Origin of the sequence: Ensifer sp. ENS06, assembly GCF_014852205.1 — a bacterium.
Lineage (GTDB): Bacteria > Pseudomonadota > Alphaproteobacteria > Rhizobiales > Rhizobiaceae > Ensifer > Ensifer adhaerens.
In genome coordinates this window covers 230,180-286,098 of sequence record NZ_JACVBC010000008.1, presented here as the reverse complement: position 1 = coordinate 286,098, position 55,919 = coordinate 230,180, and the positions used below count along the sequence as shown (strand labels likewise).

At 63.1% G+C, this 55,919-nt stretch carries 58 protein-coding genes, 1 tRNA gene and 1 riboswitch (2 of these 60 running past the window's edge); of the genes, 37 read left to right on the top strand and 22 right to left on the bottom strand.

All coding sequences use genetic code 11. The annotated features are described in order from the left end of the window. From IB279_RS25450 to IB279_RS25415, 8 genes are all read left to right on the top strand, one after another. Window positions 1–86, top strand: the end of a protein-coding gene (locus IB279_RS25450) for a glutamate-5-semialdehyde dehydrogenase (protein WP_112771780.1). It extends 1,198 nt beyond the left edge of the window; the window shows 86 of its 1,284 coding nt (coding positions 1,199–1,284); its start codon lies beyond the left edge, outside the window; its stop codon occupies window positions 84–86. 16 nt (window positions 87–102) lie between these two features. After that, window positions 103–711, top strand: coding sequence for a nicotinate-nucleotide adenylyltransferase (locus tag IB279_RS25445; RefSeq protein WP_127889609.1), 609 nt, complete (start codon window positions 103–105; stop codon window positions 709–711). A gap of 102 nt (window positions 712–813) precedes the next feature. Next, window positions 814–1,245: a ribosome silencing factor gene (gene rsfS, locus IB279_RS25440; RefSeq protein WP_034802667.1), complete on the top strand. Its 432-nt coding sequence runs from the start codon at window positions 814–816 to the stop codon at window positions 1,243–1,245. Window positions 1,246–1,508: 263 nt separating this feature from the next. Further along, window positions 1,509–1,991, top strand: a complete 483-nt coding sequence (gene rlmH / locus IB279_RS25435; protein ID WP_112771735.1) for a 23S rRNA (pseudouridine(1915)-N(3))-methyltransferase RlmH — start codon at window positions 1,509–1,511, stop codon at window positions 1,989–1,991. A 159-nt stretch (window positions 1,992–2,150) separates the two neighbouring features. Next, a complete protein-coding gene (locus IB279_RS25430; protein WP_112771734.1) occupies window positions 2,151–3,560 on the top strand; it encodes a murein hydrolase activator EnvC in 1,410 nt (469 codons plus the stop codon). Beyond that, a complete protein-coding gene (locus IB279_RS25425) occupies window positions 3,550–4,872 on the top strand; it encodes a S41 family peptidase (RefSeq protein ID WP_034802677.1) in 1,323 nt (440 codons plus the stop codon). The genes IB279_RS25430 and IB279_RS25425 overlap by 11 nt, the downstream gene beginning before the upstream one ends. A 245-nt stretch (window positions 4,873–5,117) precedes the next feature. Further along, complete coding sequence (locus IB279_RS25420) at window positions 5,118–6,332, top strand: divergent polysaccharide deacetylase family protein (RefSeq protein ID WP_034802692.1); 1,215 nt, start codon at window positions 5,118–5,120, stop codon at window positions 6,330–6,332. Window positions 6,333–6,384: 52 nt separating this feature from the next. Then, the gene (locus IB279_RS25415; RefSeq protein ID WP_192339927.1) at window positions 6,385–6,906 is read left to right on the top strand and encodes an RNA pyrophosphohydrolase; all 522 of its coding nucleotides are present in this window, start codon (window positions 6,385–6,387) and stop codon (window positions 6,904–6,906) included. Window positions 6,907–6,982: 76 nt separating this feature from the next. On the opposite strand, the gene bfr is transcribed toward IB279_RS25415, so the two are convergent. From bfr to IB279_RS25390, 5 genes are all read right to left on the bottom strand, one after another. Beyond that, complete coding sequence (gene bfr / locus IB279_RS25410; protein WP_034802698.1) at window positions 6,983–7,474, bottom strand: bacterioferritin; 492 nt, start codon at window positions 7,472–7,474, stop codon at window positions 6,983–6,985. Beyond that, on the bottom strand, window positions 7,440–7,751 hold the full coding sequence (locus IB279_RS25405; RefSeq protein WP_034803108.1) for a (2Fe-2S)-binding protein: 312 nt from the start codon (window positions 7,749–7,751) through the stop codon (window positions 7,440–7,442). The genes bfr and IB279_RS25405 overlap by 35 nt, the downstream gene beginning before the upstream one ends. A gap of 359 nt (window positions 7,752–8,110) precedes the next feature. Next, on the bottom strand, window positions 8,111–11,479 hold the full coding sequence (locus IB279_RS25400) for an error-prone DNA polymerase (RefSeq protein WP_192339925.1): 3,369 nt from the start codon (window positions 11,477–11,479) through the stop codon (window positions 8,111–8,113). Further along, a complete protein-coding gene (locus IB279_RS25395; protein WP_246802108.1) occupies window positions 11,476–13,029 on the bottom strand; it encodes a DNA polymerase Y family protein in 1,554 nt (517 codons plus the stop codon). Before IB279_RS25395 ends, IB279_RS25400 begins: the two co-directional genes overlap by 4 nt. After that, window positions 12,944–13,897, bottom strand: coding sequence for an ImuA family protein (locus IB279_RS25390; protein WP_181529545.1), 954 nt, complete (start codon window positions 13,895–13,897; stop codon window positions 12,944–12,946). Before IB279_RS25390 ends, IB279_RS25395 begins: the two co-directional genes overlap by 86 nt. A gap of 169 nt (window positions 13,898–14,066) precedes the next feature. On the opposite strand from IB279_RS25390, the gene IB279_RS25385 reads away from it, so the two are divergent. Beyond that, the gene (locus IB279_RS25385) at window positions 14,067–14,501 is read left to right on the top strand and encodes a metallopeptidase family protein (protein ID WP_034802708.1); all 435 of its coding nucleotides are present in this window, start codon (window positions 14,067–14,069) and stop codon (window positions 14,499–14,501) included. Between the two features lie 280 nt (window positions 14,502–14,781). Here IB279_RS25385 and IB279_RS25380 read toward each other — a convergent pair whose 3' ends face one another. Next, window positions 14,782–14,988 (bottom strand): DUF1737 domain-containing protein, encoded by a 207-nt coding sequence (locus tag IB279_RS25380; protein WP_034802710.1) that lies wholly within the window; start codon window positions 14,986–14,988, stop codon window positions 14,782–14,784. Beyond that, window positions 14,985–15,890, bottom strand: a complete 906-nt coding sequence (locus tag IB279_RS25375) for a CoA ester lyase (protein WP_112771731.1) — start codon at window positions 15,888–15,890, stop codon at window positions 14,985–14,987. Before IB279_RS25375 ends, IB279_RS25380 begins: the two co-directional genes overlap by 4 nt. Window positions 15,891–16,015: 125 nt before the next feature. On the opposite strand from IB279_RS25375, the gene IB279_RS25370 reads away from it, so the two are divergent. From IB279_RS25370 to IB279_RS25330, 9 genes are all read left to right on the top strand, one after another. Then, a complete protein-coding gene (locus IB279_RS25370) occupies window positions 16,016–16,270 on the top strand; it encodes a hypothetical protein (RefSeq protein WP_060521435.1) in 255 nt (84 codons plus the stop codon). A gap of 222 nt (window positions 16,271–16,492) precedes the next feature. Continuing rightward, window positions 16,493–16,909 (top strand): glyoxalase/bleomycin resistance/extradiol dioxygenase family protein, encoded by a 417-nt coding sequence (locus tag IB279_RS25365; protein WP_060586520.1) that lies wholly within the window; start codon window positions 16,493–16,495, stop codon window positions 16,907–16,909. Between the two features lie 155 nt (window positions 16,910–17,064). After that, on the top strand, window positions 17,065–17,670 hold the full coding sequence (gene leuD / locus IB279_RS25360) for a 3-isopropylmalate dehydratase small subunit (RefSeq protein ID WP_034802725.1): 606 nt from the start codon (window positions 17,065–17,067) through the stop codon (window positions 17,668–17,670). Between the two features lie 9 nt (window positions 17,671–17,679). Continuing rightward, window positions 17,680–18,060 (top strand): RidA family protein, encoded by a 381-nt coding sequence (locus IB279_RS25355; protein WP_034802728.1) that lies wholly within the window; start codon window positions 17,680–17,682, stop codon window positions 18,058–18,060. 103 nt (window positions 18,061–18,163) lie between these two features. Continuing rightward, complete coding sequence (locus IB279_RS25350; RefSeq protein ID WP_034802731.1) at window positions 18,164–19,003, top strand: MoxR family ATPase; 840 nt, start codon at window positions 18,164–18,166, stop codon at window positions 19,001–19,003. Continuing rightward, window positions 19,000–19,443, top strand: coding sequence for an NUDIX domain-containing protein (locus IB279_RS25345; RefSeq protein ID WP_192339923.1), 444 nt, complete (start codon window positions 19,000–19,002; stop codon window positions 19,441–19,443). Before IB279_RS25350 ends, IB279_RS25345 begins: the two co-directional genes overlap by 4 nt. A 242-nt stretch (window positions 19,444–19,685) precedes the next feature. Then, window positions 19,686–19,763, top strand: a riboswitch (SAM riboswitch). 61 nt (window positions 19,764–19,824) lie between these two features. Next, window positions 19,825–20,751, top strand: coding sequence for a homoserine O-succinyltransferase (gene metA / locus IB279_RS25340; RefSeq protein ID WP_060521439.1), 927 nt, complete (start codon window positions 19,825–19,827; stop codon window positions 20,749–20,751). Window positions 20,752–20,757: 6 nt separating this feature from the next. Beyond that, window positions 20,758–21,942, top strand: a complete 1,185-nt coding sequence (locus IB279_RS25335) for a VWA domain-containing protein (protein ID WP_112771730.1) — start codon at window positions 20,758–20,760, stop codon at window positions 21,940–21,942. A gap of 262 nt (window positions 21,943–22,204) precedes the next feature. Continuing rightward, window positions 22,205–23,221, top strand: coding sequence for an aldose epimerase family protein (locus IB279_RS25330; protein WP_112771729.1), 1,017 nt, complete (start codon window positions 22,205–22,207; stop codon window positions 23,219–23,221). 166 nt (window positions 23,222–23,387) lie between these two features. On the opposite strand, the gene IB279_RS25325 is transcribed toward IB279_RS25330, so the two are convergent. Then, window positions 23,388–23,462: transfer RNA gene (locus IB279_RS25325), tRNA-Gly, on the bottom strand. A gap of 251 nt (window positions 23,463–23,713) precedes the next feature. On the opposite strand from IB279_RS25325, the gene IB279_RS25320 reads away from it, so the two are divergent. From IB279_RS25320 to IB279_RS25305, 4 genes are all read left to right on the top strand, one after another. Then, window positions 23,714–24,223 carry a prolyl-tRNA synthetase associated domain-containing protein gene (locus tag IB279_RS25320; RefSeq protein ID WP_082566535.1) on the top strand — a complete coding sequence of 170 codons (510 nt, stop codon included), beginning with the start codon at window positions 23,714–23,716 and terminating at the stop codon, window positions 24,221–24,223. Between the two features lie 58 nt (window positions 24,224–24,281). After that, on the top strand, window positions 24,282–25,256 hold the full coding sequence (gene trxA / locus IB279_RS25315; protein ID WP_060521443.1) for a thioredoxin: 975 nt from the start codon (window positions 24,282–24,284) through the stop codon (window positions 25,254–25,256). Window positions 25,257–25,448: 192 nt separating this feature from the next. After that, window positions 25,449–26,129: an LON peptidase substrate-binding domain-containing protein gene (locus tag IB279_RS25310; protein WP_034802753.1), complete on the top strand. Its 681-nt coding sequence runs from the start codon at window positions 25,449–25,451 to the stop codon at window positions 26,127–26,129. An 11-nt stretch (window positions 26,130–26,140) separates the two neighbouring features. Beyond that, complete coding sequence (locus tag IB279_RS25305; RefSeq protein WP_034802755.1) at window positions 26,141–26,329, top strand: Trm112 family protein; 189 nt, start codon at window positions 26,141–26,143, stop codon at window positions 26,327–26,329. 164 nt (window positions 26,330–26,493) lie between these two features. Here IB279_RS25305 and IB279_RS25300 read toward each other — a convergent pair whose 3' ends face one another. After that, complete coding sequence (locus IB279_RS25300) at window positions 26,494–27,708, bottom strand: ubiquinone biosynthesis hydroxylase (RefSeq protein ID WP_112771728.1); 1,215 nt, start codon at window positions 27,706–27,708, stop codon at window positions 26,494–26,496. 84 nt (window positions 27,709–27,792) lie between these two features. On the opposite strand from IB279_RS25300, the gene tesB reads away from it, so the two are divergent. From tesB to IB279_RS25265, 7 genes are all read left to right on the top strand, one after another. After that, complete coding sequence (gene tesB, locus IB279_RS25295) at window positions 27,793–28,677, top strand: acyl-CoA thioesterase II (RefSeq protein ID WP_060521446.1); 885 nt, start codon at window positions 27,793–27,795, stop codon at window positions 28,675–28,677. A 234-nt stretch (window positions 28,678–28,911) separates the two neighbouring features. After that, window positions 28,912–29,250 carry a P-II family nitrogen regulator gene (locus IB279_RS25290; protein WP_034802765.1) on the top strand — a complete coding sequence of 113 codons (339 nt, stop codon included), beginning with the start codon at window positions 28,912–28,914 and terminating at the stop codon, window positions 29,248–29,250. A 28-nt stretch (window positions 29,251–29,278) separates the two neighbouring features. Next, on the top strand, window positions 29,279–30,634 hold the full coding sequence (locus IB279_RS25285; protein ID WP_034802768.1) for an ammonium transporter: 1,356 nt from the start codon (window positions 29,279–29,281) through the stop codon (window positions 30,632–30,634). Window positions 30,635–30,870: 236 nt separating this feature from the next. After that, entirely contained in the window at window positions 30,871–33,531 is a 2,661-nt protein-coding gene (locus IB279_RS25280; protein WP_060586525.1) for a DNA translocase FtsK, read from the top strand. A 206-nt stretch (window positions 33,532–33,737) separates the two neighbouring features. Continuing rightward, window positions 33,738–34,400 (top strand): outer membrane lipoprotein carrier protein LolA, encoded by a 663-nt coding sequence (locus IB279_RS25275; RefSeq protein WP_034803111.1) that lies wholly within the window; start codon window positions 33,738–33,740, stop codon window positions 34,398–34,400. A 180-nt stretch (window positions 34,401–34,580) separates the two neighbouring features. Next, on the top strand, window positions 34,581–35,387 hold the full coding sequence (locus IB279_RS25270; protein ID WP_034802774.1) for an exodeoxyribonuclease III: 807 nt from the start codon (window positions 34,581–34,583) through the stop codon (window positions 35,385–35,387). Between the two features lie 234 nt (window positions 35,388–35,621). Next, on the top strand, window positions 35,622–37,805 hold the full coding sequence (locus IB279_RS25265; protein ID WP_192339921.1) for a TonB-dependent siderophore receptor: 2,184 nt from the start codon (window positions 35,622–35,624) through the stop codon (window positions 37,803–37,805). A 19-nt stretch (window positions 37,806–37,824) separates the two neighbouring features. Here IB279_RS25265 and IB279_RS25260 read toward each other — a convergent pair whose 3' ends face one another. Both IB279_RS25260 and IB279_RS25255 read right to left on the bottom strand, forming a co-directional pair. Next, entirely contained in the window at window positions 37,825–38,280 is a 456-nt protein-coding gene (locus IB279_RS25260; protein WP_192339919.1) for a cyclic nucleotide-binding domain-containing protein, read from the bottom strand. A gap of 123 nt (window positions 38,281–38,403) precedes the next feature. Further along, complete coding sequence (locus tag IB279_RS25255) at window positions 38,404–39,087, bottom strand: response regulator transcription factor (RefSeq protein WP_034802783.1); 684 nt, start codon at window positions 39,085–39,087, stop codon at window positions 38,404–38,406. A gap of 143 nt (window positions 39,088–39,230) precedes the next feature. Here IB279_RS25255 and IB279_RS25250 point away from each other — a divergent pair, with 143 nt between their 5' ends. Further along, window positions 39,231–39,779: a L,D-transpeptidase gene (locus IB279_RS25250; RefSeq protein WP_090295264.1), complete on the top strand. Its 549-nt coding sequence runs from the start codon at window positions 39,231–39,233 to the stop codon at window positions 39,777–39,779. An 18-nt stretch (window positions 39,780–39,797) separates the two neighbouring features. On the opposite strand, the gene IB279_RS25245 is transcribed toward IB279_RS25250, so the two are convergent. The 5 genes from IB279_RS25245 to rplS form a co-directional block, all read right to left on the bottom strand. Continuing rightward, window positions 39,798–40,334, bottom strand: a complete 537-nt coding sequence (locus IB279_RS25245) for a histidine phosphatase family protein (RefSeq protein ID WP_034802788.1) — start codon at window positions 40,332–40,334, stop codon at window positions 39,798–39,800. Between the two features lie 131 nt (window positions 40,335–40,465). Then, window positions 40,466–41,875 carry a 3-isopropylmalate dehydratase large subunit gene (gene leuC, locus IB279_RS25240; protein ID WP_112771725.1) on the bottom strand — a complete coding sequence of 470 codons (1,410 nt, stop codon included), beginning with the start codon at window positions 41,873–41,875 and terminating at the stop codon, window positions 40,466–40,468. Window positions 41,876–42,117: 242 nt separating this feature from the next. Further along, complete coding sequence (locus IB279_RS25235) at window positions 42,118–42,939, bottom strand: amino acid ABC transporter permease (protein ID WP_060521450.1); 822 nt, start codon at window positions 42,937–42,939, stop codon at window positions 42,118–42,120. A gap of 9 nt (window positions 42,940–42,948) precedes the next feature. Beyond that, window positions 42,949–43,758, bottom strand: coding sequence for a transporter substrate-binding domain-containing protein (locus IB279_RS25230; RefSeq protein ID WP_112771724.1), 810 nt, complete (start codon window positions 43,756–43,758; stop codon window positions 42,949–42,951). Between the two features lie 126 nt (window positions 43,759–43,884). Then, window positions 43,885–44,403, bottom strand: a complete 519-nt coding sequence (rplS, locus tag IB279_RS25225; RefSeq protein ID WP_043625625.1) for a 50S ribosomal protein L19 — start codon at window positions 44,401–44,403, stop codon at window positions 43,885–43,887. Between the two features lie 327 nt (window positions 44,404–44,730). Here rplS and IB279_RS25220 point away from each other — a divergent pair, with 327 nt between their 5' ends. Continuing rightward, on the top strand, window positions 44,731–45,477 hold the full coding sequence (locus tag IB279_RS25220; RefSeq protein WP_034803114.1) for a sulfite exporter TauE/SafE family protein: 747 nt from the start codon (window positions 44,731–44,733) through the stop codon (window positions 45,475–45,477). Here IB279_RS25220 and trmD read toward each other — a convergent pair. The 6 genes from trmD to IB279_RS25190 all read right to left on the bottom strand — a co-directional run bounded on the left by trmD (window position 45,459) and on the right by IB279_RS25190 (window position 49,922). Further along, window positions 45,459–46,151: a tRNA (guanosine(37)-N1)-methyltransferase TrmD gene (gene trmD / locus IB279_RS25215; RefSeq protein ID WP_034803117.1), complete on the bottom strand. Its 693-nt coding sequence runs from the start codon at window positions 46,149–46,151 to the stop codon at window positions 45,459–45,461. The genes IB279_RS25220 and trmD overlap by 19 nt on opposite strands. Before the next feature lie 11 nt (window positions 46,152–46,162). Further along, a complete protein-coding gene (gene rimM / locus IB279_RS25210) occupies window positions 46,163–46,726 on the bottom strand; it encodes a ribosome maturation factor RimM (RefSeq protein ID WP_034803120.1) in 564 nt (187 codons plus the stop codon). A gap of 145 nt (window positions 46,727–46,871) precedes the next feature. Next, window positions 46,872–47,231, bottom strand: a complete 360-nt coding sequence (gene rpsP / locus IB279_RS25205) for a 30S ribosomal protein S16 (RefSeq protein WP_112771723.1) — start codon at window positions 47,229–47,231, stop codon at window positions 46,872–46,874. A 37-nt stretch (window positions 47,232–47,268) separates the two neighbouring features. Then, window positions 47,269–47,604: a chorismate mutase gene (locus IB279_RS25200; RefSeq protein WP_034802805.1), complete on the bottom strand. Its 336-nt coding sequence runs from the start codon at window positions 47,602–47,604 to the stop codon at window positions 47,269–47,271. Window positions 47,605–47,618: 14 nt separating this feature from the next. Then, complete coding sequence (gene ffh / locus IB279_RS25195; protein WP_034803123.1) at window positions 47,619–49,184, bottom strand: signal recognition particle protein; 1,566 nt, start codon at window positions 49,182–49,184, stop codon at window positions 47,619–47,621. A 255-nt stretch (window positions 49,185–49,439) separates the two neighbouring features. Continuing rightward, window positions 49,440–49,922: a MarR family winged helix-turn-helix transcriptional regulator gene (locus tag IB279_RS25190; RefSeq protein ID WP_192339916.1), complete on the bottom strand. Its 483-nt coding sequence runs from the start codon at window positions 49,920–49,922 to the stop codon at window positions 49,440–49,442. Between the two features lie 78 nt (window positions 49,923–50,000). On the opposite strand from IB279_RS25190, the gene IB279_RS25185 reads away from it, so the two are divergent. The 6 genes from IB279_RS25185 to IB279_RS25160 form a co-directional block, all read left to right on the top strand. Beyond that, on the top strand, window positions 50,001–51,014 hold the full coding sequence (locus IB279_RS25185; RefSeq protein WP_034802812.1) for an MBL fold metallo-hydrolase: 1,014 nt from the start codon (window positions 50,001–50,003) through the stop codon (window positions 51,012–51,014). Between the two features lie 92 nt (window positions 51,015–51,106). Further along, the gene (gene dapF / locus IB279_RS25180; protein WP_112771778.1) at window positions 51,107–52,018 is read left to right on the top strand and encodes a diaminopimelate epimerase; all 912 of its coding nucleotides are present in this window, start codon (window positions 51,107–51,109) and stop codon (window positions 52,016–52,018) included. Then, entirely contained in the window at window positions 52,015–53,289 is a 1,275-nt protein-coding gene (mtaB, locus tag IB279_RS25175) for a tRNA (N(6)-L-threonylcarbamoyladenosine(37)-C(2))-methylthiotransferase MtaB (protein ID WP_112771721.1), read from the top strand. Before dapF ends, mtaB begins: the two co-directional genes overlap by 4 nt. Before the next feature lie 18 nt (window positions 53,290–53,307). Next, entirely contained in the window at window positions 53,308–55,122 is a 1,815-nt protein-coding gene (gene ftsY, locus IB279_RS25170) for a signal recognition particle-docking protein FtsY (RefSeq protein ID WP_192339915.1), read from the top strand. A 108-nt stretch (window positions 55,123–55,230) separates the two neighbouring features. Beyond that, window positions 55,231–55,863, top strand: coding sequence for a septation protein A (locus IB279_RS25165; RefSeq protein ID WP_112771777.1), 633 nt, complete (start codon window positions 55,231–55,233; stop codon window positions 55,861–55,863). Between the two features lie 5 nt (window positions 55,864–55,868). Continuing rightward, window positions 55,869–55,919: the 5' portion of a DUF2585 domain-containing protein gene (locus IB279_RS25160; RefSeq protein ID WP_060611309.1), read on the top strand. It continues 534 nt past the right edge of the window; 51 of the gene's 585 nt are visible here — the first part of the coding sequence; it begins with the start codon at window positions 55,869–55,871; its stop codon lies beyond the right edge, outside the window.

Genomic DNA, 55,919 nt, shown 5'->3' with positions numbered 1-55,919 from the left:
AGATGCATGCGCGCGGACCGGTCGGCGTCGAACAGCTGACCTCTTTCAAGTATCGGGTGCGTGGTGCTGGACAGGTCAGGCCCTGAGGTGACGGCAGGCAGGGTGAACGCCCGCTACCTGCGCATGCCCCATGTCGAAGCCGGCATGGTGGTGGGCCTCTTCGGCGGATCCTTCAACCCGCCGCATGAGGGCCATGTGCTCGTTGCCGACACGGCGATCCAACGGCTCGGGCTCGACCAGCTCTGGTGGATGGTGACCCCCGGCAATCCGCTGAAGGACCACAACAATCTGGCGCCGCTTGCCGACCGCATCGCCATGAGCGAAACGATCGCACACAACCCGCGCATCAAGGTGACGGCCTTCGAAAAGGCGTTGGGGCAGAGCTATACCGCCCGCACGCTCGAAATCGTGCAGGCGCGAAACCGCGATATTCGCTTTGTCTGGATCATGGGCGCCGACAACCTGAAGAGCTTCCATCGCTGGCAGAACTGGCAGAAGATCGCCCGCACTTTTCCGATCGCCGTCATCGATCGGCCGGGCTCGACGCTCGCCTATCTCTCCTCGCGCATGGCGAAAACCTTCGACTATGCTCGCATCGACGAGGACGACGCGCGGCGCCTCCCCTTCCACCGCGCGCCTGCCTGGACCTTCATCCATGGACCGCGCTCATCGATGAGTTCGACGGCGCTTCGCGCCGCCGGTGGAGTATGATTTCCAGGGATTCAGTTCTGCTGTCTTGAAACAGCTACGGTTTGATGCCTACATTCATGGACGGTTCGATCTTTGTTCGAATCGGAAGTGCCTGTTCTGTTCATGTGGAAAGGAAAGACCCTGACAACAGCACACGCCAAGGGATATGCGGTTACCGCATTCCCGCGCAGCACGGGATCTAGCGACGAAGCCGCTGTCCGTGCGCTTCAACTGGTCCTCGAGAGCCTAGAGGACTCGAAGGCAGAAGACATCGTCAGCATCAACATTGCCGGAAAGTCGGCGCTGGGAGACTTCATGGTCGTTGTCTCCGGGCGATCGAACAGGCATGTGATGGCCATTGCAGATCACCTGACGACCGATCTGAAAGACGGGGGCTTTGGCAATGCCCGTGTCGAAGGTCTGGAAGGCGGTGACTGGGTGCTGATCGACACCGGTGATGTGATCGTTCACATCTTCCGGCCGGAAATCCGGGAGTTCTACAACATCGAGAAGATGTGGGCGGCTCCCGAGATCGAGGACGGCACCTTGCATTGAGACCGACCGGGTCGCCGCGCAGCTGAATGCCGGACGAGCCGAGTTGCGGTCATGCATGAATGTGAAGGGCTGGCGCCGCCTTGGGCGGCGTTGTCAGCCGGATATTTGTTGCGACTGATCGTAACCTGCAGGCCCGTCAACCGGACAAGGCGCGCAACGACGCTGTAAGGCTCCAGGAACGCGGTATAAGATTCTCCTTGAATCGACCCGATTTCAGGAACTATGCAGTGCGCGTTGCAGTGCAAGCGAGGACGGACAAGGTCATGCGTATCGGACTTTTCGCAGTCGGCCGCCTCAAGGCGGGGCCGGAAAAGGATCTTGCGGCCCGTTATCTCGATCGCTTCTCCAGGGCCGGTCCGGCGATCGGGCTTGAGCTTTCCCGCGTCGTCGAAGTCAACGAAAGCCGTGCTTCGAACGCCGAGACGCGCAAGCGCGAGGAAGCCACACAGCTCGAAAAGGCACTGGCCGAAGGCAGTCTGCTCGTGCTCTTGGACGAACGCGGCAAGGCGCTGGATTCGGAAGGCTTCTCATCGCTTCTCGGCACGTTCCGAGACAGCGGCAAGCGTGACCTGATGATCGCGATCGGTGGCGCCGATGGTCTCGATCCGAGCCTTCATGCCCGCGCCGATGCGGTGCTGAACCTTGGAAAGATGACCTGGCCGCACCAGCTCGTGCGCATCCTGATCGCCGAACAGCTCTATCGGGCCGTCACCATTCTCTCCGGCCACCCCTATCATCGGGTCTGAAGCGGCGGGGCTGCTTTTCGGGCAACCTCTCCCGGTACACGCGGCGATAACGAGAATATGCTTGGTCGTGCGCGCCAAATCAGATTAGGTTTTTTCCTCATATTTTCGGATGGACGCACGCAACGGATGACGCCCCGAGGCAGGACCAGCGTTTTCGGCATGGGAAGAGACGGCACAGGACGGCTTGCCCGTACTGCGGCGGCCTTTGCGCTTGCGCTTGCGATCGGCCTGCCGGCGAGCGCCCAGGAGGCCACGCCGCCCGACGTTACATTGCCCGCCGCCACGACCGGTCAGGAACAGGGCCCGCCCGACCCCGCCGCCGACCTCACGCTTCGCCGCAACAGTACGCGCAGCGAACTGGATGCGCTCTCCAAGACGATCACGCTTTCCCAGGAGCGCGCCAATGCGCTGACGGAAACCATTGCCGAAATCGACAAGACCAACGAGACGCTGCGCGCCGCAATCGTCGAGTCCGCGAAGAAACGCCAGGATCTCGAACAGCAGATCGTCGATGGCGAGAAGAAGCTGAGCGACCTTAGAACCAAGGAAGACACGGTCCGTCGCTCGCTGCGCTCACGCCGGGGCGTGCTTGCCGAGGTGCTCGCCGCCCTGCAGCGGATGGGACGCAACCCGCCGCCGGCGATCCTGGTGACGCCTGAGGATGCGCTCGGCTCCGTGCGCAGCGCCATCCTGCTTGGCGCCGTCGTGCCCGGCCTGCGCAAGGAAACCGAAAACCTGGTGGCCGACCTCAAGGCGCTCGCCGACATCCGCACCGGCATTGACCGGCAGCGCGAGGACCTGACTGCGGCAATGACCGCCAATGTCGAGGAAGAGCGCCGCATGTCGATGCTGGTTGCCGAAAAGGAAAAGCTGCGCCAGACGAGCGCCAGCGAACTTGCGGCCGAGCAGCGCAAGGCGCAGGAACTGGCCTCGCAGGCGACCAATCTCCAGGGCCTGATCGGCTCGCTCGAGGACCAGATCTCCTCCGTTCGCGAGGCTGCCGAAGCGGCGCGCGCGCAGGAGGAAGAACGCCGTCGTATGAGCGAGGCAGAGCGCGAGGCGGCCCGGGAACTCGCCCGCAATGCGGTGCCTGACAAAAACCGCATTGCGCCCGCATATGTGTTTTCGGAGCTGAGGAACAAGCTTGCCTATCCGGCCGCGGGATCGCTGTTGCGCAAATTCGGCGATGCAGACGGCACGGGGCATTCCCTGCAAGGGATCATGTTGGAAACCAATCCCGGCGCGCTGGTGACTGCGCCGTCAGATGGCTGGATCGTCTATGCAGGCAATTTCCGCAGTTATGGGCAGATGATCATTCTCAACCCGGGCGACGGCTACCACGTCGTGCTTTCGGGGATGGAGAAGGTGAGCGTTCAGACTGGGCAGTTCGTCGTCGCCGGAGAACCGCTGGCGACGATGGGCGCAAAAAGAGTGGCGAGCGCTGCGGCCTTGGCGCTGGAAACGGACCGGCCGACGCTTTACATTGAATTCCGAAAAGACGGAAAACCGGTTGATTCCCGACCATGGTGGACCGCAGCAGAGGTTGGAAAGGCGCGAAATGATACGTAGGGCTTCACTTGTTCTGGTCGGGGCGCTGATGGGCGCGACCGCGATGGGCGTGGTTTATTCGGCTGTCGTTCCGGCCGTCGCTGCCAACACCTCGACCTATCGCGAACTGGCAATCTTCGGCGACGTGTTCGAACGCGTGCGGGCGCAATACGTGACGCCGCCGCAGGACGACAAGCTGATCGAGAACGCGATCAACGGCATGCTTTCCTCGCTCGACCCGCATTCGAGCTACATGAACTCGACCGATGCCGAGGACATGCGCACCCAGACGCGCGGTGAATTCGGCGGCCTCGGCATCGAAGTGACGATGGAAGACGACCTCGTCAAGGTCACGAGCCCGATCGACGACACACCTGCGGCCCGCGCCGGCGTGCTTGCCGGCGACTTCATTTCCAAGATCGACGGTGCGGATGTTCGCGGGCTGAAGCTCGAAGACGCCGTCGAAAAGATGCGCGGCGCCATCGGCACCCCGATCAAGCTGACGATCCTGCGCAAGGGCGCGGACAAGCCGATCGAACTGACGATCGTCCGCGACGTCATCGCCGTTCGTGCGGTCAAGTTCCGCACCGAAGGCGACGTCGGCTACCTGCGCGTCATATCCTTCACCGAAAAGACCTATGACGACCTGAAGAAGGGCATCGAGAAGATCAAGGCGGAAGTGCCGGCCGATAAGCTGAAGGGCTACGTGCTCGACCTGCGCCTCAACCCGGGCGGTCTGCTCGACCAGGCGATCAACGTCTCCGACGCCTTCCTGGAACGTGGCGAAGTCGTTTCGACCCGCGGCCGCAACCCGGACGAGACCCGTCGCTTCAACGCCACGCCGGGCGATCTGACCGATGGTAAGCCGGTAGTCGTGCTGGTCAACGGCGGCTCGGCCTCCGCTTCGGAAATCGTCGCCGGCGCCCTGCAGGACCTGAAGCGCGCGACCGTGCTCGGCACGCGCTCCTTCGGCAAGGGTTCGGTCCAGACGATCATCCCCCTCGGCGAAGCCGGTGCGCTGCGTCTGACGACAGCGCTCTACTACACGCCGTCGGGCAAATCGATCCAGGGCACGGGCATTACGCCCGACATCAAGGTCGAACAGCCGCTGCCGCCGGAACTGCTCGGCAAGGTCGAGGCTCAGGGCGAGTCCGATCTGCGCGGCCACATCCAGGGCCAGAGCGAGACCGACGAAGGCTCCGGCTCGGTCGCCTATGTGCCGCCGGAAGCCAAGGACGACCTGCAGCTGAACTACGCGCTCGACCTTCTGCGCGGCAAGAAGACGGACCCGTCCTTCCCGGCGAGCCCCGAGCAGGCTCAGCTGAAGAAGTAAGCCTCACAGTCACGAAACGAAGCGCCGCATGTTCACCCGAACATGCGGCGCTTCGCATTTGGCCCCATGACTGGGTCGGCCGATGCACTGGTCAAGCCTTCGCCACTAAATTATAGGGTTAGCAAGCGCTGCCGCGGCCACTGATTCTTCGAAGGCATACGGCGTGCGACGGGAGAGGATCGGCACGCGTCCTGGCGCCGGCCTCGCTCTAGCGGCAACATCCCACAGCTCGACCGAGGCTTCGTTTGGGAACTGATCTCAATGCTCCGCTCGGCCAGAACCGGCGGGCCAAGCCAGTGTCGAAGCGCAATCCCCAGCGAACGCTCGGGTTTTCTCTTGCCGGCCTTTGCATCGCCGCGGTGATTGGCATTTCCGCCTGGAACACGCTTTCGCCGGACGGTTTGCGGCGTGATTCCGCATCGCCGGTCGTAACGGCCGAGAAAGCGAAGAGCCCAGGCGACAAGGCATCCAACCCGGCCAGCGGCCAGACGGGCGTCGGCTCCGGAACGATGGCACCGGGAACGGCCTATTCCGGCGCCGATGTCGAGCGCACGCTTACCGACGACGGCTCCACCGTCACGACGTTCTCGCCGCGCAGCCGCGACGGCAAGGGACCGGCCCTCATCAATGTCGGTCCGATCCGCGGCCAGGATCCGCGCATGGCGGCGATGCCCAATGACGACCTGCTGGAAGAAAGCCCCGCCGGACGCCTGCCGATCATCGGCCCCGACGGGCTGCGTCCGCTCGATCAATATGCGCGCCCCTGGTCGGGCGCGCGCGGCACACGCATCGCACTTGTCGTCGGCGGGCTCGGCCTCAGCCAGACGGGAACCCAGAAGGCGATCCGCGACCTGCCGGGCGAGGTGACGCTCGGCTTTGCCACGGCTGGAAACAGCCTGCAGCGCTGGATGCAGGAAGCGCGCCGCAGCGGCCACGAGATCCTGTTGCAGCTTCCGATGGAGCCGTTCGACTATCCGGCCAACGATCCGGGCCCCAATGCGCTGCGCGTCGGCCTCGGCGAAAAGAAGAACCTCGCGGAACTGCACCGCAACCTCGCCGAGATCACCAATTATACCGGCGTCATGAATTATCTTGGCGGCCGCTTCCTGTCCGATGCCGATGCGCTGGAGCCGGTCATGCGCGATCTCGGCAAGCGCGGCCTGCTGTTCCTCGACGATGGCACCTCGGCGCAGTCCCTGTCCGGCAAGCTTGCCGGCGCCTTCGACGTGCCGCACGGCTTTGCCGACCTGACGCTCGACAGCGAACTCAGCCGCAACGCGATCCTGAAGAAGCTTGATGAGCTCGAACGCATCGCGCGCCGCAACGGTACCGCCATTGGCGTCGCTTCTGCCTTCGACGAGAGCGTCGGCGCGATCGCCTCCTGGATCGGTGAAGCGCAGGGGCGCGGCATCGAGATCGTCGGCGTTTCCGCGCTCGTCAAGGATCCGCAACAGAACTAGCTTAAAGCCGTCCCCACGGGACCAATGAACGTTTGCACAGAAGAGGCAGCCGATGAGCAAGGACAAGAAACTGAAGGCGGATGACCTTCCCTATCGCCCCTGTGTCGGGGTGATGGTGCTGAACCGGGCGGGCCTCGTCTGGGCCGGTCATCGTATCGCCGTCGGCAATTCCGAATATGACGGCTCGCCGCGGCAATGGCAGATGCCGCAGGGCGGCATTGACAAGGGAGAGGATCCGCTGAAGGCCGCCTATCGCGAGCTTTACGAAGAGACCGGCATGAGCACCGTCTCGCTGCTGGCCGAAGCGCCCGGCTGGATCAACTACGACCTGCCCGAACATCTGATCGGTATCGGCCTCAAGGGCAAGTATCGCGGCCAGACGCAGCGCTGGTATGCCTTCCGCTTTGAAGGCGAGGAAAACGAGATCGCCATCAACCCGCCGCCGGGCGGACATGAGCCGGAGTTCGACGCCTGGGAATGGAAGCCGATGCGCGACCTGCCGGAGCTGATCGTGCCGTTCAAGCGCAAGGTCTACGAGGAAGTGGTTGCGGCTTTCGCGCATCTGGCGCCGTGAACCGGACCTGCCCGTTCCTGAAACGACAAAGGCCGGCGATATCGCCGGCCTTTGTGTTTGCAAGCTTTTACCAGGCTCAGTCGGCTTCGGCCTCGTTGGCCGGAGCGGCATTGAGCTGGCCGTATTTCTCTTCGCCGATCTTGTCGAGCAGCTCGAGCTGGGTTTCGAGGAAGTCGATATGGCCTTCCTCGTCGGCGAGCAGCTCTTCGAAGAGCTTCATGGAGACGTAGTCTCCGGCGGCGTGACAGATGTCGCGGGATTTCTTGTAGGCGGTGCGGGCGTCGTATTCGCCGGCGAGGTCAGCCTTCAGCACTTCCTTGACGTTCTGGCCGATGCGCAGCGGCGCAACCGTCTGCAGGTTGGGATGGCCTTCAAGGAAGATGATGCGCGCGACGAGCTTGTCGGCATGCTGCATCTCCTCGATGGATTCGGCCCGCTCCTTCTTGGCGAGAAGCGTATAGCCCCAGTCTTCGAGGAGGCGGTAGTGCAGCCAATACTGGTTGACGGCACCGAGTTCGAGATAGAGCGCTTCGTTAAGCTGCTCGATGACTTTTTTGTCGCCTTTCAAGATCCGCCCTCCGGTTGTCGTCGTGGAATTGTCTGAGGCGGGTCATGAAATCAAATATCTCTGCGTCCGTCGAGTCGCGGTGCGCGTGATATTGCTCGGTGGTGCGGATGATGATGTCGACGACATTGGGGAAACAGCCGCAGCAACGGCCGCGTTTTTCCATCGCGTGGTAGACTTTCGCCGGCACGATCAGCTGCCAACAGTCCTCGTCGAGGAGACCAATGATCGTGTCCTCGATCTCTTTTTCCGTGATGAAATTGCAGCTGCAAACCAGCATGTCGTCTCGCCTGTCGTACGCAACGCCCTGTATCAGCGCATAAAGCAAAACAGGACATTTAGTGTCAACTAAAAACTCCGCGAGCGGAAGTTGCGGGTGGATTAGAACGACTCTAAACTTGACAAAAAACTTCGCCTTTTCAGAATTTTAGAGATTCCTGAGCGACTGCGCCTGCAAACCCTGAATGGGTCATGAGGCGCACAGCCTGCGACATTTTTACACACCTCCGGTCGCGATGTCGGGAAACCCTGCCCATGACCTGCGCCGGAAGCATTCCATGGAATCCCTCCGACGTATCTGGCAGTCCCTTCCCCAAACCGCTCCACACAATTGAGAGGCGGCAAAGCCGGGTCGGGCTTTCAATGGAAATTGCGCCCCTTCGGCATCACGTCGGCCACCTCGGCTGTCGCTCGATCCGGGTTGCTGGAACTGCTGCCGGAATGGCGGGGGATCGGTAGGCGCTGGTCGCCTTGCACCCGCTTCATGCGCGCGTCGCCGGTCGGTCTCAATGCCTCATCGGCACGCTCGCTTGCGCCGAACCGCCGCGCTTCCTTGCGCAACAACCCGAGCATCGGCGTGATATCCTCGATGTGCTCGGCGACCACATGGATGACGCTGCTTTCGCGCTGCAGCCGGCCGCGGATCTTCACGAGACGCGCACCCATGACCACCGGCCGATAGGTCGCAAACACCTTCGGCCAGACGATCGCATTGGCAACACCGGTCTCGTCCTCGATCGTCATGAAGATGACGCCCTTGGCCGAACCCGGACGCTGGCGGACGAGCACCAGCCCGGCAACGGTCACCCGCCGCCCGACCGGAGCGGTCGCAAGCATGCGGCTCTGGACGATCCCTTGCGCGGCAAGCGTGTCTCTGAGGAAGGAGACCGGATGCGCCTTCAGCGAGAAGGAGAGATAACGATAGTCGTTGATCACCTGCTCACCTGCCAGCATCTCCGGCAACGCCATCGCCGGCTCCGGCCGCAACTCCTCCTTCGCCGCGCCCTCGAAGAGCGGCAACCGTTCGGCAGCACTCTTTTCATCGAGCGCCTTCACCGCCCAGAGCGCCTTGCGCCGATCGAACCCGATCGAGCGGAAGGCATCCGCATCCGCAAGCCTTTCGAGCGCGGAACGGGAGAGGCCGGAGCGCAGCCAGAGATCACGAACCGACCCGTAACCGGCGCCCCGGTTGGCGATGAGCTTCAACTCGATCTCGTCCTGCTTTAGCCCCTTGATCGAGTTGAAGCCGAGCCGCATCGCCTTCGTCGTCTTGATCACGTCCTCCATCTCGCGGTGGCGCGGCTCGATGGCCCTTTTGTCGAACCCTCCTTCTTCAAGGTCGGCATCCCAGACCGAGTGGTTGATGTCGACGGGCATGACCCGGACCCCATGTTCCCGCGCATCGCGCACCAGTTGCCCCGGTGCGTAAAAGCCCATCGGCTGCGAGTTCAACAACGCGGCGCAGAAGACGTCGGGATAATAGGTCTTGAGCCAGGAGGAAACATAGACGAGCAGCGCAAAGGACGCCGCATGGCTTTCGGGAAAGCCGTACTCGCCGAAACCTTCGATCTGCTTGAAGCAACGCTCGGCAAAATCGCGCGGATAGTCGTTCCTGACCATGCCTTCGATCATCTTTTCGTGGAAGGTATGGATGGTGCCGGTGCGCTTGAAGGTCGCCATGGCCCGGCGCAACTGGTCAGCCTCGCCGGGCGAGAAGCCTGCGGCAGTAATCGCGATCTGCATCGCCTGCTCCTGGAACAACGGCACGCCCAGCGTTCGCTTCAGCACGGCCTCCAGTTCAGGACTTGGATATTCGATGGGAATTTTTTTATCCCGCTGCTCCCGCCGCTTCAGATAGGGATGCACCATGTTGCCCTGGATCGGCCCGGGCCGGACGATCGCCACCTCGATGACGAGATCGTAGAAGATGCGCGGCTTCAGCCTTGGCAGCATGCTCATCTGCGCCCGGCTCTCGATCTGGAAGACGCCGATCGTATCGGCGCGACAGATCATGTCGTAGACGTCCTTCTGGTCATCCTTGAAGAGCTGATGCAGCGTTTTCTGCTCGTTGTAATGCCGGTCGAGAAGCTTGAAGGCACGGGCGATGCAGGTCAGCATGCCGAGCGCCAGTACATCGATCTTCAGGATCTTCAGCGTGTCGAGGTCGTCCTTGTCCCACTCGATCATGTAGCGGTCGGGCATCGCCGTATTCATGATCGGCACCACCTCGTCGAGCCGGTCGCGGGTCATCACGAAGCCGCCGACATGCTGGGAAAGATGGCGCGGGAAACTCATCAGCTCGGTGGCGTAATCGAGCACCTTCACCGTCGTCGGATCCTTCGTATCGAGCCCGGCCGCCTGCGCCTCGCGCTCCGAGAGATCGGCGACCGACCAGCCCCAGACGGAACCGGCAAGCGCCGATTGCACGTCTTCTGAGAACCCGAAGGCCTTGGCGGTCTCTCGGCCGGCCGAGCGCGCCCGGTAGCTGATGACAGCCGCCGTCAGTCCCGCATGCTCCTTGCTGTAGGTGCGGTAGATATGCTGGATCACCTCTTCCCGCTTCTCATGCTCGAAATCGACGTCGATATCCGGCGGCTCGTCCCGTTCGGTCGAAAGGAAGCGATCGAAGAGCAGGGTGGTCTTAAGTGGATTTACCTCGGTGATGCCAAGGCAATAGCAGACGGTGGAATTCGCCGCCGACCCGCGGCCCTGGCACAGGATGTCGGCGCCGCGCGCGAACTGCATGATGTTGCGCACTGTCAGGAAGTAGGGCTCGTAGCGTTTCTCTGCGATCAGGCCGAGTTCGTATTCGATCTGCCTGGAAACCTGTTCGGAAATTCCTTCGGGATAACGCTCGCGCGCGCCCTCCATCGTCAGCCGCCGCAGCGTCTGCGTCGGCGTCTCGCCCGGAATGCTCTCATCCGGATATTGATATTCGAGATCCGACAGCGAGAACTTCAGCCTCTCGAAGAAATGCCCGGTATTGGCGATCGCTTCCGGATAGTCGCGGAAGATGCGGATCATTTCGGCGGGCGTCTTCAGATGCCGCTCGGCATTGGCATGGAGCCGATAGCCTGCGGTCGCGATCGTCACATGCTCGCGGATGGCTGTAACGACATCGGCAAGCGGCCGCCGGCCGGCGGCATGAAACAGCGGACTGTTGGTGGCGACGAGCCTGACCGCCGCATGACGGGCGATGGTCGCAAGCCCGGCAAAGGCAAACTGGTCGAAGCCATCATAACGCGGCACCAGCGCCAGGTAGAGCCGATCGGCGAAATGCGGTTTCAGTCGCTTGAGAAAATCGGCAAGCAGGGTTGCCTCCGGCGCGCCGATGACAGGACCCGGCAGCACCGCGAGAAGCAAATCCTCGCCCCATTCGATGAGATCGGTCTCGAAGAGCGTGCAGGTGCCCTTCTTGGCCCGCAGGTTTCCGGCGCTCAGCATTCGGCAGAGATTGCCCCAGCCGCGGCGGTTTAAGGGATAGGCGAGCACGTCGGGTAGGTCTTCGGCAAAGGTGAGCCGCGCACCGGGCTGGAAAGCCGACTTCTCCACCTTGGCCTGCGCATGGGCGCGCACCACGCCGGCGACCGTGTTGCGATCGGCAATGCCGAGGCCGCCAATACCGAGGCGGCTCGCCGCAACGACCATCTCACCCGGATGGGAAGCGCCTTCGAGGAAGGAGAAATTCGACCAGGCACCGATCTCGAAATAGGGGGTAGCGTCGCTCATGCGAAGACTCCATGCATGAACCAGCGCGGCGGGGCGCTCGCGCCATAATGACCCTCGCGAAACAGCCAGAACCGCCGGCCGCTATCGTCCTCCACCCGGAAATAATCACGCTCCAGCGCCGGCTCGCCATCAAGCCACCATTCGCCGGCGATCCGCTCCGGCCCCTCAGCGCGCGCGATACGGTGCAATGTGCGCCGCCAGCGAAAGCTTCTCGGCGGCCCCTCCGGCACTTCGGCCACCGCCTCCACCGGCTCGGGACTTGGAAAGAGCCGCTGCGGCCGGGCGGCGGCAGCAAGCAGGGGCGCCGGGATGTTGTTACCCGGTTCCTCAGTCTTGCCGATCAGCGCCAGGTCCGTGAGCGGCCGGAAGCTTGCCGCCCGCTCCGGCACATGGCTTTCCGAGAGCGCCGGCACCATGAGGCTTTCTGCGCCGAAGCGCGCCATGACCCGGTCGGCAAAGGCGGCAAGCGGACGCTCGCGATCCGGCGTGCCGGAGAAATCCTCCTGCATCACCTCGTATTTTTCGCTCTTCGGCACCGAAAGCCTGAGGATTTCGAAGCCGAAGCCGGCATCGAGATCTTCGTGCACCGCCTGCAGGCGTTCGCGGAAGAGACCCGCGACGCGACGCGGCTCGTTGAGCGGCGAGGACGTGCCGGCGGCGATGCGAAAGACCGCACCGTCGACGCGGAAAAGCAGCAGTTCGAACAGGCGCCCGCCCTCGCCGCGCTTCTCCAGTTCCGGTTTCAGCCGCAACGCCAGTTCTTCCGTCAGGCCCAAAATATCGTCTTCACCCTGGACCGGCTCGCCGAGCCGCCGCTCTGCCGAAAGGGCAGCGACGGGCAACCGTGGCGACAGCGGCTCGTCCTCGCGCCCGAGCGCCTGGTCGAGACGCAGAAGCAGGGTTGCGCCGAACCGGCGGGCGAGCGGTGCGCGCGGCGCCTCGATCAGGTCGCCGATCTGCTTGAGCCCGACCCGGCCGAGTGTTTCGATCGTTTCCTGCGGCAGCCGCAGCGCCGCCATCGGCAAGGGTCCCAGCGCCCGCGCCGCCTCGTCCTCGGCAAGGATAGCGTCGGAGCCGAAACGCGCCACCGCCCAGGAGAGCCCGGCGGACGAAGAGATCGCCGCCCGGGCCTCGACCCCCAGATGGAAAAGGCGAGCGAGCAGATCGTCGAGCAGCGCTTTTTCCCCGCCGAGAAGATGGGCGCAGCCGGTAATGTCGAGAAAGAGGCCGCTGTCGCCATCGAGCGCGACGAGCGGCGTGTAGCGGCAACACCAGTCCGCCAGCCCTGCAAGCAGCGCCCGGTCGGCGGCGGGATCGGCCGGCAGCACGTCGATCTCGGGACACATGGCCCGCGCCTCGGCGACACCCTGGCCGATATGAAACCCACGCCTTTCAGCGAAACCATCGAGCGCAACGAGACGCATTGCGCTCTTCACCTTGTCGGCGAAGACGACGGGCGGATGCTCAGGACGCCCGCGGGAAAGCCACGAGTTCCCCCAGCGCTTGCGCGCGACCCGATCGGCCGGAAGATGCGGAAAGGCGAGCGACAGAATGCGCTGGTTCTGGATCTGCCGCAGCAGCGGCTGGTAGGGGCTCGACGGGGTAAAGGCGGCGGTCATGGGGGTTCCACTCCAGGAAGAAGCCGAGCGGCGCAGGAGCCCTGCTCTTCTCGGCAATGACGTGAAAGACGGGATGGCCGATGCTGCCGCGAAGCATCGATCCATCCGGTAGCGGTCGCTCGCGCGCCGGCGCCGGCTCGACGAGGAAGCGGAAGAAGGCGCTGCTCGCCTCCTCGTGTCCGGATTGGCGCAGAAGCAGAAGGGGGACGTGGCCAGCGCGCGAGCGCACATGCAGGCGTCGGCTCTCGCTGAGTGCCAGGGCAGCAGGGTTGCCGCGAATTTCAAGGATGACGGCACAGAAGCTCGGCACGGAAAGCGCGGCCTCGGCGATCCAGAGCGCATCCTTTATCGTGCGTGGCAGGCTGAAGACGAGGCCGCGGACATCGAGACCAAAGGCCTTCAGACCCAGCCCATAGGGCACACCCGCCTCGGTGGAAGCCATCGACTGGCTGATCCAGAGAACGGGGGCGGCCGGCTCGCCCTTTTCAAGCCGCGCCCGTTGACAGAGCACGCTGAGTGCTGCGGCAAAACCGGCGGCCGCACCGGCATCGCGCGTCTCGGCATTGCGGATTTCCGTCATGCCTTCGAGCGGCAGGCCGCCTTCGAGAAGATCGTCCAGATCGGGAACGCCGAGCGCCAGCGCCTTGCGGCCGGGCTCGTCTTTTTCCCGTTGACGGAAGCCGCCGGGATCGGCCGCCTTGGCGGCGCGCACGACGCCCGGAAGCCGACGGTTTTCGATCCTGGCTATGGTTTCTCGGAGCGAAAGTACCGTCTCCCGCTGCACGGCTGTGTCGGCCATGACGGTCAACTCCCATCAGAATGTTCATGTTATGTTCTATTAGATTCCAGAGCTTCCTAAATGAGTCAACAGCCAATTATAAGAATTTATTCCTGTCTCTGTGGTCAAGGAATTCAACACTCGAAAAACAAAGGCAAAATCGCTATATGGAGGGCAACAAGGAGTGCCTATGGCCCGCATTGACCAGACCGATGATTGGCGGGAACGCCACGCACCGACGCTTACCACTTTCGAGCAGCTTGCGCTGGAGGCCTATGGCCACCTGCCGCAGGAATTCCGCCAGCTGACGACCGACCTTATCATCGAAGTTGCCGACTTCCCGAGCGACGACGTTTTCGAGGACATGGCGCTGGAAACGCCTTTCGACCTGCTCGGCCTCTTCGAAGGCCGCGGCATCAGCGAACGCTTCACCATGGAAACCGGCCAGTTTCCGAACCGCATCACCCTCTACCGCCGCCCAATCATCGACTATTGGGCGGAGAACGAGGAGACGCTGGGCGACATCATCACCCACGTGCTGATCCACGAGATCGGCCACCATTTCGGCCTCTCCGACGACGACATGGAACGGATCGAGGCCAGCGTCGAGCACGTCGGCGGCTGACACTTCATTTGCTATCATCGCGCGGTGAGGGCCGCCCCTCATCCGCGTGGTGAGGAAGCCTCTCATCCGCCTGCCGGCACCTTCTCCCCGCAGGCGGGACGAAGGAAACTCGCGATACCGTTCGCATCCCAATCGGAGCACGACCGATTCCAGAAAGCAGGCCGCACACGCCGATTGTGAGCATCAACCGCGTCCCCTCGCCCCGCCTGCAGGGAGAGGGTTAGTCCTCGGGCTAAACCCGAGGAGAGGGGCAAACCTGCACGACGGCAAACAGCCTCGACTACTGCTCCGACAGCTTGATATCCGGGGTGTATTCCTTGCCCTCGACCTCCTTCACCACCGCCTGGCCGCACTGCATGTGCTGCGTGTCGGCATTGAAAGCATAGGTGGGCGAGCCATGCAGACTCCAGCCCTGGTTTAGCGCCGCCGTCACCTTGTGGCAGAAGGAAGCGTCGTCAGGGCCGGTCAGGAAGCGGAAGAGTTTCAAGATCTTGTCTTTCGTTTTTCGATGAGGTCCGCCTTGGCGGCAAGCGTTACGGCCTGGTCGAGGTGCAGCCGTTCGACCATCCGACCGCTGAGGTTGATGACGCCCTTGCCGGCGTTTTCGAGCAGCGCAAAGGCGGCGATGATCGCGCGCGCCTCGTCGACGGCGATCTGCTCCACGCCGAAGCGCTCGTTCGCCGGGCCGATCTGCGCCGGATGGATCAGCATCTTGCCGTCATAGCCCATGTCGCGGCCCTGCCGGCATTCCTCGTCGAAACCGGCACCATCGCGGAAATCGTTGAACACGGCGTCGATGACATCGAGCCCGCCGCCGCGCGCAGCAAGCAGGATCTGCATCAGCCAGGGGATGAGATAGGGCCGGCCCGGACGATCCGGAACGCCGGTCTCCTTGCGCAGGTCGTTGAGGCCGACGACGAAACAATCGAGCCTGCCACTGAAGGTACGGCCGGCCTCGGCGATTGCCGGCGCGTTGATCACCCCGCGTGGCGTCTCGATCATTGCCCAGAGGCGCAGCGTCTCCGGCGCATCGTTCTCGTCGAGCCAGTCGGCCGCCGCCTGGATATCCGCCGGGCTTTCGACCTTCGGCAACAGGATGGCGTCGGGATTGGCCGCAAGCGCCGCAGCAAGATCGCCCTGACCATAGTCGGAGCCGATCGCATTGATGCGAATGACAATCTCGCAATCCGGCCGGCTTTCCGTCAGATACTGCACCAGCGCCGCACGCGCTTCCACCTTGCGCTCGGGCGCTACCGCATCCTCGAGATCGAAGATCGCGGCATCCGTCGCGAGTTCCGCGACCTTGGCAAGCGCGCGGGCATTGTCGGCCGGCACGCAAAGCACCGAGCGGCGCAGGCGTACAGGGTGATGTTCGCTCGATTTGTTCATGCTTCAGTTGTGCCCGCCTTTGCCGCGTTCCGCAAGACGAGGCGAACCGCCGCACCCCTTTCGAGAGCCCACCTCTTGCAAGTCCGAAGGCGCGCCCCCACATCGCCATCAGAAAGGTGACGATTATGCAAAGCATTCGCTCTGTTCTCTTTACGGCCGCAGCCCTGACCATCACGTTCGCGGCCTTTGTGCTTACCGCCTCGCTGGCGCTGGCACTGGCCGGCATCGCCGCCGTCGTCGTGGTCGGCAGCGCCATTGCCACCCGGCTGAATTTCAGGCCTGCCCGCGCCACCGCGCGCCCGGCTGCCGCAGGTGCGGCCCAGGGCCAGCGCGAGATGCGCATCTGGAACGACGGCCGCGGCACGATCATCGACCTCTGATCCCTGGGTGTCGAAATCGATCCCCGGGCGTCGGAATCGATCCCCGGCGATCATTGCAATCGGGCCGATCCGTGATCGGCTCGAACCCTGTTGGCGGACTTCAAAAACCGTCATGCAGCCGGCTGCGATTTTTTTTCGACCCCATGTCGGATCGGAGATTCCATGTCCGTCCTTGAGGCAGGCCAGCACGGTCCTGGCTCTTCGAACAGGATGGAGAACGATATGGATACCCAGACGCAGCAGCCGGCACCGGTCCTCAACGGCCTTCTGCCCTATCTTCAGGTCGATGGCGCCGCCAAGGCGTCCGAATTCTACCAGAGCGCCTTCGGGGCCAAGGAAGTGGGCCGGCACCCGCTCGACGAGCAGGGCCGCACGATGCACATCCACCTCTATGTCAACGGCAGCTCGCTGATGCTCGCCGATGCCTATCCGGAATACGGCCATCCGCTGGAAAAGCCGCAGGCCTTCACCCTGACGCTCACCGTCGACGACATCGATGCCTGGTGGGACCGTGCGGTTGCCGCCGGCACCGAGGTCGTGATGCCGATCGAGGTGATGTTCTGGGGCGACCGCTACGGCCAGCTCCGCGATCCCTTCGGCGTTCTCTGGGCCATGAACAGCCCGGTGAAGGCAAGCTAAGTCCCTGCAGACAATCGAGATCCGGACGAAGCTCTCGCCGGGCGGGCATTTTCACCCGCCCGGCGAAGCGTATTTGAACAGATTTTCCTTCATTTCGGCGCAAAACTCATCTAAACGCTAGCGCAACATTCTTCTGAAATCGAAGGCCTGAAGTTATGGAAAAATTCGTCAAGCTCACCGGTGTCGCCGCCCCCCTCCCCGTCGTCAACATCGACACGGACATGATCATTCCGAAGGACTACCTGAAGACGATCAAGCGCACCGGCCTTGGCAAGGGCCTCTTCGCCGAAGCCCGCTACAATGAAGACGGCTCGGTCAACCCGGACTTCGTGCTCAACAAGCCGGCCTACCAGAACGCCAGCATTCTCGTTGCCGGCGATAACTTCGGCTGCGGCTCCTCGCGCGAGCATGCTCCGTGGGCGCTGCTCGACTTCGGCATCCGCTGCGTGATCTCCACGTCCTTTGCCGACATCTTCTACAACAACTGTTTCAAGAACGGCATCCTGCCGATCGTCGTCAGCCAGGCTGACCTCGACAAGCTGATGGACGACGCCTCGCGCGGCTCCAACGCCATCCTCTCGGTCGATCTGGAATCCCAGGAAATCACCGGTCCGGACGGCGGTTCGGTCAAGTTCGAGGTCGACGCCTTCAAGCGTCACTGCCTGCTGAACGGCCTCGACGACATCGGCCTGACGCTGGAAAAGGCAACCGCCATCGACAGCTTCGAAAAGACGGTCGGCGCCGCGCGCCCCTGGGCTTAAAACGAAGATATGGCGCGCAAGCTCATCTCCTCGGGCTCGCCCTTCGAAAAGACGGCAGGCTATTCGCGTGCCGTCGCGATGGGTGACTGGTGCTTCGTCTCCGGCACGACCGGCTATGACTACGCCACCATGACCATGCCCGAGACGGTGGAAGAGCAGGCGCGCAATTGCCTGAAGACGATCGAGGGCGCGCTGAAGGAAGCGGGCTTCTCGATGAAGGACGTGGTGCGCAACCACTATTACGTCACTGATGCCAGCTTCGCCGACCGGGTGTTCCCGATCTTCGGCGAAGTCTTCGGCGAGATCCGCCCGGCCGCAACGATGATCGTCTGCGACCTGATCCGCCCGGAAATGCTAATCGAGATCGAGGTCACCGCGCTTCGCGGCTGACCCCTTGATCGCGCCCACCCTCAAAACGATTCCGATTTAAGCCATTATGCGATAGTCCATAGGGCATGACTTCGCCTGACTTACGCTGAACCGGAAGACGCCCATGCAATTTCAAGGCACCGCCGACTATATCGCCGACAAGGACCTGATGATCGCCGTCAACGCCGCGATCCGGCTGGAGCGCCCACTGCTGGTCAAGGGCGAGCCCGGCACCGGCAAGACCGAGCTTGCCCGCCAGATCGCCGCCGCCCTTGGCCTCGAACTCATCGAATGGAGCGTCAAGTCGACGACCAAGGCACAGCAAGGCCTCTATGAATATGACGCCGTGTCGCGGCTGCGCGACAGCCAGCTCGGCGACGAGCGTGTCAACGAGGTCCGGAACTATATCCGCAAGGGCAAGCTCTGGCAGGCCTTCGAGGCCGATCGCCGCGTGGTGCTTCTGATCGACGAGATAGACAAGGCCGACATCGAGTTTCCGAACGACCTGTTGCAGGAGCTCGACCGCATGGAATTCCATGTCTACGAGACCGGCGAGATGATCGGCGCGCGTCACCGGCCGATCGTCATCATCACCTCCAACAACGAGAAGGAGCTGCCGGACGCGTTTCTGCGCCGCTGCTTCTTCCACTATATCCGCTTCCCCGATGCAGACACGCTCGCCCGCATCGTCGAGGTGCATTATCCCGGCATCCGCAAGACGCTGCTTTCGGCGGCGCTCGCCGCCTTCTACGACATCCGCCAGGTGCCGGGCCTGAAGAAGAAGCCCTCCACGTCAGAGGCGCTCGACTGGATCCGCCTGCTCGTCGCCGACGAGGTCGATCCGGCCGACCTCAGGGCCGATGCCAAGACCATGCTGCCGAAGCTGCATGGTGCGCTCCTGAAGAACGAACAAGACGTACACCTCTTCGAGCGCCTCGCCTTCATGGCCCGCCGCGACGGATGAGGCCGGACGCGCACAAGGTCCTGATCTACGACACCTGGCAGGACCGCCTGCTGGTCTTCGACGAGCCGGATTTCCCAGACATCGAGCTGCAGGTGCCCGGCGGTACGATGGAACCAGGCGAAAGCCCGGAGACATCGGCTCAGCGGGAATTCATCGAGGAAACCGGGCTGACGCCGCCGGAAGCACTCACCCATCTCGTCACGCAGGACTACCACTACCCGAAGGACGGCAGGACGATCTGTCATCGGCGGCACTACTTCCACATCGCCCTTGCCGGCGAGCAACGGCAGACCTGGATACATCAGGAAATGACGCCCTTTGGCGGCGGTGACCCGATCCGCTTTCGTTTCTTCTGGCTCGGTATCGATCAGGCTGACCGCCGGCTGGGTTATGGCATGCGGGATGCTCTAAGCCTGCTGCAGACCAGCCCCTCTCCCTGACCCTCTCCCCGCAGGCGGGGAGAGGGGACGAGGACGACGGCTGCCCCCAAGCCGAGACGTGCCGACAGCGAACCCGGCTACCAAGATGGGCCGAACGGCCACTGAGCTTAGCTCGTGGAACGATCGGGTGCGGCAAGGCCGCTTCTCCCCGCCAGCGGGGAGAAGGTCGCGGCAGCGGGATGAGGGGCAGCCGCCCCCTACGCGAATCGTTTTTCTTGACCCCCGCGGCCCACTCGCGCTATCAAATTCTCCGTGGTGATTTGGCCGGCCGGCTTGCAGCCACGTTAAACAAGTCGCTAAAGGGCCGAGGAAAGTTGGATTTCCGAGGACCGGTCGCGATCAATCGCCGCCGGTTTTTTTGTATTGATCGAGTGGAAGCCCATGCCCATCAAGATTCCCGATACGCTGCCCGCCTTCGAAACCCTCGCGCATGAGGGCGTGCGGGTGATGACCGAGACCGTGGCGATCCGTCAGGATATCCGCCCGCTCCAGATCGGGCTCCTGAACCTCATGCCGAACAAGATCAAGACAGAGATCCAGATGGCGCGCCTGATCGGCGCTTCGCCGCTGCAGGTGGAACTGTCGCTGGTGCGCATCGGCGCTCACCGCGCCAAGAACACCTCGGAAGATCACCTGCTCTCCTTCTACGAGACCTGGGAAGAAGTGCAGGGCCGCAAGTTCGACGGTTTCATCATCACCGGCGCCCCGGTCGAGACGCTCGAATACGAAGACGTCACCTATTGGGACGAGCTGAAGCGCATCCTCGACTGGACCGAGACCAACGTGCATTCGACGCTCAACGTCTGCTGGGGCGCGATGGCGGCGATCTATCACTTCCACAACGTGCCGAAGTATCCGCTGAAGGAAAAAGCCTTCGGCGTCTATCGTCACCAGAACCTCAACCGCTCCTCCGTCTACCTCAACGGCTTCTCCGACGATTTCGCCGTCCCCGTTTCGCGCTGGACCGAAGTGCGACGCGCCGACATCGACAAGGTTCCGAGCCTCGAAATTCTGATGGAATCGAAGGAGATGGGCGTCTGCCTCGTGCACGAGAAAAAGGGCAACCGGCTCTACATGTTCAACCACGTGGAGTATGATTCGACCTCGCTGTCGGACGAATACTTCCGCGACGTGGATGCGGGCGTGCCGATCAAGATGCCGCACGACTATTTCCCGCACAACGATTCGACCCTGCCGCCGCAGAACCGCTGGCGCAGCCATGCACATCTCTTCTTCGGTAACTGGATCAACGAGATGTACCAGACGACGCCCTACGATCTCGCGGAGATCGGCACCGGGAAAAGCTGAGGTCAGATGTTCATTCCCTTCTTCCTCGAACTCAAGGCAGCGAAGGTCCCGGTCACGCTCCGGGAATTCCTGTCCTTGATCGAGGGGATGGAGGCGGGCATCGCCACCTTCGACGTCGAAGCCTTCTACTACCTGGCGCGCGCAGCACTGGTGAAGGACGAGCGCCATATCGACCGCTTCGACCGGGTGTTCCAGCACTGCTTTTCCGGTCTCGAAGCGGTCAATCCTCTGGAAGCGAGTGAAGAGGCCACCATCCCCGAGGACTGGCTGCGCAAGCTCGCAGAGAAGCATCTGAGCGAGGAAGAAAAACGCCTGATCGAGGCACTCGGCGGCTTCGACAAACTGATGGAGACCTTGCGCCAGCGGCTGCAGGAGCAAAAGGGCCGCCATCAGGGTGGCTCAAAATGGATCGGTACCGCCGGCACCTCGCCTTTCGGCGCCTATGGCTACAATCCCGAGGGTGTGCGGATCGGCCAGGACCAGTCGCGCCACCGCCGCGCCGTCAAGGTTTGGGACCGGCGCGAGTTCAAGGATTATGACGACACGATCGAGCTCGGCACGCGCAACATCAAAGTGGCCCTGAAGCGGCTCCGGCGCTGGGTGCGCCAGGGTGCCGCCGACGAACTCGACCTCTCCGGCACGATCCGCGCCACCGCCGAACACGGCTATCTCGACGTGGTGACGAGGCCGGAGCGCCGCAATGCGGTGAAGCTTCTGATGTTCTTCGATATCGGCGGATCGATGGACGATCATATCCGCATCGTCGAGGAGTTGTTTTCAGCGGCTCGCAGCGAGTTCCGCCATATGGAGCATTTCTACTTCCACAATTGCGTCTACGAGGGCCTGTGGAAGGACAATCGCCGCCGCCGTGTCGACATTACCCGTACGACGGAAGTGCTGCGCACCTACGGCGGCGACTATCGCGCCATCTTCGTCGGCGACGCTTCGATGAGCCCCTATGAAGTCAGCCACCCCGGTGGCTCGGTCGAGCACTGGAACGACGAGGCGGGCGCCCTCTGGCTCTCTCGTCTGACGGCACATTTTCCGCGCTCCATCTGGCTCAATCCCGTGCCCGAGCAGCACTGGGGCTATACCCAGTCGATCACGATGGTGAAGAGCCTGTTCGAGGGACGCATGTTCCCCTTGACGCTCGCCGGCCTGCAGGAGGCCACCAAGCAGCTGTCGCGCTGACATGACTGCCGAGAGGTCGCTGTAGCACCTTGAATAGCTGGATGTTTTTGCTCTCAGGCCGGAGACGGCGCCAGGCCGCATTTAGTATGATTTTCCGGTTGCCGTGCCCTTGGAAATGACGCAGGTTGCTGTGATCGCACCGTTGCATGTTTCCCTGGATCCCAACCGAGCCAAGGACAAAACATGCAGCAATTCAAAAGTGTACGGCGACCTTGTGCGTCTGGGGAGACGCGCAGCGCTGTAGTGGGAGCCAGCGGTGAATATGCATCAGAACACGGAAATCTTCGGCCACCTGCCATCCGGCGAGCCGGTCCATCGTGTGGTGCTCTCCGGTGGCGGCCTCACCGCCCATGTCTTGACCTGGGGCTCGGTGATCCAGGACCTGCGCCTGGAAGGCCATGAGCCGCCGCTTGTGCTCGGTTTCACCGATCTCGAAAGCTACCTCGCCCACTCGCCCTATCTCGGCGCCACGCCTGGACGGTGCGCCAATCGCATCGGCAACGGCCGCTTCACGCTCGATGGCGAGGCCTACCAGCTCGAACTGAACGAGAAGGGCGTCACGCACCTGCACGGCGGCAGCGACAATATCGGCAAGCGCAACTGGACGATCGTAAAGCAGACGCCCGACAGCATCACGCTCGCCATCACCGACCCGGATGGCCGCGCCGGTTATCCCGGCAATTGCAAGGTCACCTGCACCTACCAGCTGAAGCCCGGCGGCGTCTTGAGCGTCGTCTACGAGAGCGAGACCGACCGAGCGACGCTCGCCAATGTCTGCCAGCACAGCTATTTCAATCTCGACGGCAGCGCCGACGCCCTCGGCCACGACATCATGATCGCCGCCGACCATTATCTGCCCACCAGCGAACGCCAGGTGCCGACGGGCGAGATCCGCCCGGTCGAGGGCACTGCCTTCGATCTGCGGGAAATGACGCGGCTCAGCCGCCAGACCGAAGGCGAGCGCATCGCCTACGACCATAATTTCTGCCTTTCGAACGAACGCATGGCGAAACATTCGGTGGCGCTTGCTCGCAGCATCGATTCGGGTGTCACGATGGAAGTGCTGACGACCGAGCCCGGCGTGCAGCTCTATACCGGCGCAAAGCTGAACATCCCCGTCCCCGGCCTCGAGGGCCGCCGCTACGGCGCCTTTGCCGGCTTCTGTCTCGAAACCCAGATCTGGCCGGATGCGGCCAACCACTCCGGCTTCCCGAACGCGGTACTTCGCCCCGGCGAGATCCGCCGGCAGGAGACGGACTATGTGTTCATGAAGAGCTGAGCGCGGAAACGGCGACCGGCTTTACCAAAAAAGGCAAAATGCAAAAGGAGCCGTCTCGGCGGTCCGAACCACATGGTGCGGACGGCACTATCGGCGCATGGAATGCCTGACGGCAAATGCCGTTTCATTCCAGAAATGACTGTGAAATGAAGTGGTTGGGAGAAATTGGAGCGGGTGAGGCGATTCGAACGCCCGACCCCAACCTTGGCAAGGTTGTGCTCTACCCCTGAGCTACACCCGCTCATCATCCAAGGTCCGGGGGTAGTCGGTGGACCGTGGCGTCGGCGCTGTCTTGCGGCGACGGGCGGTATATGGCCTAAGCGATTTTGGAATGCAACAGGGAAATGACGAGAAATCGAATATTTTTTTGGACACCCTTCGCAAAGCCCGGAAATGCCGCGTTTTCGGCCGGCTTCGCCGCCTGTGAGATTGCGTCCTGACGGCCTTCTCCCCTAAAGCAGAGACGAAACGAACGCCCTGGGGATGAGAATCATGCGTGAATCACAGCCGAAAACCGCCGAAGACCTCTTCAATTTTCTCGATGGACTTGGAATCGAGCATAAGACGAAGAACCACGCTCCGGTTTTCACCGTGGCCGAATCGGTGGCGCTTCGTGACGAGATGCCCGGTGGCCACACGAAAAACCTCTTCGTGAAGGACAAGAAGGACAACTATTTCCTGCTCACCGTCGAGGAGCACGCGACGGTGGACCTGAAGACCGTGCACCAGGTGATCGGCGCGGCAAGCAAGGTATCCTTCGGCAAGCCGGAGAAGCTGATGGAGTATCTCGGCGTCATTCCGGGGGCCGTAACCGCCTTCGGCGCGATCAACGACACCGGGGGCAACGTCAAGGTCATCCTCGACGAGGCGCTGATGACGTTCGATATCGTCAACTGCCACCCGCTTTCCAACGACGCAACGACCTCGATCGCTTCGAAGGATCTGTTGCGCTTCATGGAAGCGACCGGACACGAACCGCTTGTCTTGAAAGTCACGGCCTGACATACGATCTTTGGCGCGAATGCAGTAAGCTGGCGGACGAGCCGGCGAGGAGAGAAGAATGACGGGCAGCGACAATCCCTATGCAGGGTCTTTCGGCACTCAGATGACGGCTTCGGCCTCCTTCGGCCAGCCGGCGCCGGCGGCCGCGTCGGGCGGTGACCTGATCAAGGAAACCACCACTGCCAACTTCACCAAGGACGTGCTCGAAGCCTCCAGGCAGCAGCCCGTTCTCGTCGATTTCTGGGCGCCCTGGTGCGGTCCCTGCAAGCAGCTGACCCCTGTCATCGAAAAGGTGGTCACGGAAGCCGCAGGCCGCGTCAAGCTCGTCAAGATGAACATCGACGATCATCCCTCGATCGCCGGCCAGCTCGGCATCCAGTCGATCCCGGCCGTCATCGCCTTCGTCGGCGGACGCCCGGTCGACGGCTTCATGGGCGCAGTTCCGGAAAGCCAGATCAAGCAGTTCATCGAAAAGATCGCCGGTCCCGCCGTTGACGACAGCAAGGCCGAGATCGAGGCGGTTCTCGCCGACGCCAAGGCGCTCATCGATGCCGGCGATGCCGAGAACGCCGCCGGCCTCTATGGCGCCGTGCTGCAGGCCGACCCGGAAAATGTCTTGGCGATCGCCGGCATGGTCGATTGCATGATCGCGCTCGGCCAGCTTACCGAGGCCCGCGAGGCGCTGTCCAGCCTGCCGGAAGATCTTGCCAAGGATGCCGGCATTGCCGCCATCGGCAAAAAGCTCGACCAGATCGAGGAAGCCCGCAAGCTCGGCGATCCCAACGAGTTCGAACGGCGCCTCGCCGCAAACCCCGATGATCACGAGGCGCGCGTGCTGCTCGCCAAGATCCGCAACGTCGAGGGCGACCGGATGGCTGCGGCCGACCATCTGCTCACGATCATGAAGCGCGACCGGGCTTACGACGACGACGGCGCGCGGCGCGAGCTGCTTTCGTTCTTCGAGGTCTGGGGCCCGAAGGATCCGGCAACCATCGCCGCCCGACGCAAGCTCTCGTCGATCCTGTTCTCCTGAGCCGTCAGACATGTTTTTGAAAGGGGCGCTATCTGCGCCCCTTTTCGTAAGCGGATCCGATCACGATCCATCTTCACCTGTGAAGATCGACGCTCTCGTCCCTTGAGATTTTCAAGCAGAGCACCATCTTTTGATCTGGTTGACCACGCTTCCTTGGCGGGGCAAAGCGAATACCGGCAGGGTCTATCGGAAATGCACGTCGGAAATGCACGCTATCTCGGTCCGAAGGACTTGCCGGAGATCATTCCGGTGTTTCCGCTGACCGGTGCATTGCTGCTTCCCGGCGCCCAGCTTCCCCTCAACATCTTCGAGCCGCGCTACCTCGCCATGCTCGATGACGCCCTTTCCGGCAACCGCCTGATCGGCATCGTACAGCCGTCCTTCTGCGAGGGTCGCAACGACACCGCCACCGGACCGATGCAGGCGCTCTGCGAGGTCGGCTGCATTGGTCGCATCACCTCCTTTGCCGAGACCGGCGACGGCCGCTACATCACCTCGCTCACAGGCGTCTGCCGCTACCGGCTGTTTTCGGAAGTCGGGGGCACCCGCGGCTACCGTCGCTTCCGCATCGGCCCCTTTGCGGCAGACCTCGAAAACCGCGACGACGAGACCCTCGTCGACCGGGCAGCGCTTCTGGCCGCCTTCAAGGCCTATCTCGAAGCCAACAAGCTGAAAGCCGACTGGGAAAGCGTCGAGCGGGCGAGCAACCGCACGCTCGTGAACTCCATGGCGATGATGTCGCCCTATGGCCCGGCGGAGAAACAGGCGCTGCTCGAGGCCCCCGATCTCAAGACCCGCGCCGAAACCCTGATCGCCATCACCGAAATCGTGCTTGCGCGCGACTTCGGCGATATGGACAGCATTTTGCAGTGAGCAACGGATAGATGGATATCAACGCCAGCAAGGTCGATCCGAAACTGCTCGAACTGCTCGTCTGCCCGCTGACCAAGGGACGCCTCAGCTATCACGCCGAAGCCAATGAACTGATCTCGGAAAAGGCGCGCCTCGCCTATCCCATCCGCGACGGCGTACCGATCATGCTGATCTCGGAAGCACGCAAGATCGAGGATTGAACCGGCGTCGGCCCGTTACCCGTACAGTTCTCGACTGACCCTCATCCGGCCTGCCGGCCACCTTCCCCCGCAAACGCAGCGAGGCGTCCCCTCTCCCATCCTGCGGGGAGAGGGTTAGTCCTCGGGTTAAACCCGAGGGAGTGGCAAACTGCAACCACAAAGGCCTAGATCGGCTGACCCGACAACAACCGCGGATCGGTCTCCCCGGCAATACCGGCCGCCTGGCGGATAAAGAAGCTCTTGAGAGACGGCAGCCGGTCGACGAGGCCCAGGCCGAAATCCCGGGCGATCCGGACCGGGGTGATGTCGTTGGAAAACAGCCGGTTGAGCACGTCGGTCGTAACACCCATGCGGAACGTGTCGAAACGCCGCCAGCTCTGGTAGCGCTCAAGCACCGCGAGCGAACCGATGTCGAGCCCGAGACGATCCGCCTCGATGATGGTTTCGGCAAGTGCTGCCACATCCTTGAAGCCGAGATTGAGCCCTTGCCCCGAGATCGGGTGAATGCCATGGGCGGCGTCACCGGCAAGCGCGAAGCGTGGTTTCACGAAATCGCGGGCAAGCGTCAGGCCGAGCGGAAAGGCCCGCCGTCCGCCGACCACCTTCAGGTGACCAAGCTTGTGGCCGAAGCGGCGCTCCAGTTCTTCCTCGAACAGGAAGTCGTCGCCCTTGACCAGGCGTTCGGCATCCTCGGTGCGTTCGGTCCAGACCAGTGACGAGCGATTGTTCTTGAGCGGCAGGGTGGCGAAAGGCCCGGCCGGCAGGAAATGCTCCTCCGCCGTGCCCTCGTGCGGCCGCTCATGCTCGACGGTGGTGACGATGCCGGACTGGCCATAGTCGAATTCGACGGTCTTGATGCCGGCGGCATCGCGCAGCTTGGAGCGCACGCCGTCACAGGCAACCAAAAGACGGGCCTCCAGTTCTTCGCCGCCGGCAAGCGTAACGGCAACTGCGTGGTCGCCGCTTTTGAAGCTCTCGACCATGGTCGACTGGCGATTGACCACGCCGAGCGCCGCGCAGGCACCGCGCAGTGCGCCGACCATCGCCGTATTAGGCACCATATGGGCAAACGGACGACCCTCGCCGCCGTCACCGTCGAAGGTCAGGAACACAGGCCGCACCGGATCGGCCGCCTTCGAATCGGTAATCACCATGCGGCGGATCGGCTCGGCCTCCGGCGCGATCTCATCCCAGACGCCAAGCACGTCGAGCATGCGCTCGGCCGCGGACGCAACGGCGGAAGCGCGCTGGTCCTTCTTCCAGGCGCCTTCCGGCGCGCCGTCGATCACCATCACGTCGAGATGAGGCGCCGCCTTCTTCAGCGAAACCGCGAGCGAAAGGCCGACATAGCCGCCACCGGCAATCAAGACATCGAGCATCGGCTTTCTCCGTCGCACTTGAGCATCGTTTTATGTCTATATAGATCAATGCCATCGACGTTCCTACCATCGGAGAAAGCCGAAATGTCGCGCCCCACCGAGACCTCCACCCCCATGGATGCGCTGCTGGCCATTCTCGATCTCGAAAAGCTCGAGGAAAACCTGTTCCGCGGCCGTAGCCCGCAGGTCGGCTGGCAGCGCGTCTTCGGCGGCCAGGTGATCGGCCAAGCGCTGGTCGCCGCGCAGCGAACCGTTGATGAGGGGCGTTACGTGCATTCGCTGCACGCCTATTTCATGCGGCCGGGCGATCCTTCCGTACCTATCATCTATGAAGTCGACCGCATCCGCGACGGTTCGAGCTTCGCCACCAGGCGGGTGGTCGCCATCCAGCACGGCAAGGCGATCTTCTCGATGTCCGCCTCTTTCCAGTATGACGAGGACGGTTTCGACCACCAGATCGACATGCCTGATCTCGCCATGCCCGAGACGCTTCCGGGCGAACAGGAACTCAAAGAGAAGTTTCTCGTCCACGCGCCCGAAGCAATCCGGCGCTATTGGGAAAGGCCGCGGCCGATCGAGATCCGGCCGGCGTCACTGCAGCACTATTTTACCCGCAACGACGGCAAGCCGATCCAGGATGTCTGGGTCAAGGCCGTCGGCACGGTTCCGGACGAGCGCCATATCCAGGCAGCGATCCTTGCCTATCTCTCCGACATGACCCTGCTCGACACCTCGCTCTATGCGCACGGCACTTCGGTCTTCGACCGGAACCTGCAGGTGGCGAGCCTGGATCACGCCATGTGGTTTCACCGCCCCTGCAAGATGGACGACTGGCTGCTCTATACCCAGGATAGCCCGAGTGCACATGGTGCCCGCGGGATGACCAGAGGCAGCCTTTTTACGCGTTCCGGTGTGCTGATCGCCTCCGTCGCCCAGGAAGGGTTGATCCGGAAAAAGGCATCTGAATAGGAAATAAGCAGAATCTTCGTTCTGCCTATTTTTTAATCTTCTAAAGTGACGATTTTTTGATGCGCCGCAGCAATCGTGCTGCGGCTTTCTTTTTTTCTATTTGTTTTCATTACCTTAAGTCGAGCGTCAGAATCTGGCACGCCCCTTGAATGTCATGGTTCGGTTGCACGGCGCTCTGGCGCTCCGCAGCAAGGAGAGACGGCCTCCGCCGGAGGCGAACAAGGATGAAACCAGATGAAAATTGTGATGGCCATTATCAAGCCGTTCAAGCTCGATGAGGTTCGCGAAGCCCTCACTGCTGTCGGCATCCAGGGCCTGACCGTGACCGAAGTCAAAGGCTACGGCCGCCAGAAGGGACATACCGAAATCTACCGCGGTACCGAATATGCCGTGAGCTTCCTGCCGAAACTGAAGGTCGAGATCGCCGTTCCTTCAGAACTCGTCGACAAGGCCGTTGAAGCGATCGCCGCAGCCGCCAAGACCGGCCAGATCGGCGACGGAAAGATCTTCGTCTACGCCATTGACCATGCGGTGCGCATCCGCACCGGCGAAACCGATTCAGAAGCGTTGTAAACCACGCCGTTCAGGGAGCACTACCTCGATGTCATCACTTAAGCTTTCCACCTCTCTTGGACGCCTGGGCGCAATGACTGCCGCCCTGCTTGCGCCGGCCGTAGCCTTCGCGCAGGAAGCGGCACCGGCGGCGGCCGCAGCTGTACCGGTGCCGGACAAGGCCGATACCGCCTTCATGTTCATCTCGACGCTTCTCGTCTTCTTCATGCTGATCCCGGGCCTCGCGCTGTTCTACGGCGGCCTAGTGCGCGCCAAGAACATGCTCTCGGTGCTGATGCAGTGCACCGTGATCGGCGCGACGATGATGATCGTCTGGGTCGTCTACGGTTACTCCTTCGCCTTCGGCGGCTCGACCAGCCCCTATTTCGGCGGCTTCGCCAAGATGTTCCTCGCCGGCGTCACCACTGAGAGCACGTCGGCCACCTTCTCGGAAGGCGTCGTCATTCCGGAATACATCTTCATGCTGTTCCAGATGACCTTCGCGGCACTGACCCCGGCGCTGATCGTCGGCGCCTTTGCCGAGCGCATCAAGTTCTCCGCAGCCGTGCTCTTCTCGGTGCTCTGGGCGACCTTCGTCTACTTCCCGATCGCCCACATGGTCTGGGACGGCAACGGCCTGCTCTTCGGCATGGGCGCGCTTGACTTCGCCGGCGGCACCGTCGTTCACATCAATGCCGGCGTGGCTGGCCTGATCGGCGCGATCATGGTCGGCAAGCGCACCGGCTACGGCCGCGACATGATGGCACCGCACTCGATGACGCTGACGCTGGTTGGTGCTGCCATGCTCTGGTTCGGCTGGTTCGGCTTCAACGCCGGCTCGAACCTCGAAGCCTCGGGCGGCGCCATGCTCGCGACCGTCAACACCTTCCTTGCAACCGCAGCCGCCATCCTTTCCTGGTCGGCCGTCGAAACCTTCACCCGCGGCAAGGCCTCGATGCTGGGCGCCGCCTCGGGCATGATCGCCGGTCTCGTCGCCATCACGCCCGCCGCCGGCATTGCCGGCCCGATGGGCGCGATCGTCATGGGCGTGCTCGTCTCGCCGCTCTGCTACTTCTTCGTCTCTGTCGTGAAGAACAAGTTCCACTATGATGACACGGCAGACGTCTTCGGCGTCCACGGCGTCGGCGGCTTCTTCGGTGCGCTTGCCACCGGCATCTTCGCCTCCTCGTCGCTCGGCGGCATCGGTTATGCCGACGGCGTCACCATGGGCGGCCAGTTCATGACCCAGCTGACCGCGGTTGCCATCACCATCGTCTGGTGCGGCGTCGTCTCCGTCATCCTCTACAAGCTGGTGGACTCGATCGTCGGCCTGCGCGTCTCCGTCGAAGCCGAACGCGAGGGCCTCGACCTCTCGTCGCACGGTGAAGCCGCCTACCACAGCTAAGCGGATCGCGGCGCCGGCAATCCGGCGCCGCCTACAGTCCCGTCGCGATCCGCCCCACGCGGATCGCCCTTGGCCCGGATCGGAAGCTCCGGGCCTTTTTTCGTGCCGATCGGTCCGGCTGCGACTGCTATTTTAGCGCCAACTACGCATGGTTAATGTCGCATTAACCGTACACCGCTTAGGTTGATTCCATGGCGCGCAATGCGCCGTGAAGATCGAGACGGGCAGCAGGCAACATGAGCAGAAGCAATCCGGCAGCGCTTGACAGCCGTTCCAACCGGTTCGTGCTAACCACCTTCGTTTGGCGACAGATCGCGTCGCTGGCGGGCTTTGCGCTGTTCGGCGCATTGGCGCTGGCCGTCGCAGCGCTCTCGACATGGAACGTCGCCGACCCCAGCTTCTCCTACGCCACGTCACAAGCGCCGACCAACGTGCTCGGTTACACGGGTGCTGCCTTTGCCGACATCTTCATGCAGTTCTTCGGGCTGGCCAGCGTCGTCGCCCTCCTGCCGGCCGTCGCCTGGGCCCTGGTGCTGATCGGCGGCAAACGTTTCGACAAGGTCTTCAAGCGCCTCGGCCTCTGGTTCGTCGGTTCCGTCCTAGCCGGCGCAGCACTCAGCTGTGTTCCCGCCCCCATCACCTGGCCGCTGCCCAACGGCCTTGGAGGCGTCTTCGGCGACATGATCCTGCGCTTCCCCGCGCTCTTTACCGGCGCCTTCCCGACCGGCACGCTTGCGACCATTCTTGCCTGCATCTTCGCCGTCCCCGCCGCCTGGTGCCTGGTCTATAGCGCCGGCCTGATCGGCGTCAGCGACGAGGAGGAGGAAGAGGAAATTGCCGAGCCGACGCCGAGCAAGGCGCGCACCGTGCGCGACGAACTGGACGAGGACGACAGCGAAGGTCCCTTCACCCTGCTGATGGGCTCTTTTGCCCATATGCGCTACACCATGCACGCGCGCATGCGCCGCATTTTCGGCATGAGCGGCACCCGCGCCACGCCCAAGCGCCAGTACGACGAACCCTATGATTTCAACAACGACGAGTTCGGCACGCTGAACGAGCCCGCCCGGCCGAAGCCGATGGCCGCCGGCGACCGCATCGAGCCCTCGCTCGACCGCTCCGAGCGCCGCATCCTCACCCCGCCGCCGATCATGGCCGACGACGAGGATGACGACCTGCCCTTCGACATCGACGAGCGCCGCCCCGCCGGCATTCTGCCTGACGACGAAGACTACGATGCAGCCGCCGACTGGGCGCCGAAGGCGGCACCGCCGAAGCAGGGCCTGCCCAAGGGCGGCGGCTCGCGCGTTTCGACGCCTGCTCCTCGCCCGAAGACGGGCCAGCGCGTCGAGCGCGAAGCCCAGCGCTCCTTCGTCGACGACAACGATGGCGACTTCACGCTGCCGCCGATGCATTTCCTTGCCGAGCCGAAAAACGTCGGCCGCGACGCCTCGCTCTCGCCCGATGCGCTGGAGCAGAACGCCCGCATGCTCGAAGGCGTGCTTGAAGATTTCGGTGTCAAGGGCGAGATCATCCATGTTCGCCCCGGCCCGGTCGTTACCCTCTACGAACTGGAACCGGCACCGGGCATCAAGTCCTCTCGCGTCATCGGCCTTGCCGACGATATCGCCCGCTCGATGAGCGCGATCGCGGCTCGCGTCGCCGTCGTTCCCGGCCGCAACGCCATCGGCATCGAACTGCCGAACCAGCGGCGCGAAACCGTCTATCTGCGCGAACTCATCGGCTCGCGCGATTTCGAGACCTCCAAGGCCCGCCTTGCCATGGCGCTCGGCAAGACGATCGGCGGCGAGCCCGTCGTCGCCGATCTCGCCAAGATGCCGCATCTGCTCGTCGCCGGCACCACCGGTTCGGGCAAATCGGTCGCGATCAATACCATGATCCTGTCGCTGCTCTATCGGCTGAGCCCCGATCAGTGCCGCCTGATCATGATCGACCCGAAGATGCTCGAACTTTCCGTCTATGACGGCATCCCGCACCTGCTTTCGCCTGTTGTGACCGACCCCAAGAAGGCGGTCGTCGCACTGAAGTGGACGGTGCGCGAGATGGAAGAGCGCTACAAGAAGATGTCGAAGATCGGCGTGCGCAACATCGACGGCTTCAACAGCCGCGTCGAGCAGGCGCTTGCCAAGGGCGAACAGATCACCCGCACGGTGCAGACCGGCTTCGACCGCCAGACCGGCGAAGCCATGTACGAGACGGAAGAATTCGATCTGGCGCCGATGCCCTACATCGTCGTCATCATCGACGAAATGGCCGACCTGATGATGGTCGCCGGCAAGGACATCGAGGGCGCAGTGCAGCGGCTCGCCCAGATGGCCCGCGCCGCCGGCATCCATGTCATCATGGCGACGCAGCGCCCCTCGGTCGACGTCATCACCGGCACGATCAAGGCCAACTTCCCGACGCGCATCTCGTTCCAGGTGACCTCGAAGATCGACAGCCGCACCATCCTTGGCGAACAGGGCGCCGAACAGCTGCTCGGCATGGGCGACATGCTCTACATGGCCGGCGGCGGCCGCATCCAGCGCGTCCACGGCCCCTTCGTTTCCGACACCGAGGTCGAAGAGGTCGTCGCCTACCTGAAGACGCAAGGCGTACCGCAATATCTCGATGCCATCACCGAGGATGACGACGAGGATGGCGAGGGCGGCGGCCCGGCCGGCACCTCCAATCTCGCCGATTCCGACGATCCTTACGACCAGGCGGTTGCGGTCGTCCTGCGCGACGGCAAGGCCTCGACTTCCTACGTGCAGCGACGCCTCGGGATCGGTTACAATCGTGCCGCATCGCTGATCGAGCGCATGGAGCAGGAAGGCATCATCGGGCCGGCGAACCACGCCGGCAAACGCGAGATCCTCGTTCCGACCGAAGAGTAAGTCACCGGACGACAGGGCAGTTCCCGCAGATTCGCGTGAGGCGAATGCATTGATAGAAAAGACGCCCGGCGGATGCGGGCAGAGGCCCTGGATAAAGGGCCAAACCGGTAACAGTCATGTGAGAGCGCGAGCGAAAAAGCTCGAAAATGGCGCCTTGAAGGCGCCGCACTTGCGCTCCAGATGATTCGTAAATGAAGGAGACCGAGATGACAGAGACTAAGACTGGCGAGCGCAACCACCCGGTGATGTCGCGCCGCCTCTTCGTGTGCGGGCTTGCGGCACTTGGCGGCATCGGCGGCACCGGTCTCGACCTCGGCCAGGCCTTCGCCCAGGCCCCGAGCGCTGCCCAGAAGATCGCCGACCATTTCTCCTCGGTGAAGACCATGGCCGGCGAATTCGTCCAGTTCGGCCCGCGCGGCGAGCAGACCGGCGGCAAATTCTATATCCGCCGCCCCGGCCGCATCCGCTTCAACTACGAGGCCCCCTCGCCGATGCGCGTCATCGCCGACGGCAAGTCCGTCGTCATCGGCAACATGAAGCTCAAGACCTGGGACATCTATCCGCTGTCGAAGACTCCGCTCAACCTGCTGCTCAGCGAGAGGATCGACCTGACCGGCAAGATGGTGCGCGACGTCAAGGAAGAGTCCGACCTCATCACCATCGTGCTTGGCGACCGTTCGATCTTCGGCGATTCGACCATCACCATGATGTTCGACCCGAAGACCTACGATCTGCGCCAGTGGACCATCACCGACGCGCAGAAGAAGGACACCTCGGTCATGATCTTCAATGTCAAGACCGGTATGGCGCTGGACGACAAGGTCTTCCAGATCCCCTATGACGAGGTCCGCAACAAGCGCGGCGGCTGAGCGACATCACGCGCCAAGCCGAGCTTCGCGTGTCCATAGGACGCGCGGTTTTTAGTGCGGCCTCGTTCAGGCATTCCTTGTCCCGGCGCACCGGACCTGCTTAAAGCTCGGGTCAAACATCCATCCCGAGCCGGCCTTCCCTTCGCGAGCGTCCGGCCCCAGCCGATCAGGGAATGACGCATGGCCCTTTCCGTCGCCACTTGGAACATCAACTCCGTTCGCCTGCGCATGCCGCTGGTCGAGCATCTGCTGCAGACCTGGCAGCCTGACATCCTCTGCCTGCAGGAAACCAAGTGCCCGAACGACCAGTTTCCGTCCAAGCCCCTGAAGGCGCTCGGCTACAATCATATCGAGATGCACGGCCAGAAGGGCTATCACGGCGTGGCGACGATCTCGCGCCTGCCGCTGCATGAGCTTAGCGATCGCCGCGACTATTGCGGCATCGGCGACGCCCGCCACCTCTCGGTCGTTTTCGAGGCCGGCGGCAAGAAGATCCGGCTGCATAATTTCTACGTGCCTGCCGGCGGCGACGAGCCGGACCGCACCATCAATCCGAAATTCGGCCACAAGCTCGATTTCGTCGAGGAGATGAAGCTGCTGCACGCCGAAGCCGAAGCCGGCATTTCCTCGATCCTCGTCGGCGACCTCAATATCGCGCCGCTGGAAGACGACGTCTGGTCGCACAAGCAGCTCCTGAAGATCGTCAGCCATACGCCGATCGAAACCGAGGGGCTGACCACGGTCATGAACGGCGGCGGCTGGGTCGACCTGATGCGCCAGCACACGCCATCCCCGACCAAGCTCTACACCTGGTGGAGCTACCGGGCGAAGGACTGGGAAGCTGCCGACCGTGGCCGCCGACTCGACCATATCTGGTCGTCCGCCGACCTCGCGCCGGCGCTCAAAAACGTCGATATCCTGCGCGAAGCCCGCGGCTGGGAGCGCCCCTCAGACCACGTGCCCGTCATCGCGCACTTCGACATCTAGGACGTCATTTTCCGGGCGGCGGCACGCGCCTTCGGCGCCCGCTGTTCCATCAAGAAAAACATGACTAAAAGAATCATATTTTTCTTGATGCGCATTTCCAAACGGACTATCCCTCTTGTCGGGCGGCGGGGACACCGCCTCCGATGGCCGCTCAGCCGTCGTTTTCACTGATATTCGGGTGCTTTGCTCTGGCTTTGGCCGGAGGGTTTTCGTGCGCCCGCAAGAGGGCCAGAGATGCCAAAGACCTTGCCGACCACCTTCCTGCGCGCCTCGCGCCGCGCGCTGTCCGCAACCACCGTGCTCGCCGCAAGCGCTGTCGCCGTGATCCTTTCGCCGACAGCGACCCATGCGCAATCGGCCGAAAGCCAGAAGACCACCCGTCTGGAAAAGATCGAAGCGACGGCCGGAAAGGCAACTGCGACGATCGCCGAGGATAACGACACGATCGTACCGACACGCAACGTCTCGGCGCTGAAGACCGACACGCCGCTGATCGAAACGCCCCGCTCGGTCTCGGTGGTCACGCGCAAGGAGCTCGAAGAGCGCGGCGTGCAGGACATGATCCAGGCAACGCGTTATGCCGCCGGCGTCACGACCGGCGCCTTCGGCTTCGATCCGCGTTTCGACCAGATCTATATCCGCGGTTTCGAGACGACGACGACCGGCGATTTCCGTGACGGCCTGCGCCAGCCCTACATGAACTACGGCACCTTCCCGACGGAGGTCTACGGCCTCGAGCGGATCGAGATCCTGAAAGGTCCGGTCTCGGTTATGTATGGTGCTGCCGGCGCCGGCGGCATCGTCAACCGCATCTCGAAGATGCCGGAGGAGGAGCCCCACCGCGAGGTCGAGCTGCAATATGGCACGATCGGTCGCGCCCAGGCCGCCTTCGATGTCGGCGGGCCGGTAACGGCTGACGGCGACGTCCTCTATCGCATCGTCGGGCTTCTGCGAAACGGCGAGACCAACTACGACGTTGCCGACGATCGTTACCTGCTGCAGCCCTCCTTCACCTGGAAGCCGGACGAAGGCACGTCGCTGACGGTCTACGGCTTGGGGCAGAAGGGCGAAAGCGACGCCAGCCCGCGGGTGCTCGAGCATGACGGCCGGCTGCTGCGCTACAGCGACCCGGACTATGACTACCAGAAGGTCGGCCAGGTCCAGGCCGGTTACAAGTTCGAGCACGAGTTCGACAACGGCCTGACCTTCCGCCAGCACGGCCGCGTCAGCGATCTGGACCTCAAGGCCCGTTACCTGCAGTTCGGGACGGAGGTCGCGCCCGGCGTCTTTGACCGCTCACCCGTCGCCATCAAGGACGACCAGCGCGCCTACCAGATCGACAACCAGCTCGAAGCCAACTTCGACACCGGTGCGGCCTCGCACACGCTGCTGACCGGCCTCGATTACACCTGGATCACCTCGGACTTCGGCCTCGGCTTCGGCGCCGTCGATCCGGCCTATCGCTTCGATCTCAACAACCCGACCTTCGGCGTCGGCGGTCCGACGCCAGCACTTACCAGCTTCAGCGGGCGGGACCTTTGGCAGACGGGCATCTATGTCCAGGATCAGCTGGAGGTAGGCAACTGGCGCGCCGTTGGTGGCCTTCGCTACGACTGGGTCGACCAGACCAGCACCAACAAAAACACCGGCGTCGTCGATCGCAAGGACGATGGCGAACTCACCGGGCAGGCCGGTCTGCTCTACCTCTTCGACAACGGCATCGCGCCCTATGCCAGCTACAGCACCTCCTTCGTGCCGCGCACAGAGCTTTCGGCCGATGGCCGCGTGCTCGATCCGACGACCGGCGAGCAGGTCGAACTGGGCGTGAAGTACCATCCGGAAGGCGAAGCCTATTTACTGAGCGCGGCCTATTACCGGATCGTCGAAAGCGGCGCGCCGCAATACGTGTCCGACCCGTCCCTTCCCGTCGGCTACTACTACAAGTCGGCCGGCGAGGTGACGACCAATGGTTTCGAGGTGGAAGGACGCCGGGAGTTCGACAACGGCCTGAGCTTCATCGCCGCCTATAACTACAACGACGCTGAAATCACCGGAAACGTCGATCCGTCGCTGATCGGCAACGTGCCGTCGACGAAGCCGCGCCATGTCGCATCGCTGTGGGTGAACTATCTTTTGCCCGAAGACACGCAGCTTGCGGGTCTCAGCCTCGGCGGCGGCGTACGGCTGGCGTCAAGCTCCTACACGTCCGATGCCAACACCGCCAAGAACGGCGGCGCCGTCTACTTCGACGCCTCGATCGCCTACGACTTCGGCGTCAAGAACCCCGAACTCGACGGACTGTCGCTCGCCGTCAGCGCTACCAATCTCGGCGATCGCCGCGAAAAGGTCTGCACCGATGGCTACTGCTATTTCGGCCAGGGCCGCACCGTGCTCGGTTCGCTGAAGTATCGGTGGTAGCGAGAAACCGTAGCGCGGTTCAAGCAAAACGGCCGGCGAGCGCGCCGGCCCGGCGGATCATCGCCTGCAGGTTTTCGCGGATGCGCGCTTCGACGAGCTCGGCCACTTCAGGATATTCCTCCAGCATGCGGCGGAAGAGTGGCCGATTGATGCGAATGACTTCGCTGTCTTCCTCGGCCGTTGCCGTGAACTTACGCTCGACCATCGAGATCAGCGCCAGTTCCGACAGAAGCGCTCCGCGGCTGACGGTCGAGACCGTCGTCTCAGAACCGTCGAAACCCGCCTTCGACAGGGACAAGCTGCCGCTGGCGATCGCATAGGCGCAATCGGCCGGCGCCCCCTCGCGAAACAGCTCCTGTCCCTTGAAGATGCGGCGCCGCTCCGCGCCGAAGGCGATCAGCCTCATTTTGTCCTCGCTGATATCGGCAAACAGCGGCACGTTGGACAGAAGCACGATATCGTCGTTGAGCGCCAAGCGGCTAACCTCCCACGGTCACGCCAGTGCCGGTCCCGATGGACCGGATCGCGCACGCGACCCATGCAAACAACAGTCTACGGAGAACGCGCGAGAAGTGGATTGCCACCCTGCGCACCCCGGCTACGGAACGATCTTGTAGCCACCGTTCTCTGTCACCAAAATCTCGGCATTGGAAGGGTCCCGCTCGATTTTCTGGCGCAGACGATAGACGTGGGTTTCGAGCGTGTGGGTGGTCACGCCGGAATTGTAGCCCCAGACTTCTTCCAAGAGCACGTCGCGCGTCACCACCTTCTGGTCGGCGCGGTAGAGATAGCGGATGATCGCCGCTTCCTTTTCGGTAAGCCGGATCTTCTGGCCGTTTTCGAGCGTCAGCAGCTTCTGGCTCGGCTTGAACGTGTAGGGGCCGACGCTGAAGGTCGCGTCCTCGCTCTGCTCGTGCTGGCGAAGCTGCGCGCGGATGCGGGCGAGCAGTACGGCGAAACGGAACGGCTTCGTCACATAATCGTTGGCGCCGGCCTCAAGGCCCAGAATCGTATCGGAATCGGTGTCGTGGCCGGTCAGCATGATGATCGGCGCCTTGAAGCCGCCCTTGCGCAGCAGCTTCACCGCTTCGCGACCGTCCATGTCCGGCAGGCCGACATCCATGATCAACAGGTCCACCTGCTGGGCACGCGCCGTCTGGATGCCCTTGCCGGCAGTCGCTTCCTGGATGAGGTCGAATTCCTCGTAGAGCGAGAGCTGCTCGACCAGGGTCTCGCGCAGGTCATTGTCGTCATCGACAAGAAGAATGGTACGGGTCGCCATGGGACAATTCCTGTTTGCTTCCGTTTTCAAACTAGCTCAAATGCCTGTGTTGGCAAGCGAACCAGCGTTGCTACCTCTTTATATCCGTAACCGTGCTTATGGTGCCCCCCAAATCACGGGCAAAGCAAAAATCCGTGAGAATGATGCTCAAGAAAACGTCGGGAAGAAGACCAGCCAAATCTGTCATCACCGTGCGCGCCGCACCGCGCGATCGCAAGCGAGCACTTGTCTCGTTCGACGGCCGCGTCGAGCACGCCGCCATCGGGCGAAGTGGCATTACCAGCCTGAAGCGCGAGGGCGATGGCGCCACGCCACGCGCCGCGATGAAGCTGATCGGCGGCTATGTCAGGCGCGACCGCCTCCTCCTGCCGCCGACGCCGCTGCCGACCCGGACGACGCGCACGGGCATGCTGTGGTGCGACGCGACACGCCACGCGCTCTACAATCGCCCGGTCAAGGCGCCCTTCCAGCCGAGCCATGAGGAATTAATGCGTGACGACGGGCTCTACGACATCTGCCTGGTGATGGACTGGAACCTGCTCGCGCGCCGGCGAAATGCCGGTTCGGCGATCTTCTTTCACCTGATCCGGCCGGGCTACGAGCCGACGCAGGGCTGCGTCGCCGTCAGCCTGCCGGCGATGCGTCGGCTGATCCCGCATATGCGCCGCGGCACCGTCGTGAAGGTAATCTGACGTCGACGTCCGCTCGGCTCAATCGAGCGAACGCGGCGTCACGAAGCGCGCGAGTCTGGCCCCGCCGGACAGAAGCTCACGCCAGCCAGTCGCTTCGAATTCAAGGACGGCAAGCGCCGCCGTCGGAAACTTGTCCGCCATGCGCATACGCAGATCCGCATCGCCGGAGCCGACGAGTTCATGTGCCAGGTCCTCCATGCCGGGATTGTGGCCGACGATCAGCAGCGTCCTGATGGCCGGGTCGGTTGCACGAAGCACGCTGAGGATCTGGGCGGCCTCCACCTCATAGATCGCCCGGGTGTTTTCGACCGTGATGCCGGGGGGCAAGGCAGCGGCTACCAGTGTCCAGGTCTCCTGCGCCCGTTTCGCGGTCGAGACGAGGGCGAGATCCGGCACGAGCGCATGCCGAGCCATATAGCCCCCCATCAGTGGCGCCGCCTTGCGGCCTCGCTCGCCGAGCGGTCGGTTGATGTCGGCGACGCCGTCCGGCCAGGCGGACTTGGCATGGCGCAACAGCAGCAGACGGTAGCGTTGCACAGGCAGATCGTCGCTCATCCCATCATTCTCCCCAAGGTGCCTCGGCCCGCACAGCTTAACCCATTTCAGGCGCGCGGGCGGGGAGAGCGCCAAATAAAAAAGGCCGCCCCGAAGGGCGGCCATTGACGCCGGAAAAGCTCAGACCCGGCCTATTTCCATTCGCGGATATCGACGAAATGACCCGCGACCGCAGCGGCTGCCGCCATCGCCGGCGAGACCAGATGCGTACGGCCCTTGAAGCCCTGACGGCCCTCGAAGTTGCGGTTCGATGTGGAGGCGCAACGCTCGCCGGGCTTCAGCCGGTCGTCGTTCATCGCCAGGCACATGGAGCAGCCCGGCTCGCGCCAGTCGAAGCCCGCTTCGCGGAAGATCTTGTCGAGGCCTTCGGCCTCGGCCTGTTCCTTCACGAGGCCGGATCCCGGAACGATCATCGCCGAAACGGTCGAGGCGACCTTGCGGCCTTCGACCACCTCGGCCACGGCCCGGAGGTCCTCGATGCGGCCGTTGGTGCACGACCCGATGAAGACGCGGTCGACGGCGATGTCGGTGATCTTCGTGCCCGGCTTCAGGCCCATATAGTCGAGCGCGCGCCACTTGGAGGCCCGCTTGTTCTCTTCCTGGATCTCATCCGGATTGGGAACGATGCCCTGAACCGAAATGACGTCTTCCGGCGACGAGCCCCAGGAGACGATCGGCGGCAGGTTGGCGGCGTCGAGCACGACGACGCGATCGTAATGCGCGCCCTCGTCCGTGTGCAGCGTCTTCCAGTAGTCGAGCGCCATGTCCCAGGCCTTGCCCTTCGGTGCGCGCGGCTTGTCCTTGATATACGCGAACGTCGTTTCGTCAGGCGCGATCAGGCCGGCGCGGGCGCCGCCTTCGATCGTCATGTTGCAGATGGTCATGCGGCCTTCCATCGACAGCGAGCGGATCGCTTCGCCGGCAAACTCGATGACGTGGCCGGTGCCGCCGGCAGTGCCGATCTCGCCGATGATGGCGAGGATGATGTCCTTGGCGGTGACGCCCGGCGGCAGCTGGCCGTCGACGCGCACCAGCATGTTCTTCGCCTTCTTCTGGATCAGCGTCTGGGTCGCGAGCACGTGCTCGACTTCCGACGTGCCGATACCGTGGGCCAGCGAACCGAAGGCGCCATGTGTCGAGGTGTGGCTGTCACCGCACACGATGGTCATGCCCGGCAGGGTGAAGCCCTGCTCGGGGCCGACGATGTGCACGATGCCCTGGCGCTTGTCGTTTTCCGAGTAGTATTCGACGCCGAAGTCGGCGGCGTTCTTGGCCAGCGCCTCGACCTGGATGCGGCTTTCCTCGTTCTTGATGCCGAGGTGACGGTCGGCCGAAGTCGGAACATTGTGGTCGACGACAGCGAGCGTCTTTTCAGGCGCACGGACCTTGCGGCCGGCCATGCGCAGACCTTCGAAGGCCTGCGGACTCGTCACTTCGTGAACGAGGTGACGGTCGATGTAGAGAAGACAGGTGCCGTCGTCCTGTTCGTTGACCAGGTGATCATCCCAGATCTTGTCATAGAGGGTACGCGGTGCGCTCATGGCGGTATATCCATCGAGTTTTCAAAAAAGTAGGAAAGCCGGCGGCAAGGCGGCCGGAAGCACTGATCAGGAGATCAGGATAGGCCGCTTGTAAGCGCCCCGTGGACGCGCGCAAAGAAGCGTGCCGGCAGGCGCTTGTGGTCCTGCAGCACGACGATTTTCTGCTCGCTACATCCGAATTTGGATTCCATGGCCGTGTTCATATCAATTTTCTGACAGGTCGGCAATTGCTGGAAACGGACTCAGCGCTGCTCCGCGCGCCTGAGCCGCCGCTCCAGCCCCCGCAATCCCAGCGACAGACCGATGGTCAGCACGAGATAGACATAGGCAACGATCGAATAGGTCTCGAAGAAGCGAAAGGAGCCGGAGGCATAGACCTTGCCCATCTGCGTGATGTCGGCGACGCCGAGCACCGAGACGAGCGAACTGTCCTTGACCATGGCGATAAAGTCGTTGCCAAGCGGCGGCAGGATCACGCGGATCGCCTGCGGAAAGATGACGAGACGAAAGCGCTGGTAGCGTGAAAGCCCGAGCGCCTTGGCGGCTTCGACCTGCCCCTTGTCTACCGAGAGGATACCCGCCCGGAACACTTCGGCGATGAACGCAGAATAGCCGATCATCAGCGCCAGGATCGCCCGCCACATCAATGAGATGTCGCGCACGACAACCGGCTCCATCCAGCCGGCGCTGATCAGCGGTGCTGAGATGAAATTGGCCGCGACGACGAGCCCCGGCGCGCCGACGAAGGCAATGTAGAACAGAAGCACCAGGATCGGCACGCCGCGGATGACTTCCGTATAGAAGCGGGCGATCTGCCGAAGGGACGAGTGCTCGGAGAGCGCCATCAGCGCGATGCCGAGGCCGAGCGTCGTCGCCAGCACGAAGCCCATGAGGGTCACGAAGACGGTGACGCCAAGGCCCTTGAAGACGACGGTGAAGACTTCCGAGAAGATGTCATTGCTGATGATCACGGCGGCGAGCGCCACAGCGATCACAACAAGGGCGACCAACCACCAGGGATAGTCGCCCTTGCCGGACATGTCTGACGATTGTGGAGCGGCCATAGCCTGCTATCAGCCGCCCATCTTGTATTCGAGGAACCACTTCTTATCGAGGGCGTCGAAGGTACCGTCTTCCTTCAGCGCCTTGATCGCGGCGTTGACCGGAGCCACGAGATCCGAGCCCTTCGGGAAGATGAAGCCGAAATCCTCGGTGCCGAGCGGCCCACCGACGACCTTGAGCTTGCCTTCGGAGGAATCGACATAGCCCTTGGCGGCGACGCTATCGGTCAGGACCACATCGACGTCGCCGGCCTTCAGCGCCTGAACGGTCGCGCCGAAGGTCTCAAACAGCTTGATGCGCGGGTTCTGCTCGTTGCCGTCGAGCATTTCGTAGACGGCGGTGTAGAACGGGGAGGTACCCGGCTGTGCGCCGACGAGACCGTCGGCAAAGGCGCCGAAGCTCTTACCATCGTTGAAGCGGGTCTCGTCGCTGCGCACCAGCATGAACTGCTGCGAGCGCATGTAGGGGTCCGAGAAATCGACCTTTTCCTTGCGGTCGTCCTTGATGGTGATGCCCGTCATGCCGATCTGGTACTGACCGTCATGCACCGCCTGGATCATCGCGTCCCAGCTGGTGTTCTGGTATTCGACCTTGAAATTCAACCGCTTGGCGATCTCGTTCATCGCGTCGTACTCCCAGCCCTTGGCTTCGCCGGACTTCGGATCGACAAACTGCAGCGGCGGGTAGGCGTTCTCCGTGACGACGACGACCGTCTTGCCGCCGAGGTCAGGCAGGTCGGCGGCCAGCGCCGGTGCAGAAAACGCAAAAGGTGCTGCAAGTGCGGCTGCGATGCCCGCAAGCACGTGGCGACGGATTGTCATTGGAGGAGCTCCCGAAAAGTGTGGCAGCGGAAAATGTCACAAATTCCGTCGAAAAGACAAGCGGATAGTACCAAAAAAGAAAGGCGGCCGAGGCCGCCTTTCCAACAATCCCTAGGGATTGAAATGTTATTCTGCTGCGGCTTCCGCTGCTGCCTTTGCTTCGGCGGCTTCGGCTGCTGCCTTCTCGGCGGCGAGCGCCTGAGCTGCTGCAACCTTTTCAGCCTCGATGCGTGCCTTTTCCTCGGCAATCGCCTGACGCTCGGCTTCGTTCAGCTTGCGGGCGCGCGTGCCGGTGTTCTCGACGATACGAGCCGACTTACCGCGACGGTCGCGCAGGTAGTAGAGCTTGGCGCGACGGACCTTACCGCGGCGAACCACTTCGACGCTCTCGACGAGCGGAGAGTAAACCGGGAATACGCGCTCGACGCCTTCGCCGTAGGAGATCTTGCGAACGGTGAAGCTTTCGTTGATGCCGCCGCCCGAACGAGCGATGCAAACGCCTTCATAGGCCTGGACGCGGGTACGGTTGCCTTCGACAACGCGGACGTTGACGCGGAGCGTGTCGCCTGCGGAGAATTCCGGGAGCGTGCGCTTGGCGGCGATCTTGGCGGCCTGTTCGGCTTCCAGCTGCTGGATGATGTTCATCGGTCTAACCTTTCAAGTTCTTCTGAAACAGCCAGAGCGCTCTCGATGAACCTGTCGGGCCAGCCTTCAGGTCTTGCCGGATACCGGCAGGAGCGGATTCGCCATTCTTTGTTTTGGTCGACGGGCATGCAACCCGAACCGGGGCGGCACTTACACCAATCGCACTGCCTTGTCATCCCCGAAGGCCATAATTTCTAAGGCATCCGCGCCAGGAAAGCCGAATTTATCAGAAAATACGCAAACACGCGCGTGATGATTGTCCGATGCAACGGACTTGCGGCCGGCACAACCACCGGCTATCCCGAGCATGAGGGGTCGGGGGAGACCATGAACATCTTCGAAATACTCATGCTGTTTGCGGCCGGCTTCCTGTCCGGCGTCGTCAATGCCATTGCCGGCGGCGGAACCTTCCTGACCTTCGGGGCGATGACGCTTGGCGGTCTCTCGCCAATCGTCGCCAACGCGACCTCGTCGATCATCCAGTTTCCAGGCTACATCACCTCGGCGCTCGCCTATGCCAAGGAGATCCGCGCCGACAAGCGCTATGCGATCCTGCTCGGCGTCATCTCCGCACTTGGCGGTCTGGCCGGCGCGCTGCTGCTCATCTCGCTCTCCAATGCCTCCTTCCGCGCGCTTGTGCCCTGGCTGCTGCTGGCCGCGACGGCGATCTTCGCTGCCGGGCCGCTCCTGAAGCCCAGGGCCCGCGTCGACGAGCATGCGATCAATCCGGTCGGCATCGGCGCCCAGTTCGTCACCTCCATTTACGGTGGCTTCTTCGGCGCCGGCATGGGCATCATGATGCTGGCAGTGCTGGGACTTGCGACCGGCGGCGGCTATCACCGGCTGAACGCGCTCAAGAACTTCATCTCGATCGTTATTGCCGCGATCGCCATCGTCGTCTTTGCCGCCGGCGGGGTCGTGTCCTGGCTGCACGCGGCAATCATGGTGCCAGGGGCCGCCCTTGGCGGCTACAGCGGCGTCTGGGCAGCAAGACGCGTGCCGCAGGCGGTCATCCGCGCGCTGGTCGTCGCCGTCGGCCTGCTGCTTGCCGCCTATTACTTCTTCACGGGTTGATTAAGAAGATCGGGCCGGCGCTCGGCGGTCAGCCGCCGCGCCTCCGCCTCGCGCCATTTGGCAATGGCGCCATGATTGCCCGAGGTCAGCACTGCCGGGATTTCGCGGCCTTCGAAGACCTGTGGGCGGGTGTAGTGCGGATGCTCGAGCAGCCCGCCTTCGAAGCTCTCATGCACACCCGAAAGCTCGTTGCCCATGACACCCGGCAGGATGCGCACCACGGCATCGAGCAGCGTGAGGGCCGCCGGCTCGCCGCCCGAAAGAATATAGTCGCCGATCGAAACCTCTTCGAGGTCGCGGGCGTCGATCACCCGCTGATCGACACCTTCGAAGCGTCCGCAAACGATGACGACGCCGGGGCCGGCGGCGAGTTCACGCACCCGCTCCTGTGTCAGCGGTCGGCCACGCGGGCTCATCAGCAATCGCGGCCGATCGTCGTTCTCCGAGACACGATCGATCGCGCGCGCGAGCACATCCGGCTTCAGCACCATGCCGGCGCCGCCGCCAGCCGGCGTGTCGTCGACTGTGCGATGCTTGTCTTCGGCGAAATCACGGATCTGCACCGGCTCGATCGACCACTGGCCACGCTCGAGCGCCTTGCCGGAAAGCGAGGCGCCGAGATGGCCCGGAAACATTTCGGGATAGAGCGTCAGGATGGTGGCGCGAAACGTCATGGCCGCGATGCTCACTTGCGCTTCGCGGAAAACGGACTACCCGGATCCTGGTCCTTGTCGTCGGTCAGGCCGGCCGCAACCGGATCGACCAGCAGCCGCCCCGCTTCCAGATCGATCTCCAGCACCGACCATTCGGTAAACGGGATCAGCACCGGACGTCGGCCTGGCCCCTTCAGCTCAAGGAGATCGCCGGCGCCGAAATCGAAGACACCGCTGACCTTGCCGTAGCTCGTGCCATTGCCGTCGATCGCTTCCAGGCCCTCGAGATCGGCATAGAAGAACTCGTCCTCGTCGAGATCGTCGTCGGGCAGGTTGTCGCGCTCGATGAACAGGTCGAGACCGTTGAGCGCCTCGGCGGCATTGCGGTCATTGACGCCGCGAAAGCGAACGATGACGACGTTTTTCGCCTCGCGAATCTCCAGCACCTCGAACACACGGCCGTCTGCGCTGTGCAGATTGCCATACTCGCCGAGCGCCGTCGGATCATCGGTAAAGGACTTGACCCTGACCTCGCCGCGCAGGCCCTGCGCCGCGCCGATCGTCGCCATCAGAACCGGGTTTTCGAGTTTGCTCATCGTCCGCGTCCGTTTCGGTATATCTCGGTGCACATAACGGAAAACGGGCGGCATGGAAATGCCACCCGTTTCCTTAAGTCACGGCCAGCCGGAGAGCTGCGTCGGCAGATGACCGCCGATCACTCTCCGGACCGTTCGCCGGCTGTTATTCAGCAGCAGCAGCGGCGTCTTCAGCCTTCTGCTTGGCTTCAGCAGCGCGCTCCTGAGCCTTCTTGCCCGGGGCACCCTTGGTCGGGTTGTTGCGAGCCGGGCGCTTTGCGAGACCGGCCTGGTCGAGGAAGCGCAGAACGCGGTCGGTCGGCTGGGCGCCCTGGGCGATCCAGTGGTTGACGCGCTCGGCGTCGAGCTCGACGCGCTTTTCGTCGTCCTTGCCGAGCATCGGGTTCCACGAGCCGATCTTCTCGAGGAAGCGGCCGTCACGCGGGCTGCGGGCGTCGGCAACGACGATCTGGTAGTAAGGACGCTTCTTGGAACCGCCACGGGCGAGACGAATTTTCAGTGCCATTTGAGTAACTCCTTGCAGGCTTTCTTGACCGCTTGGTTCAAGCGGAATGGTTTGTGCCGGCGTTGCCCGCGGAATGCGAGCGATCGGCGGCGATGGCTTCATGATGCCGGATGACTTCCTTGATGATGAAGTTCAGGAACTTCTCGGCGAAATCCGGATCCAGATTGGCATCCTTGGCCAGGCGGCGCAGGCGTTCGATCTGGTATTCTTCGCGCGCCGGGTCGGCCGGCGGCAGTTCGTGCTTGGCTTTCAGAACGCCGACTGCCTGGGTGCAGCGGAAGCGTTCAGCCAGCATGTGGACGAGCGCGGCATCGATATTGTCGATCGACTGCCGGTAGCCCGCCAATTCCTTTTTGATTTCGGGATCAATCATCTTTTAAGCGATCCTCACTTCTTCTTCGGCAGGCCGGGAAGGCCGGGGAAGCCGCCACCAAGACCCGGAAGCTTGGCGCCACCCAGACCTGGCAGGCCACCGCCGCCAAGGCCAGGCATACCGCCCGGCTTCAGACCGGCGGCTTCCGCCTGCTTCTGCAGGGCTTCGAGCTGCTTCGGGTCGAGCTTCGAGAGATCAGGCATGCCGCCGCCACCGAGGCCGCCAAGGCCCATCTTGTTGGCAAGGCCGCCCATCATCTGCTTCATCATGCCGCCTTTGCCCTTACCGCCCATCATCTTCATCATGTCCGCCATCTGGCGGTGCATCTTCAGAAGCTTGTTGATGTCGGCGGCATCGGTGCCGGAACCGGCGGCGATGCGCTTCTTGCGCGAGTGCTTGAGCAGATCCGGGTTGGCACGCTCGGCCTTGGTCATCGACGAAATGATGGCGAGCTGGCGCTTGAACAGGCTGTCGTCTAGGCCGGCCGCGGCCATCTTGTCCTTCATGCCGGCCATGCCGGGCATCAGGCCCATGATACCGCCCATGCCGCCCATCTTCTGCATCTGGCCGAGCTGGTCTGCAAGGTCGTTCAGGTCGAACTTGCCCTTGGCCATCTTGGCGGCCATGGCGGCCGCCTTCTCGGCGTCGATGTTCTCGGCAGCCTTCTCGACGAGCGAGACGATGTCGCCCATGCCGAGGATACGGTCGGCGACGCGGCGGGGGTGGAACTCTTCGAGTTCGCCCATCTTTTCGCCGACGCCGATGAGCTTGATCGGCTTGCCGGTGACCGCACGCATCGACAGCGCTGCACCGCCACGGCCGTCGCCGTCCATACGGGTGAGCACCAGGCCGGTGATGCCGACGCGTTCGTCGAAGTTGCGGGCGAGGTTGACGGCGTCCTGACCGGTCAGCGCATCTGCCACGAGCAGGATTTCATGCGGATTGGACTTCCGCTTGATCTCCGCCATCTCGATCATCAGCGGCTCGTCGATATGGGTACGGCCCGCCGTGTCGAGAATGACGACGTCGTGGCCGCCGAGCTTGGCAGCCTGAACGGCGCGCGCAGCGATATCGGTCGGCGACTGGCCGGCAATAACAGGCAACGTGTCGACGCCGGTCTGCACGCCGAGCTGGCGCAGCTGCTCCTGGGCTGCTGGACGACGCGTGTCGAGCGAAGCCATCAGGACCTTCTTCTTGTCCCTGGTCTTCATCCGGCTGGCGATCTTGCCGGTGGTCGTCGTCTTACCGGAGCCCTGCAGACCGACCATCATGATGACGACCGGCGCCGGCGCATTGAGGTCGATGGTTACGCCCTCGGAGCCGAGCATCTCGACGAGCTGGTCATGGACGATCTTGACGACCATCTGGCCGGGCTTGATCGACTTCAGGATCTCGGCGCCGACGGCCTTTTCACGAACCTTTTCGGTGAAGGAGCGCACGACGTCGAGCGCGACGTCGGCTTCGAGCAGCGCACGGCGAACCTCGCGGAGCGCAGCGGAAACATCGGCTTCCGACAATGCGCCGCGGCCGGTCAGTCCATTCAATATGGAACCAAGGCGGTCCTGGAGGCTCTCGAACATTCTCACTTCCTTCTGGTTTCCGGTGGCGATCAACTCGCCGGAAACGTGGGTTCCTTCGCGCAGAAAACAAGGCGCAAAGCCAAAAACCACCCGAGGGCGCCACGCGCTGTCGGGTGTTGACCTCCGGGTTCTCTTTATACCTTTACGGGACCCGGTCGGTGGCTTCGAAGACTTGAGCTTGCGAAGGAATTGGCGCGGATAAACAGGAAAGCGCGGCAAAAGTCAAGGACGGCAGGCAAATGAGGCGCTTTCGGCTCAGAGCGCCCCGTCCTTGCCGGCGTCGTCGAGTTCGCCGGCCAGCTGCTCGAAGGCGGTCGACACCCGCGTCATCACCCGAAGTGCGACCACCACTTCGGTCTGGTTGATATCGCCGAGCAGGGCATGCAGCAACTCCACCTCGCGGCGATGGATTTCCGCGAACAGATCACGCCCGGCCGCCGTCGGCGCGCAAAGATAGGCGCTGCGGTGTTCCGGGTTCGGCCGTCTTTCCAGCAACGTCTTGTCCATCAGCCCGTTGACGACCCTGAACACGAACTGCCGTTTCATCGACAGGCGCCGTCCGGCTTCCGGCACCGTCAGCGGCGTTTCGCAAAAAAGTTCGAGAACCGCCCGCTCCGCCACTGATATGCCGGCACCATCGAGCATATGTTCTGCCGAGCGCTGCATATTGAGATGGATGGAGCGGACCAGCTTCAGGGTCTTGTAGAGACGTTCCTGCGGGTCGAATCGAACGAGCATGAAACCACGATAGCAATCCAGTTGCTGTCTTCAAGAATTTATTAAACCTTGACCTTTCAACCAAGGCGAACCGCCCGGATGAAGACACGCAATCCCTATTACCAAGGTCCCGTCACCGATCATTTCGACGGCACCAGGTTCTTCAATCCCGACGGCAAACCGCCCAAGGGCGCGGCAGATCTCCTGCGCTGGCAGTTCGGCAGCGGCAAGGTGCGCTGGCCCGCGCACAATCCAAGCCCGTTCGCGCCGGTGAAGCCTGAACTCAGCGTCGAAGGCGATCGCCTGCGCGTGACGATGGTCGGACACGCGACGCTGCTCATCCAGGTGCATGGGCTCAACATTCTCACCGACCCCGTCTGGTCGCATCGCGCCAGCCCGTTTGCCTTTGCCGGCCCGCAGCGCCGCAACGCGCCCGGCATCGAACTCGACGACCTGCCGCCTATCGACATCGTGCTCGTCACCCACAATCACTACGACCACCTCGATGTCGAGACGCTGGCAGCCCTTCACGAGGAACATGCTCCCCGCATCGTCACGCCGCTCGGCAACGACACGATCATCCGCCGCGCCGTTCCCGACGTCGAAATCGACGTGGTCGACTGGGGCGACCAGCTCGATTGCGGCGATGACGTCATTCTTCACGCCGAGCCCTGCCACCACTGGTCGGCGCGCGGCTCGCGCGACCGGCGCATGGCGCTCTGGGCCGCCTTCGTCGTGGAGACGCCGGCCGGCAAGATCTACCACGTCGGCGATACCGGCTTTCACGACGGCATCAACTATCGCGCCGCCCGCGAAAAACACGGCGCCTTCCGCCTCGCCAACCTGCCCTTCGGGGCCTACGAGCCGCGCTGGTTCATGCAGGACCAGCACCAGAACCCGGAGGAAGCCGTGCGCGGCATGGTCGATTGCGCCGCCGCCCATGTCGCCGGCCACCATTGGGGTACGTTTCGCCTGACCGACGAGGGCGTCGAAGAGCCGCGACAGGCGCTGGAACGGGCGCTCGATGCGGCGGGCATCGCCCGCAGCCGCTTCCGGCCGCTTCGCCCCGGCGAAATCTTCGATGTACCGACCGGCGGCGAAGGAGCCGAATAAAGGCGGCACTGGTATTTTCCGGGCTTTTCCGCCATATACAGCCCGAATGAAGGATGGCCCGCCCGGAGCGGGCCCGTTTGGACAATCGCGACATGACCGAGAACGTGCAATTTGCCAGGATGAACGGGCTTGGAAACAAGATCCTCGTCGTTGACATGCGCGGTCGGAAGGATCGGGTGACGCCGGCCGCTGCGATCGCGCTCAATGCCGATCCGGCAACCGCCTTCGACCAGATCATGGCGATCCACGACCCCAAGGCTCAGGGCACCGACGCCTGGATCGATATCGTCAATTGCGACGGCTCCATGGCCCAGGCCTGCGGCAACGGCACGCGCTGCGTCGTCCAGGCACTGGCCGCCGAAACCGGCAAGAAGGCCTTCACCTTCCAGACCATTGCAGGCATCCTCAACGCCACCGAGCATGAGGACGGCACGATCTCGGTCGACATGGGCAAGCCGGTCTTTGCCTGGGACAAGATCCCGCTTGCCGAGGAATTTGCCGATACGAGCCGCATCGAACTGCAGATCGGACCGATCGACAATCCCGTCCTGCACTCGCCCTCGGCCATGTCGATGGGCAATCCGCACGCCGTCTTCTGGGTCGACAAGGACCCGATGTCCTTCGATCTCGATCGTTTCGGCCCGCTGCTCGAAAACCATCCGATGTTTCCCGAGCGCGCCAACATCACGCTGGCGCAGGTGCTTTCGCCCTCGTCGCTGCGCACCCGCACCTGGGAACGCGGCGCCGGGTTGACGCTTGCCTGCGGCTCGGCGGCTTGCGCGGCTGCGGTCAGCGCCGCGCGCACCGGCCGCACCGGCCGCAAGGTGGTGATCGACGTCGCATCCGCCCCTGCCCCGGCAAAGCTCACGATCGAATGGCGTGAGCACGACGATCATGTCGTCATGACGGGACCTGCCGAATGGGAATGGTCCGGCACGCTGAACCCGACGACCGGAACCTGGCAGCGCGACGAGGCCGAAGCGGGCGGAGCCCGGGCGCTTTGAGCGGCGTCGAGGTCATAACCTTCGGCTGCCGTCTCAATACCTACGAATCCGAAGTGATGAGGGCGGAAGCCGAAAAGGCGGGGCTGAACAACGCCATCCTCGTCAACACCTGCGCCGTCACCGGCGAGGCGGTGCGCCAGGCGCGCCAAGCGATCCGCCGTGCCCGGCGCGACAATCCGCATGCCCGCATCATCGTCACCGGCTGCGCCGCCCAGACCGAAAAAGAGACTTTCGCCGAAATGGTCGAGGTCGACGCCGTGCTCGGCAACGAGGAGAAGCTGAAGAGCGCCTCCTATCGTTCACTGCCGGATTTCGGCGTCTCGGCGGAAGAAAAGCTGCGGGTCAACGACATCATGAGCGTGCGCGCCACCGCGCCGCAGATGGTCAAGCACATCGATGGCCACGTGCGCGCCTTCATCCAGGTGCAGAACGGCTGCGACCACCGCTGCACCTTCTGCATCATCCCCTATGGCCGCGGCAATTCCCGCTCCGTGCCGATGGGCGCCGTCGTCGACCAGGCGCGCAGGCTGGTTGGGAGTAGCTATTGCGAGATCGTCCTGACCGGCGTCGATGCCACCAGCTACGGCGCCGACCTGCCGGGCACGCCGACCCTCGGGCTGCTGGCGAAGACGCTTCTGAAACAGGTTCCGGAAATCCGCCGCCTGCGGCTTTCCTCGATCGACGGCATCGAGGCCGACAAACACCTCTTCGACCTGATCGCCGACGAGGCGCGCTTCATGCCGCACCTGCACCTGTCGCTGCAGCATGGCGACGACCTGATCCTGAAGCGCATGAAGCGCCGCCATTCGAGCGCCGACGCCCGCGCCTTTGCCGATCAGGTCCGGCGCTTGCGCCCCGATATCAGCCTCGGTGCCGATATGATCGCCGGCTTTCCGACCGAGACCGAAGAGATGTTCGAAAATGCCGCGAGCCTCGCCGAGGACTGCGGCATCGCGCATCTGCACGTCTTTCCCTACAGCCCGCGTCCCGGCACGCCGGCAGCACGCATGCCGCAGCTCGACCGGGCGCTCGTCAAGGATCGTGCCGCGCGGCTTCGCGCCGTCGGCGCGACGCTCTACGCCCGCCACCTCGAAGGCATGGTCGGCAGCGAGCAGACGATCCTGGTCGAGAACAACGGGCTTGCCCACACACAAAACTTCACGCTCGTCGACGCGGCTGACCTGACGCCCCGTGCGCTTGTCCCGGTCTCAATCACCGGCCACAATGGCAAGCATCTGACGATGCAGGTAAAACAGATGGCTGCGGCCTGATTTATGCGGAATTCCTGAATGGCAATGGGTTTCATCAAGAGGATCTTCACCTTCGGCAAGGGCGCGGTGGAGGAAACGAAGCCGCCGGAAGGTGTACCGGAGGAGACGATCGTCTCTGCGCCCGAAGTCGAGGCGCAGCCGGAGCCGAGCGCCGAGGCGGTCGAACCGCCTGCCGCCGTTGCCGAGGCAGAGATCGTCGAAGACAGCCCGGAAACCGCCTTCGAACCACCTGTCGACATCGAGACCCTGCCGTTGTCCGACGACGATCCGGTGCTTGAGGCCGAGATCGAGACGGCCGGTGGCCCGGCCTCCGACGACGCCGAAGAGCTGGCGCGCGACGAAGCCGCCCCGGTCGAAGCTGTGGTAACGCCGGCCGAGACTGAAGCCGCGATACCCCCCTCTGTCCCTTCGGGACATCTCCCCCTCAAGGGGAGAGAGCAGACGGAGACCGAGGCCACAGCTGAGGAAGCAACAGCTGCCACCGAGACTGCGGCGCCTGTTGCGCACAAGGCGCCTGCTCCCTCCGATGAGATCATCGTAGCCTCCCGCGAGGCCGAAATCGTCGAGAGAATCGAGGAAGCTGCTGACGATGCCGAACCCACGGCAAGCGACGTCACGACTGCCGAAGCAGACGAGGTCACGCCAACCGAAACGCTTGCTTCCGAACTCGAGAGCGAGCCCAGCGTGATCTCCGCCCCTGTGGGGGAGATGCCCGGCAGGGCAGACGGGGGTGAAGCCGCAGCCCTCCGCGAAAGCATCGAGACCGCAGAAGCCAACGCAGCAGACGCCGCCACCGACGTCGCGCCGACCGAGACAGCCGAGGCCGAGCCCACCGCTACGCCCGCTTTGCCCAAGGGCTTCTCCGCCACCGAGCGCAAGCCCAAGGAAGAACCCGTCGCCGCGCCGAAGGAAAAGCTCAGCTGGTACCAGCGCCTGCGCCGCGGCCTCGCGCGCACCTCATCGCAACTGACCGGCCAGATCGCCAGCCTGTTTACCAAGCGCAAGCTCGACGAAGCGACGCTGCAGGATCTCGAAGACCTGTTGATCCAGGCCGACCTCGGCGTCGAAACGGCGATGCGCATCACCGACACGCTCGCCTCGGAACGCTACGGCAAGGATGTCTCGGGCGAGGACGTGTCGCGCATCATGGCCGGCGAGATCACCAAGGTGCTTTCGCCCGTCGCCAAGCCGCTGGAACTCGATCTCAGCCACAAGCCGCACGTGATCCTGGTGGTCGGCGTCAACGGCACCGGCAAGACCACGACGATCGGCAAGCTCGCCGCCAAGCTTTCCGGCGCGGGCCTGAAAGTCATGCTCGCCGCCGGTGACACCTTCCGGGCCGCGGCAATCGAGCAGCTGAAGATCTGGGCCGAGCGCACCAACTCCGAAATCGTCTCGTCCAAACTCGGCGCCGATGCCGCTGGCCTTGCCTATGAGGCTTTCCAGCAGGCGCGCGAGAAGAAGTCCGACGTCCTGATCATCGACACCGCCGGCCGCCTGCAGAACAAGGCGGAACTGATGGCCGAACTCGAAAAGATCGTGCGCGTGCTCGGCAAGCTCGATCCGGATGCGCCGCACACCGTGCTGCAGACGCTCGACGCCACCACCGGCCAGAACGCGCTGCAGCAGGTGGAGATCTTCCGCAACGTCGCCGGCGTCAGCGGGTTGATCATGACGAAGCTCGACGGCACGGCGCGCGGCGGCATCCTCGTCGCCATCTCCGCCAAGCACAAGTTGCCGGTCTATTTCATCGGCGTCGGCGAAGGGATCGACGATCTCGAGCCGTTCGAAGCCAAGGATTTTGCCGAGGCGATCGCCGGCGTTGCCGCCTGACGGGGCGATCGGGCCTGCGCGTAGTTACGCCGGCCCGTTGCCTTGATATGGTTTTGCCGCAAAGCTGGTGTTATGAGCAGCAGGTACATGCAGAAACAGGACCCCCAGATGTCGTCGATCGAGGCTGCCAAGCCGCAGAAGGAAGTCAGCCCCTTGCTCAAGATGGTGCTGGAGCTTGGGCCGCTGATGGTCTTCTTCTTTGCCAATTCGCGTGGCGAATGGTTGGCCGGGCATTTTCCGGCGCTCTCCGAACTCGGCGGTCCGATCTTCATCGCCACCGGCCTGTTTATGGCCGCGACCGCAATCGCGCTTGCCGTCTCCTGGGTGCTGACCCGCACCCTGCCGATGATGCCGCTGATTTCGGGCATCGTCGTCTTCGTCTTCGGCGCGCTGACGCTCTGGCTGCAGAACGACACCTTCATCAAGATGAAGCCGACGATCGTCAACACGCTGTTCGGCGCGATCCTGCTCGGCGGCCTGCTGTTCGGCAAGTCGCTGCTCGGCTACGTCTTCCACTCCGCCTTCAAGCTGGATGAGGCCGGCTGGCGCAAGCTGACGCTGCGCTGGGGCCTGTTCTTCCTGGTCCTCGCCGTGCTCAACGAAGTGGTCTGGCGCTCGTTCACGACCGATTTCTGGGTCGCCTTCAAGGTCTGGGGCACGATGCCGATCACCATTCTCTTTACGCTCGCCCAGATGCCGCTGATCATGAAGCACTCGCTTGACCAGGAGAACGCCGAGTGAGCACGATGCTCGAGGAGAATGACAGCCGCAACCGGCACGCACTCCTCTGGCTCGCC

Coding starts and splice junctions, on each gene's coding strand:
- rsfS (WP_034802667.1), top strand. CDS start 814: ATGTGGAAAGGAAAGACCCTGACAACAGCACACGCCAAGGGATATGCG.
- rlmH (WP_112771735.1), top strand. CDS start 1,509: ATGCGTATCGGACTTTTCGCAGTCGGCCGCCTCAAGGCGGGGCCGGAA.
- IB279_RS25430 (WP_112771734.1), top strand. CDS start 2,151: ATGGGAAGAGACGGCACAGGACGGCTTGCCCGTACTGCGGCGGCCTTT.
- IB279_RS25425 (WP_034802677.1), top strand. CDS start 3,550: ATGATACGTAGGGCTTCACTTGTTCTGGTCGGGGCGCTGATGGGCGCG.
- IB279_RS25415 (WP_192339927.1), top strand. CDS start 6,385: ATGAGCAAGGACAAGAAACTGAAGGCGGATGACCTTCCCTATCGCCCC.
- IB279_RS25405 (WP_034803108.1), bottom strand. CDS start 7,751: ATGCTGGTTTGCAGCTGCAATTTCATCACGGAAAAAGAGATCGAGGAC.
- IB279_RS25400 (WP_192339925.1), bottom strand. CDS start 11,479: ATGAGCGACGCTACCCCCTATTTCGAGATCGGTGCCTGGTCGAATTTC.
- IB279_RS25390 (WP_181529545.1), bottom strand. CDS start 13,897: ATGGCCGACACAGCCGTGCAGCGGGAGACGGTACTTTCGCTCCGAGAA.
- IB279_RS25385 (WP_034802708.1), top strand. CDS start 14,067: ATGGCCCGCATTGACCAGACCGATGATTGGCGGGAACGCCACGCACCG.
- IB279_RS25375 (WP_112771731.1), bottom strand. CDS start 15,890: ATGAACAAATCGAGCGAACATCACCCTGTACGCCTGCGCCGCTCGGTG.
- IB279_RS25370 (WP_060521435.1), top strand. CDS start 16,016: ATGCAAAGCATTCGCTCTGTTCTCTTTACGGCCGCAGCCCTGACCATC.
- IB279_RS25365 (WP_060586520.1), top strand. CDS start 16,493: ATGGATACCCAGACGCAGCAGCCGGCACCGGTCCTCAACGGCCTTCTG.
- leuD (WP_034802725.1), top strand. CDS start 17,065: ATGGAAAAATTCGTCAAGCTCACCGGTGTCGCCGCCCCCCTCCCCGTC.
- IB279_RS25355 (WP_034802728.1), top strand. CDS start 17,680: ATGGCGCGCAAGCTCATCTCCTCGGGCTCGCCCTTCGAAAAGACGGCA.
- IB279_RS25350 (WP_034802731.1), top strand. CDS start 18,164: ATGCAATTTCAAGGCACCGCCGACTATATCGCCGACAAGGACCTGATG.
- IB279_RS25345 (WP_192339923.1), top strand. CDS start 19,000: ATGAGGCCGGACGCGCACAAGGTCCTGATCTACGACACCTGGCAGGAC.
- metA (WP_060521439.1), top strand. CDS start 19,825: ATGCCCATCAAGATTCCCGATACGCTGCCCGCCTTCGAAACCCTCGCG.
- IB279_RS25335 (WP_112771730.1), top strand. CDS start 20,758: ATGTTCATTCCCTTCTTCCTCGAACTCAAGGCAGCGAAGGTCCCGGTC.
- IB279_RS25330 (WP_112771729.1), top strand. CDS start 22,205: ATGCATCAGAACACGGAAATCTTCGGCCACCTGCCATCCGGCGAGCCG.
- IB279_RS25320 (WP_082566535.1), top strand. CDS start 23,714: ATGCGTGAATCACAGCCGAAAACCGCCGAAGACCTCTTCAATTTTCTC.
- trxA (WP_060521443.1), top strand. CDS start 24,282: ATGACGGGCAGCGACAATCCCTATGCAGGGTCTTTCGGCACTCAGATG.
- IB279_RS25310 (WP_034802753.1), top strand. CDS start 25,449: ATGCACGTCGGAAATGCACGCTATCTCGGTCCGAAGGACTTGCCGGAG.
- IB279_RS25305 (WP_034802755.1), top strand. CDS start 26,141: ATGGATATCAACGCCAGCAAGGTCGATCCGAAACTGCTCGAACTGCTC.
- IB279_RS25300 (WP_112771728.1), bottom strand. CDS start 27,708: ATGCTCGATGTCTTGATTGCCGGTGGCGGCTATGTCGGCCTTTCGCTC.
- tesB (WP_060521446.1), top strand. CDS start 27,793: ATGTCGCGCCCCACCGAGACCTCCACCCCCATGGATGCGCTGCTGGCC.
- IB279_RS25290 (WP_034802765.1), top strand. CDS start 28,912: ATGAAAATTGTGATGGCCATTATCAAGCCGTTCAAGCTCGATGAGGTT.
- IB279_RS25285 (WP_034802768.1), top strand. CDS start 29,279: ATGTCATCACTTAAGCTTTCCACCTCTCTTGGACGCCTGGGCGCAATG.
- IB279_RS25280 (WP_060586525.1), top strand. CDS start 30,871: ATGAGCAGAAGCAATCCGGCAGCGCTTGACAGCCGTTCCAACCGGTTC.
- IB279_RS25275 (WP_034803111.1), top strand. CDS start 33,738: ATGACAGAGACTAAGACTGGCGAGCGCAACCACCCGGTGATGTCGCGC.
- IB279_RS25270 (WP_034802774.1), top strand. CDS start 34,581: ATGGCCCTTTCCGTCGCCACTTGGAACATCAACTCCGTTCGCCTGCGC.
- IB279_RS25265 (WP_192339921.1), top strand. CDS start 35,622: ATGCCAAAGACCTTGCCGACCACCTTCCTGCGCGCCTCGCGCCGCGCG.
- IB279_RS25255 (WP_034802783.1), bottom strand. CDS start 39,087: ATGGCGACCCGTACCATTCTTCTTGTCGATGACGACAATGACCTGCGC.
- IB279_RS25250 (WP_090295264.1), top strand. CDS start 39,231: ATGCTCAAGAAAACGTCGGGAAGAAGACCAGCCAAATCTGTCATCACC.
- IB279_RS25245 (WP_034802788.1), bottom strand. CDS start 40,334: ATGAGCGACGATCTGCCTGTGCAACGCTACCGTCTGCTGCTGTTGCGC.
- leuC (WP_112771725.1), bottom strand. CDS start 41,875: ATGAGCGCACCGCGTACCCTCTATGACAAGATCTGGGATGATCACCTG.
- IB279_RS25235 (WP_060521450.1), bottom strand. CDS start 42,939: ATGGCCGCTCCACAATCGTCAGACATGTCCGGCAAGGGCGACTATCCC.
- IB279_RS25230 (WP_112771724.1), bottom strand. CDS start 43,758: ATGACAATCCGTCGCCACGTGCTTGCGGGCATCGCAGCCGCACTTGCA.
- rplS (WP_043625625.1), bottom strand. CDS start 44,403: ATGAACATCATCCAGCAGCTGGAAGCCGAACAGGCCGCCAAGATCGCC.
- IB279_RS25220 (WP_034803114.1), top strand. CDS start 44,731: ATGAACATCTTCGAAATACTCATGCTGTTTGCGGCCGGCTTCCTGTCC.
- trmD (WP_034803117.1), bottom strand. CDS start 46,151: ATGACGTTTCGCGCCACCATCCTGACGCTCTATCCCGAAATGTTTCCG.
- rimM (WP_034803120.1), bottom strand. CDS start 46,726: ATGAGCAAACTCGAAAACCCGGTTCTGATGGCGACGATCGGCGCGGCG.
- rpsP (WP_112771723.1), bottom strand. CDS start 47,231: ATGGCACTGAAAATTCGTCTCGCCCGTGGCGGTTCCAAGAAGCGTCCT.
- IB279_RS25200 (WP_034802805.1), bottom strand. CDS start 47,604: ATGATTGATCCCGAAATCAAAAAGGAATTGGCGGGCTACCGGCAGTCG.
- ffh (WP_034803123.1), bottom strand. CDS start 49,184: ATGTTCGAGAGCCTCCAGGACCGCCTTGGTTCCATATTGAATGGACTG.
- IB279_RS25190 (WP_192339916.1), bottom strand. CDS start 49,922: ATGCTCGTTCGATTCGACCCGCAGGAACGTCTCTACAAGACCCTGAAG.
- IB279_RS25185 (WP_034802812.1), top strand. CDS start 50,001: ATGAAGACACGCAATCCCTATTACCAAGGTCCCGTCACCGATCATTTC.
- dapF (WP_112771778.1), top strand. CDS start 51,107: ATGACCGAGAACGTGCAATTTGCCAGGATGAACGGGCTTGGAAACAAG.
- ftsY (WP_192339915.1), top strand. CDS start 53,308: ATGGCAATGGGTTTCATCAAGAGGATCTTCACCTTCGGCAAGGGCGCG.
- IB279_RS25165 (WP_112771777.1), top strand. CDS start 55,231: ATGTCGTCGATCGAGGCTGCCAAGCCGCAGAAGGAAGTCAGCCCCTTG.